Genomic DNA, 57,671 nt, shown 5'->3' with positions numbered 1-57,671 from the left:
GTGTCCAGTCCATCGTACGATAAATTGCATTAATGCTCCCCACCTTTTTATCGATCTCATCATGCAGGTGCTGATACTGAGGAACAGTATCACGCGAAGGCACAACGATCATGTAAAGGGTTATGTTATTAATATACTCTGGGTGTGTATTTAACAAAAGTTCATAGGCTTCCAATCGTTGTAAAATACCTTTACTGTAGTCTAACCTGTCAATTGATAATATCAACCGGGTATGCTTAAAGCTTTCTTTTATCTGTTTTATCTGATCGATAACCTCCTTTTGTTTTGGCAGCGTAGCATATTTATGTTCATCAATCCCCATAGGGAACGATTCAACAACTATTGACCGGTCATTAGAACTGATAATATTGGCTGATGACGTTACGGGTAACACCCTGGTAACTGCACTCAAAAAGTGCCGCACATCATCAAACGTATGAAAGCCTATCAGGTCGGCACCCAGCATTCCCTCAAGTAGCTCGGAGCGCCAGGGTATCAACCTAAACATTTCATGCGATGGAAAAGGTATATGTAGAAAAAAGCCTATAGAAACATCCGGCAGGGCATTTCTTACCAGTGCGGGCAGCAATAATAATTGATAATCATGTATCCAAATGGTATCACCCGGTTCAGCAACTTTTAAAACAGCATCTTTAAACTTCTCATTTACTAGTTTGTAATAGTCCCAGTTAGACTGGCTATAGCTTGCATAGCTTGATGCATAATAATGAAATACCGGCCACAGTACTTCGTTCGAGAAACCTTCATAATATTCACTGATCTCCTGTTGTGTTAAATACACCGGCAACAGGCTTAAGTCATTTAGTTTTTGGTTGATGGTATCCTGATCCTGCGGATCCTCAACCTCAAGCCCAGGCCAGCCAATCCAAACGTTATCTCCGTCTTTGTATATCGATCCTAAACCTGTAGCTAAACCGCCCTCACTTGGCGAAAGTTGGTACTCATTATTGTTTTTAGTAATTTTTACTGGTAATCTGTTTGATATAATTATCGTTTTAGGCATAATAAAATAGTATTACTTAATAATGCCTGGAGTTCAAATTTGTTTTAGTTAGTATATATCTGCGTTTAGTAAAATACTATAACAACAAAAAAGCCACTGCTTACGCAATGGCTTAATAAATTGTATTAGAGCAATTTGTTATTTTACTTTTTGAAAAAAGAAAACATCATTACTTTGATTTACTCTAACTAAAACTTCAGCAGCGCTGCTTTTTAAGTCAACAAAGTAAACAGTTTCAGCAAAATTTGTGTTTGCACCGTTTGTTTCCAATTTAATTACTTCATTAACATCATAACCAGCATATTGAGAAGCAATTTCTTTTTTTGCTTTCTCGTCGATAGTGCTGTAAGCAACATCCTGGGTTAAACCAAGGTACTCGCCGTTCATGTTGTAAAAAGCAGTCTTTTTAACACCATTTGATAAAAAGGTTGCTTTTTGAGTGTTTGAGGTTATTGTCCAGGTTACATCTTTTGCATCACTGAAATTTCCTTCAAAGTCATTTTGTACAGCGTAAGAAACAGTTGCAGTTTTTTCGGTTTTTTTACCACCATCAGCGGCATAAACACTCGTGCCTAAAAGGCCAATTGTTGCGATTGTTAAAAATATCTTTTTCATGTTGTTTTAAATTTTAAATCCATAACAAATGTATGGCATAATTATTAAATTACTCAATAAATTTGAATTTTTATGAATTTTTAATAATTAATAGGCTTTTAAGCAATAAAATTTAATTTTTCGCAATGAACTTAGTGTATATATTACAATATGTAGCCTTCTTAATAACTTACTTCTAACTTGCTAAATCGATACAAAACCTTAAATTAACCCTTTTTTAACAATAAATTCACCCATTATCGGCAAAGCCAGGGTATAAGGTCATTCCTCCATCAACAAAAATGGTAGTACCTGTGATATAATCAGCCTCATCCGATGCCAGCCACGCGGCCACTTTACCAATATCATCAGGCTCACCTATCCTATCATAAGGAATTAAGGTTAATAAACTCTTTAATGCTTCGGGTGTACTCCAAGCAGATTGGTTAATATGCGTTTGTATAGCACCCGGCCCTATTGATACCACCCTGATTTTGTGCGGAGCCAGTTCCTGGGCCATACTCTTCATCATCATCATTACGCCGCCTTTACTGGTAGCGTAGTTTACGTGACCACCCCAGGGGATAACTTCGTGCACACTGCTCATACAGATGATTTTTCCGGCAGCCTTGCTCCTGCCTTCAATAACGCCTCTTTTAATAAACTCCTTTGCCGCTTCGCGTGAGCATAAAAACTGCCCGGTTAAGTTTATACCGATCACTGTATTCCATTCCTCCATGGTCATATCCACAAATTTGGAGTCGCGTTGCAGGCCAGCATTGTTTACTAAGATGTCAATTGTACCGTATTGCTGGTACATTTCGGCAAACATGGCTTGTACATCGGCTTCATTGCTTACATCTGCATGTATAGCGTAAGCCTGGCCACCCGCAGCCGTAATTTCGTCGACAGTTTGTTCTGCAACCTCGTGCGCGTCAACATGGTTTATAATAACTTTTGCACCAGCCATAGCTAAAGCCACGGCTACGCCTTTACCTATCCCGCTATCAGCGCCGGTAACCAAGGCTGCCTGGCCCTGTAATGTTTGTATTTGATTCATATTGTAAGATGTAATGTTTTACCTGTTAAGATAAGGAATGAAATTGTAAGGATTTAGTTTTGGTAAAGAAAAGATATACCCAATTGTTAGCTTATGCTTCACAACAACAAGCTATCTATAAAACATCCAGATTCACTTAACCTGCAAAGTCCACTTAGGTACATAGCCGGTATTGCTATTATAACGTACTTTATAATAACGGTCACCTTTTTCAAGCACATCAACTTGTGAATAGTTAGGAATCGATGTAACAATTTCGGAACTCAGATTATCCTGCTCGCGCATATTTACAATACCGGTTACATTAGCTTTTACCATGGTAGTATATAAAAAACCATTATTTACCGCTATAATTTTAACAGGTTTGGTTTCAACACGCGCTGCTTGTAGCTGCTGAATCTTTGTAGTATCTGATTTAGCAGGTTTAGTAGGCGAAATTTGTTTTGGAATAGCATCAACAATTTGAGTATTTAAACCATGCTTTTTCTTGTGATGCTTAGTTTTAATTATTGGTTCAGGGGTAATAACTTCGGTTATTTGTTTGGCTTTTGAATGATCGGGTGCATTCATGGCCTTAATTACATAATCGCCAAAAATACAGGTGATTAAAATTAAAATAATAGTGAATATTATGTCAATAGCCATGCGGGTTCTGTTGCTGATTGAAGGAGTAGCCTTGTATTTCTCACTTGCAGATGTATGTGCGTTTTGGCCGGTTTTAAATTTGTTTAGTGCTGCATCATATTGCTTGCGTTTAAAAGGATCATTTAAAACTTCATAAGCCTCCTGGATCTCCCTAAAACGGCTTTCAAAGTATTTGTCATTCTGATTAAGATCGGGATGAAATTTTTTGGAGAGCTTACGGTAAGCCTCCTTAATTTCAATTGACGAACAATTTGTATCCGTACCAAGAATGTAATAGAAATCCTTCATGCTCAATCAAAACAAATAGTTAGCCCCTATTTGATTAATTATTAAGCATTTAGTTTAATTAAGAAGGGTAATAATTTTAAAGTTCTTTTATATACTTCAAAAACAGGTGTAGCGCCTCTCTTTTTCCTTCGGTTAAATCAAAATCCAGTTTGTGCATCAGGTAGTCTTCCAGGTTGAAATCATTGCGGACGGGCAGTTCTTTAATTACATCCGCCCGATGATCTAAACCAAACTTTAAAACCTGGTTAAACTCGTCAACAAATTCCTTAGGAATTGGTTTATTAGCGATCCAGGCCGCAAAGCAAAATGGCAACCCTGTAAATTTTCGCCATTCTTCAGCCAAATCATATACGTATTTGTATTTTTCTTTTTGGCCGAATGTACGATCACCTATCAGCACAAACGCTGTTTCCGGATCTGTTGAAGTTGTATAATCATCAGCACCTTCAATTAACTCCGGACTCACCTTCCAGTAATTTTTCAGTAATACCTTTGATAGATTGTTTGAAGATCTTGATTGCGGATCAAGCTGAAGCTTTTTCACATCCTTAATATCGATATTGCTAAAAATAAACACCGAATTAACCGCGCCAACGGCACCAATGCAATAATCTGACACAATCTCCCAGTAAGGTAAATTTAACGTGGCTGCTACTGGAATAAGGCCAATATCAACCACATCGTCAATCAGCTTCTGCGCGCAATCTGTAGGATTATCGAGGCTGAGTTCTATTTTATTAATAAAGTCGGTATGTTGTATGCCGTATATAAATGGTTTGGTGTTAGTATAGCTAACGGCCGATATTCTGAATTTCATTTTTAGTCTAGTATCAAGTAGCTTTTTTAGTATCAAGTCGCTAGTATCAAGTAGCAAGACTTTTTTGTTTTTGGGTGATGATTTATAGTATTCTGTAGTTCGTATGCAGATCAGTCTCGATACTTGATACTAACTACTTGCTACTTTCAAATGTTCTGAGTCGTTAAAATCTACGATCTCGAATTTATTGCCATCGTAGGTAACTTTATATAGCACCAGGTTTTGATGCGGAAAGGTTTCCATTTCACTCAATGGTTTACCGGTTAACAGGCAAAGCAATAAACGCATTGCGCGGCCATGCATGCATATTAAAACAGTTTTTTCCTCCGGATGGCTCATGATAATGTCCAACGCGATTTTTTGGCGGGCCTCCACTTCGTTGGGGCTTTCGCCTCCTTCAAACTTGGTGTCGAGTTTACCATCAACCCAATCACGTACCAATTTTAAAAACTGCGCAGTGGTTTCAGGTGTGCTGGGTTGGCCCTCGTGTATACCCCAGGCTAGCTCATCAAGGCCTTCCAGTTTTTCGTAAGGTATACCCAAATCAATAAATTGCTGTATGCTTTGTTGGGTACGTTTTAATTCCGATATGTATATTTTATCGAATGGTACATTCTTATAAGCATTAAAAAACAGCCTGGCCTGCTTGCGGCCTTCTTCGTTTAAATCGGTGTTCATCCCCCGCCCTTGTACAATTCCCTGTTTGTTAAGGTCTGTTTGCCCGTGGCGAACGATGTATAATGTTTTTTGTATCATTTATATTTGACCAAAACAGTCAAAACAAAACTAAGCTTGTTTTACTATTTAGTTTTAGTTAATTACAGGCAATTTATAGAATGAAGGCTTAACTTCTTCCGGGAATTGGTAATCGTTATAATCTGTAACTACATTGTATAGCGTATCACGTTCAATAGGATGCCTGCCTACGTGCTTGATTAACTCAACCAGTTGCCTGGTACTCATACCCGGATGCTGCTCCTCACTACCCGCCATTGTATAAATTTTAGTGGTATCATCAAGCGTTCCATCTATATCATCCACACCAAAATTCAATGAAAGCTGAGCGGTAGTACGACTGATCATAGCCCAATATGCTTTAATATGATCAAAATTATCAAGGTAGATACGTGATATAGCATAGTTGCGTAAATCTTCAATAACAGTTGATTCCGGCACATCCGACATCTGGTTATCCTTATTCCTGAATTTTAGTGGTATAAAGGTTTGGAACCCTCCAGTCTTATCCTGTAAGGTACGTAGCCTGTCCATGTGATCAATTCGGTGCCAATGTTTTTCGATGTGACCATAGAGCATGGTAGCATTTGAACGCATACCCAGCTTGTGCCATTCCTCATGTATCGCCAACCATTGGTCGCCGGTACATTTATCTTTGGAGATCAGATCCCTAACTTCCGGATGGAATATTTCTGCACCACCACCTGGTATCGATTCTAAACCGGCTTCCTTCATCAGACGCATGCCGGTGGCATAATCTATTTTAGCTTTTTTAAATATGTAATGATATTCAACCGGTGTAAGTGCCTTCACATGCAGATCGGGGCGATGTTTTTTGATCCTGGTAAATAGTTCCGAATAAAAAGCCACATCGTATTGAGGCAATACGCCACCAACAATATGCACTTCGGTAACAGGTTCATTATCGTATTTTTTTACGATGTCGAACATTTCATCCATGGTATACTCCCACCCTTGCGAGCGTTCTTTTATCAACCTTGAATAGGAACAAAACTTGCAATCATAAACACAAAGATTGGTAGGCTCAATATGAAAGTTACGGTTAAAATAGGTGTTGTCGCCATGGCGCTTTTCGCGTATGTAATTGGCAAGGATGCCAAGATAACCCAGTTCGCCTTTTTCAAAAAGTAAAACACCTTCATCAAAGGTAATGCGCTCGGCATTCAGCACTTTTTCTGCAATGTGTTTTAAATCAGCAGGTAAATCCGGGTTTTGTATTAATAGCTGTAAATTACGTGCTGCTTCCATTAAAAATCCTTTGTACAAAAGTAAGAAATGTAAATGTAATGCCCATGTAATATCTAATCTATCTGTTTAAACATTCTTTTTAGGGCTTTGAACAGAATGCTATAGACCTAAACTTAAGCTTACTAAAAGGTGTTTTGATAATAATAACTATAAAAATTAACCTGCCCTAAATGCACGACAAAAAACGACTATTATTTTAAATAATATTAATAATATCAAACAGTATAAATAGATTATTACTTATAAATAAGCACATTACAAAAGAAATAACGTTATGGAATGGTTTTAGATGATACTAATGAAACTAACACAACAAAACCATGACAAACCTATTGTACATCATTGCAGTCATCCTGGTAATATGCTGGGCTATCGGATTTTTCGCTTATTCAGCAGGCGGAATCATTCACGTATTATTGATAATCGCTATCATAGCATTAATCCTTGGCGTTATTCGCAGGGCATAATATCTACATTTAAACTAAAAAGCCAGGTTAGTATTACCAATCTGGCTTTTTCATTATTAAGATTTCTTTTTAGGTACTTTAGCCCCTTCTTTTCGCGCTTCAGATAATCCTATCGCGATGGCCTGTTTTCGTGAGGTCACTTTTTTATCGCTGTTGCCGCTTTTAAGCTTTCCCTCTTTCATTTCGTGCATGGTTTTTTCTACTTTTTCCCCTGCTTTTTCTGAATATTTTGCCATGTTAGTATAGTTTATGGTTAGCAATGCTATAATAACAATCGCATAAATTATAGGTTTTAATTTAAAAGAGAAAATACCTGTTATTTGAAACAGAAAAAGGCGATGATATTCATCGCCTTTTTATAATTCTCCTATTTTGGGAGATGCAGAATAGTTACTTCGCAGCAACGGCTTTTCTTACAGTAGTTTTAGCGGCCCCTGCTTTTGCAGCTATCGTTTTTTTAGCTGTTGCGGTTTCACTTTTTGCTTTATCGCTTATTGTTTTTGCTTTGGTAACTGCTTTAGCTTTTACGTTTGCCGCTTCTTTTTTGGCAGATGCAGCTTCAGTTTTTACTTTTGCGGTTATTTCTTTCGCTTTGGTATCAGCTTTGGCTTTTACATCGGCTGCAGTACTTTTAGCTTTGGTTGCAGCAACAGATGCTTTGTGATCAACGGTAGCTTTAGTGGCAGTTGCCTTTTCAGCAACAGTTTCTTTTTTATCCGCTACCGACTTTTTAATGCTGTTTAATTTATCTCCTGCTTTATCTTTTAGCTCTTCGGCATTGTCTTTTGTATCATCCCAAAGATTTTCAATTGTTTCTTTAACCTTTTCAAAAAATCCTTTTGTTTCAGGTTTAGTGCTTTTTGTGCTCATGGTTTTATGTTAGATTGTTTGGTTATAATTTTATATACAGCAAACAATGCAACTATTGTACCAATCTTATTAGCACCTTTAAAAGTTAGGTTTCAGCACATATTTATCGTAGAAACGGAAAATATGATCTGTTGCCTCCTCAGCGGTATCAACTAAACGATACAAATTCAGGTCATCTGGCGCTATGTTATGTTCATGCTCCAGCATATTCTTTTTAACCCAATCAAACAGTCCGCCCCAGTAATCTACCCCAACAAAAACAATCGGAAAACGGGCTATCTTCCCGGTTTGGATCAGGGTCATCGCCTCGAAAGCCTCATCCATGGTACCAAAACCGCCCGGTAATACGATGAAACCTTGCGAATACTTCATAAACATCACTTTACGTACAAAAAAGTAGTCAAAGTCCAGTATTTTATCCCGGTCGATGTACCTGTTGTGAAACTGCTCAAATGGCAACTCTATGTTTAAGCCTACTGATTTACCACCGGCTTCAAAAGCGCCTTTGTTAGCTGCCTCCATAATGCCCGGCCCACCACCAGAAATTACACCATAACCACGCTCAGAAAGTAAGCGGGCACAGGTCTCAGATATTTGATAATATTTATTATCATTATGCGTACGCGCCGAACCGAATATAGATACGCACGGCCCTATCTTAGCCAGTTTATCAAAGCCATCAACAAACTCAGCCATTATTTTAAATATCTGCCAGGAGTCGGTAACCTTAATTTCCTGCCAGTCTTTATTTTCAAACGCGCGCCTTATTTTATCATCATTTGTCATAGTATATAAATAGAGTAAAAAGTATTAATTGGAAACTACGGTTTTTGTTTTGGGAGATGAAGTGATCAGCAAGCCAAGCATGGTGATCAGCCCGTTAACAATGATCAGCTCGTTATCAAAAGTATAACCGAATAACTGGCTTGAGTGTGAACTTAAAAAGTAACATATTGCCGGTGAGATCAAACAAATAAACGGCACCAGTTTATCAAAAACCTGTCGCTTACTAAAAAACAACCCGAAGCAATACAAACCCAATAAAGGCCCATAAGTATACGATGCTACCGAGAAAATAGCCGTAACCACAGCTTTATTATTAATAGCGTTAAATATGATAATGGTTAACAACATTAAAAACGAAAAGCCCACATGCACAAAATGCCGGGTATTCACTTTTTTCTTACTGTTCATGGTATCACCTTTCGCGAAGCCTAAAAAATCAACACAAAAAGATGTAGTCAAAGCCGTTAATGCTGAATCTGTAGTCGCGAAAGTAGCCGCGGTTAATCCCAGCATAAATATCATAGCGGGTACTATACCCAAATATTGCAGGGCGATGGTTGGATATAGATAATCTGTTTTATCAACCTTAATACCGTAGTGAGCGGCATACATATATAGCAAAGCGCCCACACTTAAAAAGAAAATATTGATCACCACGAAAACAGCCGTAAAGCTGAACATGTTTTTTTTCGCTTCGCGGATATTTTTCAAGCTGAGGTTCTTCTGCATCAAATCCTGATCGAGGCCTACCATGGCTATGGTGATAAACATGCCCCCTAAAAATGCCTTGGCGAAAAAGAATTTACTGGTCATGAAATTATCCCAGAAGAATATTTTGGAGTAGCTGCTGTTTTTCACCGCCTCGAAGGCATCAATAGCATTTAAATTAAGGCTTCGGCAGATAAAATAGATGGATAAGAATACCGATGATACCAGGAATAAGGTTTGCAAACTATCAGTAATAATGATAGTCTTAAGTCCACCTTTAAAAGTATACAGCCAGATAAGCAACAGGCATATCATCCCGGTAACGGCGAAAGGAATATGATAACTATCAAAAATAAACTTCTGCAACACGATCACCACCAAATAAAGCCGAAACGCCGAGCCAATAATGCGACTGATTAAAAATATCCCCGCAGCGGTTTTATAGCTCCACTTTCCTAAAACGCCTTCAATATAGCTATAAATAGAGGTTAATTGTAAACGATAGTACAATGGCAGCAATACCGTAGCCACTACAATAAACCCAGCGGCGTTACCTAACACAAACTGGAAGTATTCGAATTGATCCCCAGTTGGTGCGCCAACTTTACCGGGAACGGATATAAATGTTACCCCGCTCAGTGCTGTACCGATCATCCCGAAGGCAACCAAATACCATTTTGAATTGCGGTTGGCCACAAAAAAGGTATCGTTATCGGTGGATTTGCGCGAGGTTAGGTATGATATAACCAGCAATACCAAAAAGTAACCGATGATAAAGGATAATAATACAGCTGGAGACATTTTTAAACTTTAGTGTCAGTATCAGGTAGCAAGATAGGAATAAAACGGAAAAAAGAAATTTTGATTAAGTTTAAATCATATAAATAATGATCGAAACTATGCAAATAATTTAACTTTGATTGGTTATGAAATTCACTAGTTACCTGTATAATTTAGCACATGCATGAGCATTTTTCAACTGAACAAATCGGAGTATTTATCGCATGTGATTTATATTATAAAATGCCTGTTAGGTGTTATTATCTGCTATGTTTTATATACAGCAATTCCGCAATACCCTTTTTACTGGTCGCTGGTTTCGGTAGCGTTAGCTACCTCGATTGATAGCACCAACAACCAGGCTTATGATCGTATTAAAGCGAATGCATTGGGTTGCGGTGTTGGTATCTGCCTCTACCCGCTTCAATTGCCCGAGCTAGCCATCATTTGCATAGGTATTATCATCACCATTTTTTTAGGCATCGGATTTAAAATAAGCAGCACGATCAGGAGCGCCCTTGCCGGATTGATCATTGTTACTTTACAGGTAGAGCAAACCAAACATTGGTATATCGCTTTGGAGCGGGTGGTTTGCGTAGTGGCGGGATGCGTGGTGGCTTTATTTATAACACTGGCCTTCAACTGGCTAAAGCCGGAGAAGTGGTTTGTAAAGAAAGGTAAATAAAAACCGTTTACAATAGAATTTTCCTGTTTCATTTTGAAACATATTTGCTATAAAAAAGCACACAATAAGGTGAATTTTGTGCTTTTTTTGATGAAATTTAAGGTAAAAATGAGCTAAAATCGAGGTTTTTTAGGCCAAATTTGATGTTTTTAAGGTCGATTTGAGGTGAAAAACAGGTCTAATAACCGCGTTTTTGGTACTTTAAAGGGTGTTTTTAGGGTAAAAAGTGTACCGAATGTACCAAGTGTTTCACTTGTATCAAGGTACAGTACACAAAATTGTCATTCTGAGCGTAGCGAAGAATCTGTAAAGTAGTTTACACCGTATAGATTCTTCGCTACGCTCAGAATGACAATGAGGGAATTGAATATTATTATCTTGTATAATTCGGAGCTTCCTTAGTTATCGTAATATCATGTGGATGTGATTCACGGATACCTGAAGATGTTATGCGAACAAATTTAGCGTTTTGTAATGTTGGGATGTCCTTAGCACCGCAATAGCCCATGCTGGCGCGTAAGCCACCAACGTATTGATAAACTACCTCAGCTAATGTTCCTTTGAATGGTACACGACCTACTATACCTTCAGGAACCAATTTTTTAATATCATCTTCCACATCCTGAAAATAACGGTCTTTTGAACCTGATTCCATCGCTTCGATTGAACCCATACCACGGTATGATTTAAAACGGCGGCCTTCGTAAATAATGCTTTCGCCCGGTGATTCTTCAACGCCTGCAAATAATGAACCTGCCATGATCGATCCAGCACCTGCGGCGATAGCTTTCGCAATATCGCCTGTGTGTTTTATACCACCATCAGCAATAACAGGTACACCTGTACCTTTTAAAGCCTCGGCACATTCGTATACTGCATATAATTGAGGTACACCTACACCTGCAATAATACGGGTTGTACAAATAGAACCCGGACCGATACCCACTTTTACACCATCCGCACCTGCATTGGCTAAAGCTAAGGCAGCTTCACCGGTTGCTACGTTACCTGCAATAACTTGCAAATCTGGGTATGCGGCTTTTACTTCTTTTAATTTATTGATTACACCTAATGAGTGACCGTGAGCAGTATCAATAGCAATAACGTCAACACCTGCTTTGTATAATGCTTCTACCCTCTCCATAGTATCGGCAGTAACACCAACAGCAGCACCTACACGTAAGCGGCCATGCTCGTCTTTACAGGCATTCGGGAAATTTCTGAATTTTTGAATATCCTTAAAGGTGATCAAACCTATTAAAACCCCGCTTGCATCAACAACAGGCAGTTTCTCAATTTTATGGTTTTGCAAGATCTCTTCAGCTTGTACTAAAGTTGTTCCTTTTGGCGCGGTGATCAGATCAGTTTTGGTCATGATCTCACTTACCGGTTTGGTAGCGTCTTTCTCAAAACGAAGATCGCGGTTAGTCAGGATTCCTTTCAATTTGCCATTGCCGTCAATTACCGGGATACCACCAATGCGGTATTCTTTCATTATTTTGAAAGCATCACCCAATAAAGCATTTTCATGTAGTGTAACCGGGTCCTGTATCATTCCGCTTTCAGAACGTTTTACTTTACGAACCTCATCAGCCTGGCGTTGGATGCTCATATTTTTATGAAGCATACCTAAACCACCGGCCTGCGCCATAGCAATTGCCAAAGCAGCTTCGGTAACAGTATCCATTGCCGCTGAAACCAACGGAATGTTTATTTTTATTTTTTTTGTTAAATAAGAACTGGTGTCAACCTCACGTGGTAACACTTCAGAGTAAGCGGGAAGTAGCAGGACATCATCGTAGGTTAAACCTTCGGCAACAAATTTGGAGGGGTTTGATTGCATGGCAAATATTTTATTATTTGCAGGACAAAGGTACAAAAAAAATCGGGTTTTGAATACCCGACTTTAGAATTATTGATTTGATGATTTGCGGATGATAATTCCGTTTATCAATATTTACCTACAATCACTTTATAAAATTTATTAAAATCCAGGTACTGATTAGCTAATTTAAGTAGCTCATCGGCATTAATGGTTTTAATAACTTCGGTATAACGGTCATAATATTCATAACCTAATCCAGCGAAATGCAAGGTTTTGAATTTATCAGCATGAGAAAAAACATTTTCCAGGCTGCCTAATAATGAGCCTAGCAGATAGTTTTTCACTAAGGCAAGCTCATCTTCAGGTATCAATTCTTTTTTAAGAATGTTAATCTCTTTCTCAATTTCTGTTACAGCAGCTTTGCAAACCTCGGCACCAACTTCTGTAGCGATGAATAGTGTGCCTGCATGTTTTAATGAACTCATGCCTGACCCTATCCCGTAGGTATAACCTTTATCCTCGCGGATATTGGCCATTAACCTTGAACCAAAATATCCACCCAAAACAGTATTTAAAACCTGTACCGATGGAAAATCATGATGGGTACGATTGATAAGCGGCATACCCATACGAATAGCAGATTGCAAAGCATCGGGCTTTTCAGTAAGATAAAAATGCTCGGCAGCCGGTGTAACAGGGGGCTGTGTTGTATCAATTGCTTTATCAGTATTATCCCAACCTTTATCGAAGGTGGAAATTAGTAGATCCAGGGTTTCCTTTTCTATTTTACCAGCAATGATAATGGTACAATTTGAAGGTTGATACATTTGCTGATAATGTAATAACAGGTCATCGCGCTTAAGCGTTTTATAATCATCAGCGCCAGCGGCAAAACCATAAATGGTATCGCCAAAAATAGCTTTATTAAAATTGCGACGGGCAACAACATCGTTCTTTTGTAAGCTTACTTGTAGCTTTTGTTGCTGATTGCGCACATATGTTTCCAATTCCTTTTCAGGAAAAATAGCGTTGGTGAAAATATCCTTTACAATAGGCAAAGTACTCGCCAGGTGTTTATTTAGGCTAAATAATGTTACCTCCGAATTATCGTAGCCATATTCAGCCTGTAAAAACGCGCCATAAAAATCTATGGCATCAGCAATTTGAGCGGCGTTCATGGTTTTTGTGCCATCGGTAAGCATGCTGTTTACTGCCGCGTTCAATAATGGTTTGGCGGGATCAAAACGCAGATTACCGAAGATCCATTCAATACGAACCAGTTCAGCATCACCGGAGTTAAGGCAATAAATGTTGCAACCGTTGCTCAATTTAGTATGCTCCGGTTGTAATAATTTGATATGATCTATAGCCTTAAATTCAGGCGCTTGTTTTCTTTCTAACATGTTTAGTTCTTTATTCCGGATGTGCCGAATATGGGCAAGACCGGAAATCTTATTCAAAAAAATATTTAAGCAGATATAGTTTCGGCTTCATCAACTTCCGCATTTTCTGATTCAGCCAGGTAAATAAGTGTGGATGAATTATCTCTTCTAAATAATTTGTTGGCCTGCTCTTTTATATCGGCAGCGGTAACGGCAAGATATTTTTCAGTTTCTTGATTTATCAAATCAGCATCGCCAAGTAATTCGTTCCAGGCCAGGTTCATCCCCTTTTCCAACAGCGACATTTCGGAGAATATCATGGTTGATTCCGTTTTGTTTTTTACCTTGGTTAGCTCATCAGCAGGGATTTCGCCTGATTTTAAGATCTCTAGCTGCTCCCAAATTGCTGCTTCGGCTTGTTTTATGCTGATGTTTTCTAAAGGTTTCCCCTCAAATACAAACATACCGGTATCTAAACTACCACTGATGTAAGCATGTACCTCGCTAAATATTTGGGTTTCCTTTACCAGGCTTTTATATAAACGTGACGAATGCCCGCGCGAAAGAATGTCGGACATCAATTCAGTAGCATAATATGATTGAGCTAAACGACCCTCCATCTGGAAAGCGATATAAACATCATTCAAAGGTACCTTGGCGGTAACCGTTTCGCGGCGCTCATCATGTTGTTCAGGCTCCTGCGGCAGATTACGGTGATATTTTTCTCCTGCGGGGATCGGGGCAAACCATTTTTCTGAAAGTTCTTTCACCTGAGCTAAAGTAACATCGCCGCCAACAACCATAATGGCATTTTGCGGGGTATAGTGTTTCTTGAAAAACGCTTTTACATCCTCTATTTTGGCATCCTCAATATGCTTTATCTTTTCGCCGATAGTGGCCCATCGGTAAGGATGTTTTTTATAAACGAGAGGGCGTAGCTTTAACCAAACATCACCATAAGGTTGGTTCAGGTAGCGCTGCTTAAACTCTTCAATAACTACATTACGTTGTACCTCAAGGCTTCTTTTGCTGAACGCCAGGTTAAGCATGCGGTCACTCTCCAACCAAAAAGCGGTTTCTAAATTGGCCGATGGCAGAGTAATATAATAATTGGTAATATCATTGCTGGTGAAGGCATTATTCTCGCCTCCTACCCTTTGCAGCGGTTCATCATAGCTCGGGATGTTGACTGAACCGCCAAACATCAAATGCTCAAACAAATGGGCAAAGCCGGTTTGCTCAGGGTTTTCATCGCGTGCGCCAACATCATAAAGTATGTTTAGCACAGCCATCGGTGTTGTATGATCTTCGTGAACAATTACGCGAAGGCCGTTATCAAGTATGAATCGATTAAATTTAACCATATGGTAATACCCCGTTTAAAAACGAGTGAACAAATGTATAATTTTTGGCGTAAGGTTATAAATTTTTTGATTTTAAGGTTAAAATCAACTACTTATTTTTGTATGATGATGACGCAAACAGAGTTAATTAAACACTTGACCACTACTTTTGGCAAAACTAAGGTTAATAAACTAAAGGCGATACTCATAGAGCAAGGATTGCCTTTACGTGATTTGATTGACCTTACTTTCTACCCAAATAAAACTATTGCGTTTCGAGCGGCTTGGTTGTTGGAAAATTTGATATTATCTAACCCATTAGCCTGTTTAACTGAAATTGATTACCTGCTAACTCAATTTACAAAAGTTAACTATTCAAGTTGCCAACGGCATTACGCCAAAATAATTATGCACCTTACATCACCTAAAATACATCCATTGGTAAAAGAGCAACTGCAAAATAAAAATCTTAAACCCATTATAGAGCAGTATTTTGATTGGATGATAGCCCCCAAAGTTTTAATAGCGGTAAAAGTATTTTCTGCTGAAGCACTATTCAATTTACGATACCGTTACCCATGGATTGCTCAAGAACTTACTAATCAACTGCAATTCTTAATGATTAATGGTTCCGCAGCTATACAATCGCGTGGCAAAAAAATATTGAATGCTTTAAAAGCAGGCGATTAGCTCACACCACTTTACCATTATTAATGCCACCACTTCCACCTTTATTATCAGCAGTAGGTTTATCTTTGCGGTGTAGATGCCCGCTAATTTGCTCATGGTTTAATTTTGCATGCACAGCTGATGAACTGGTGTTGGCATAGGTACCGAACGCGTTAATCAATACCCCCTTTAAGTGATATTTATCAGATGTTACCGCATAAACAATCGACATATCCGACGGATTGCTTATACCTTCAAAACGATAGAACTCATCAATAACAAAATCATCAGCCGTCATTTTAATATGATTTTCCTTATCGTCAATGGTATCATCATCTAAGCTTAAGTTAGCGGTATATCCGCGTTTCATTAAATCATTAGTGGCCTCTACAAGATTGTTATATGTTGTCATGATTATTTTAATTAGCTGTTAAAATAATAACCCGCTTACCATGCGTTTGTTTTCGATTTTAACTATTGACAATTTAAAGACGCTGCTTCTATTAAATATTTAATTAATAATTTATTGCAGGTTATTATTCAGTAAAAACAATTATTAATGTCAATAATTGGGGTATATTTAAAGTTTTATTATAAAAATTTGTTTTATACAGTTTATAACTTTCCTTTAATTTGAAAATGAAGTCTTTTAGTTTTACCGTTTTATTTCTGGCTATTACCTGTGGCGTATGCAGTGCTCAAAACCAGGTTACAGATACACACCCAACAGCCGTTATTTATGTTGTAGACCCACAAAGCGGTCAGGAAGTTTTGGCACAAGATGATGCCGCTACTTTATTTAAAGATGCTTTTATTGATCTGGTTAGCAATACCAATCGTGCCAAGGCAACTATAGCACCCGGTCATAAAAACCTGGTGATTACCCAGATGGATCCATCCGGCGGTAATGCTTATCAGCTAACGCTTGATACCAAGATTTTTGGGCAAACCGTAAATATGTATACTTTCTCCTATAATGTAGATCAGAATACATTGTATTATTATGATAAAGTTGCCCAGACCTGGGAACCTGAATTGATACAGGGCTACAATGTTACAAACCTTAACAATTGCCTTGCATTTGGTAAGTTTAATGAGCAAGCACCATCCGGTCCGCCGGTTCCGGCTGCAATGGGCCAAACGGCGAATAATGACCAACAAGCAGATGATGAATCTGATCAACCTGTTTACACGGATAACGCGCCGCCTGTTTTAAGAACTGACGAGCAGCCCGAATGCCCTGTTGATGGCTATTTATGGCAACCGGGTTACTGGGCTTATAACCCTGCAGGTGGTTATTACTGGGTAAATGGTAGTTGGGTTGCCCCACCAGAAACAGGCCTGTTATGGACTCCACCTTACTGGGGATTCGGGGGTAACCGTTATATGTTTCACGCTGGATATTGGGGAAGCGAAGTAGGTTACTATGGCGGAATATATTATGGTTATGGATATGGTGGCCGTGGTTACAACGGTGGAAATTGGTCTGGAGGCCATTTTAGATACAATACTGCTGTAGTACGTGTTAATGTAACTGTTGTACATAATACGTTTGTTGACCGTACAGTGGTTCAGACAAGCCCGCATGCACGGGTTAGTTTTAACGGCCCGGGTGGTGTTAATGTAAGGCCAACCACCACAGAACTACAGGCAGCAAACGAGAAACATATACCTGATCACTCACAAAATCCAAGAGGATTTAATAATAATAATAATAATAATAATAATACTGCAAGAACGCCGGGTAATAACAATGCCCCTGCACAACGCGGCGCTAATAATAATTTTAACAGGCCGAACAACACAGGTACAACAAACAATAATCCTACTAATACAAATGATAGCAGGCCTGCGGTTAACACTCCAAATAATAATAACACAGGTGCAAATGCTACTGTGCAGCGTGGCTCTAATAGCAATTTTGGCAAGCCAGACAATGCCGGTACAACAAATAATACCACTAATTCAAATAACAACAGGCCTGCTGTTAACACTCCAAATAATAATAACACAGGTACAAATACTATTGTACAACGTGGCCCTAACAGTAATTATACAAGGCCTAATGCAGCCCCGGGAAATAGTAATGCACCAAAGGTGCCTGCAAATAACAATACGCCAAAAGTACCTGGTGGCTTTAATGGTCAAAGGACGCAGGGTGGTAATAACTTGAATAAAACACCTGCTCAGCAAGGACGAGCTAAACCTGTTCCTGCCAGACAGGCACCTCCTCAAACTGACGATAAAAAACAATAATAATCTGCCATAAAAAAAGAGCTTCCCCAAAAGGAAGCTCTTTTTACTTATATGATGCATTTAAGTATATTAAACTTCGGCAGTTTCTGACGTGTTTAGGAAAACAAAATTGTTATCAAACACATCCAGCTTTATCTTGCTGTCGCGATCAACTTTGCCCGATAGGATTTGTTTGGATAGCTCATTCAATATCCGTTTTTGTATCACCCTCTTTAACGGCCTTGCGCCAAATTGCGGATCATAACCTAACTGTGCCAGCCAGTCGAGTGCTTCTTCAGATGCTTCAAGGGTTACGCCCATTTCGGCAAGGGTTGATTGCACTTGTTTAAATTGCAGTTTAACAATCTCGCCTATTTCGTTACGCGTTAACGGGGTAAACATGATGATCTCGTCTATCCTATTTAAAAATTCCGGGCGAATAGTTTTTCTTAACAGATCAAACAACTCGTTCTTTGTTTTCGCGATGATGCTATCGCGGTTATCGTCTTCCAAATCCTGGAAATTTTCCTGGATAATATTTGACCCGATATTAGAGGTCATGATGATGATGGTGTTTTTAAAATTCACCACCCGACCTTTGTTATCGGTCAGCCTGCCATCATCCAATACCTGTAATAAGATATTGAATACATCCGGGTGAGCTTTCTCAATTTCATCCAGCAAAATCACACTGTATGGTCTGCGACGAACGGCTTCTGTTAATTGTCCGCCTTCATCATAACCCACATAGCCCGGAGGCGCACCGATCAATCTGGATACCGCATGGCGTTCCTGGTACTCACTCATATCAATTCTCACCATGGCCTGCTCATCGTTAAATAAGTAATCGGCTAATGCTTTTGCAAGTTCCGTTTTACCCACACCAGTTGTACCCAGGAATATAAATGAACCAATTGGTTTCTTCTTATCCTGTAACCCGGCACGGCTGCGGCGAATAGCATCACTTATCGCTTCAATAGCTTCCTCCTGCCCTGCTACACGTTTGTGCAGCTCATCTTCCAGACTCAGTAATTTCTCGCGCTCGCTTTGTATCATTTTATTAACCGGAATACCTGTCCAGCGGGAAACCACGCCTGCAATATCATCGGCAGTAACTTCTTCCTTTAGCATACGGCTATCGGATTGGTTTTCTAACAATGCTGCTTTTAGCTTTTCAACTTCTGCCTGCGCTTCAATAATAGTACCGTAGCGTAATTCGGCTACTTTACCGTAATCACCAGCACGTTCGGCTTGTTCGGCTTCCAGTTTGTAGTTTTCAATCTGTTCAACTTTTAGGTTGATACCATCTACCAAATCTTTTTCACCTTGCCATTTGGCGCGTAAAGAATCACGATCGGCGGATAAGTTGGCTATTTCCTCGCTTAAAGCAGATACCTTTTGGGTATCTTTTTCACGTTTGATTGCTTCGCGCTCAATCTCCAACTGCATTATCTTACGCTCCAGTTCATCCACCGCTTCTGGTACGGAATCCATTTCCAAACGTAATTTTGATGCGGCCTCATCCATTAAATCGATAGCCTTATCCGGTAAAAACCGGTCAGCAATATAACGTTGCGACATTTCAACGGCGGCAATAATTGCTTCATCTCTTATTCGCACTTTATGATGAGCTTCGTAACGTTCTTTTAATCCACGAAGGATAGAAATCGCGTCCTGTGTATCTGGTTCATCAACCAACACCATCTGGAAACGGCGTTCCAAAGCTTTATCCTTTTCAAAATATTTTTGGTATTCGTTTAAAGTGGTTGCGCCAATGGCTCTTAATTCGCCACGGGCTAAGGCAGGTTTTAAAATGTTAGCCGCATCCATAGCGCCTTCGCCGCCACCCGCGCCTACAAGGGTGTGAATCTCGTCAATAAATAAAACGATCTCGCCGTCAGCCTGAATAACCTCTTTTATTACGGATTTCAACCGCTCCTCAAATTCACCTTTGTACTTAGCACCCGCAATAAGCGAACCCATGTCCAACGAATAAACAGTTTTTGTTTTCAGGCTTTCAGGTACATCACCCTTAATAATTCTAAAGGCAATACCCTCTGCTATGGCTGTTTTACCTACACCCGGCTCACCCACTAAAATTGGGTTGTTTTTAGTCCTGCGGGATAGAATTTGGATCACACGCCTGATCTCTTCATCACGGCCAATAACCGGGTCAAGTTTACCAGATTCGGCATATTCATTAAGGTTACGAGCATATTTATTTAAGGCATTGTAAGTAGCTTCCGCATTTTGATCCGTAACCTTATTGTCGCCACGCAAACTAAGAATGGCTTTTTTAAGGTCCTTTTCATTTACACCAAAATCCTTCAATACGCTGCTGGTTGCATCACTTGTTGCTAAAATGCCTAACAAAATATGCTCAACAGATACAAAATCATCTTTAAACTCTTTTAAATATGATTGTGCCTTTTGCAGAACCGTGTTTGATGAGGATGATAAATAAACATTGCTCCCGCTAACTTTTGGGTATGACGCGATTTGCTGATCCAATATCTCGTTTAACCGGTTAAGGTTAACGTTTAGTTTTTTTAATAAATAAGATATAACGTTTTCATCAACCAGCAATAAGCCTTTCAGCAAATGGGCAGATTCAATTGCCTGCTGCTGGTTGCCGCTGGTTATTTCAGAAGCTTTTTGTACAGCTTCCTGTGCTTTAATTGTAAAGTTGTTAAAGTTCATAGTGATTAATGCTATTCAAAAAGTCGACCATGTATTCATTTATGAAAAATTGTCATTTAAAAACAAAATTGCATGCCCTTTTGTCAAAAGAGATAATAGTGATTTGATTATAAGATAACAGGTATCACAATTGGAAAGTTTTAAATCATATTTAGCAATCATCAATAGAATTTCAATAGACCATTCTCTTTTAATTTCTTTATTTTTGCTTACACCTTATAGCTATAAAAATTGAATACCCCATTTTTAAAAAAGATACCGAATAAATATGCAATCGCATATCGTAATACTTATACGCTACAAAATCTGATAGCGGTTCGCACTTGCAGCGCTTTTTTTTTAATACTTAATTTAATCATAAGATCGCTATATCTTATCTTTCCGGAGAGTCTTACCAAAGCGCAAAATTTCCCGGAATTTGATTATACCAATTGGCTGTACATTATTGTAACGCCTCTTTTTTTTATCTGTAGTTACTTGTTGATAGCTTATTACAAAAGAAACCGTAAACCACTCGCTATTATAAGCGTTTTCTTTTTTTTGTTCTCTTTATACCTGATAGCGTGCGGTATTATATCAAGTTTTATTGCTACATCTGATCCAAGTAATTCGCTAACACTTTACATGCTACCGCTGGTAATTATTAGCGTAGTATTTGTTTTTGAACTGTACGAAACCTTACTGCTTATAATTGCTATAGCAGTAGTTTTTACCTCAATGTTAATTTATGCACAGGTTAGCCCTACTGAGATAGTGTATAATGAGCTGATTTCTATCATCTTGTTATGTGGGTTTTATTTAACCTCACGCTATTTTTACTCTTACAAAGCCAATTACTATAAACAGGTTATTGAGATACGCGAAAAGAACAACGAGATTGAAAACGCGGCCAGCTTTAAAGATCAGGTATTGGGGATGGTCGCGCATGATCTGCGTAATCCATTAGCTGCTGTAGAATCCACTGCTATGATTATGGAAATGGACGAACTTGATGATGAAACCCGCGATAACATCAATATCATCAAACAATCATGTGTAAAGGCCAGGGGAATAATTCTTGATCTGCTAGAGGCCGCCCGAAACGATGATCAAAATACAATAGAAACTACCCAGGTTGATTTAAACTTATTTATCAGGAAGGTTATTGATAGCTGGAAAATACACAACGAAACCCGTAGCACCATCACCTTTAATAGCTCTTATATTCCTCTGTATGTTGAAATTAATAAAGAGAAATTCCACCGGGTGATGGATAACCTGATTAGCAATGCGCTTAAATTCTCAAAGGAGAGTGGTAAGATAGAAATACAGCTCGATAAGGTAAATAAAATGGCAATTATTGAGGTAAAGGATCATGGATTAGGGATTCCCCAAGATATGCTACCGCACTTATTTGAACGTTTTTCGAAAGCTGGTCGTACAGGCATCCATGGCGAACAGTCAACCGGGCTAGGATTAAGCATTGTAAAGCAGATAGTTGAACGGCACAAAGGAAAAATTGAAGTTCACAGCGTTGAAAACCTAGGCTCAACTTTTACAATAAAGCTGCCTGTTTTTAATTAATTACTCCACCCCTTTCACATTCATTTTTACCGTATAAATAGCTGTTGATGCTGTGATAAATAGTACATCCTTATTTTTACCACCAAAGCACAAATTCGCTGTCCATGGTTCATTAATTGCAATATGTCCAATCTTTTTACCTAAAGGGTTATAGATAGTTACACCGTTTCCGCATAAATAGATATTACCTTCTTCATCAAGTGTGATACCGTCGGCTCCTTGTTCAATTACCAGCACTCTATTGCTTAAAGTACCATTTTTGTTGATGGTGTATTTATAAGTTTTATTATCGCCAATATCTGCAACGTACAAATATCTGCCATCAGGTGTACCTACAATACCGTTGGGTTTTTTAATAGTACTATCAACTATTATAGGTTGGTGACTGCCTTTGGGTAGATAATAAACTTTTTGCCCGTCCAATTCTGATTTAGTCCTTGTCCAGTAATTACGTTGGTAGTATGGATCGGTCATATATATACCGCCTTTGGCATCTATCCAAATATCATTAGGGCCGTTCATCAAATGGCCGTTAAAGTTGGTCAGCAACACTTTTATTTTCTTTTTGGGGCTGATGCTCCATAATTGATCATGTTCGTCGGCGCAGGTAACCAGGTTGCCATGGCGATCAAAGTACATTCCGTTTGATCTGCCCGCACTATCTAAAAACACTGATAACTTACCATTGATGTCATATTCCCATATTTTGTTATTGGGTTGATCGGTAAAGAACACATTGCCATATTTATCTGTAGATGCACCCTCGGTAAATGCAAACTGACAGGATATTAATTGTGGCTTTACGGTTGTATCATATGGGGCAACTTGAGCAAAAACAGGTAAACAACTAAATGTTAATCCCAAACAAATAATTACTTTTTTTAAATTTTGCATTTTTTAAATTTCTAACAATTTTAGCTAAAACAGGTGACTCATCAATGGTTTCCTTATTGTATAAACCGAAATCACTTAAAGCAATACGAGGGACTGAATTTATAAAGTTTAATTGAGATTTTGTTGGTGATGGGGCATAAACCGGTTGTACTATAAATAGCTAGTATAGCTATCAGTAAAAACTTTTTGATAACAGCCGTTATCATGCGAATCTATCACTTTAAATGTCAAATTTACAGCAGAAATAATATTTTATGGGTAGTTTTAGTGCGTAATATTATTTAAATGAAAATACAATTTATAGCTGCTTTACTGGGGTCTTCATTGTTATTTGTACAACCTGTAAAAGCGCAGGATAAACCGATCTATAAAGATAACTCCGAACCGTTAGACATTCGTGTAAAAGATCTGGTATCAAGATTAACCCTCAAAGAAAAAGTTGCTCTGCTGGGCTACAATAGCCAGGCAGTACCACGATTAGGAATACCGGCTTATAATTGGTGGAACGAGGCTTTACATGGTGTTGCACGTGCGGGTGAAGCCACTATATATCCGCAGGCTATTGGCATGGCTGCTACTTTTAATGATGATTTGCTTAAACAGGTTGGTACCGCGATCTCTACCGAAGCAAGGGCCAAATATAACCTGGCTATCGCGCAGGACAGGCATATACAGTATATGGGTTTAAGTTTTTGGACTCCTAATATTAATATTTTCCGCGATCCTCGTTGGGGCCGCGGACAGGAAACGTATGGCGAAGATCCTTTTTTAACAGCGCATATGGGAACTGCCTTTGTAAAAGGTTTACAGGGTGATGATCCCAAGTATTTAAAGGTATCGGCAACAGCAAAACATTTCGCGGTACACAGTGGCCCCGAGGCTGTGCGCGATTCGTTTGACGCAATTGTGGATGAAAAGGATTTGCGCGAAACTTATCTGTACGCTTTTCATGCACTGGTAACAAACGGTGTTGAATCTGTTATGGCGGCATATAACAGTATTAACGGCGTGCCCAATTCCATTAATAAAACCTTACTTACAGATATTTTAAGAAAAGAATGGGGATTTAAAGGCCATGTAGTAACTGATTGTGGGGCGCTGGATGATGTTTTCCAAACACATAAAGCATTAGTTGGCCCTGTTGAAACTGCAGCGGCCGCTATAAAGGCCGGTATAAACCTGGATTGTTCCACCATTTTACAGGATGATGTTATAAAAGCGATTGACCAGCATTTACTTACTGAAAAGGAAGTTGACCAGGCGCTCTCGGCTGTATTGCGTACTGAGTTTAAACTTGGCTTTTATGATGATCCTAATCAAATTCCTTATCATGCTTATGGCGCTGATAGCGTGCATAACGAAGCTCATATTGCTTTAGCCCGTAAAATGGCGGAACAAAGTATAGTACTGTTAAAAAACGATAATAACATACTGCCTTTAAGTAAGAGCAAGTATTCTAGTATTATGGTAGTTGGCCCTAACGCAGCTTCGTTTGACGCGATGATAGGAAATTACAGCGGAGTAAGTGACCGGGTTGTTAATTTTGTTGAAGGCATTACCGGAGTAGCCGGCCCGGGAACCCGTGTTAGTTACGATATGGGGTGCGATTATAAAGACACCAAGCATTTCGGTGGTATTTGGGCGGCAGGCAATGCTGATGTTACTATTGCGGTAATAGGTTTATCTCCTGTTTTAGAAGGTGAAGCAGGCGATGCTTTCTTGTCTAACAACGGTGGGGATAAAAAAGATTTAAGTTTACCGGCAAGCGAAATAGCCTATATGAAACAACTGCGTAAAGACGTACATAAACCCATCATACTGGTAATTACAGCAGGAAGTGATATTGATGTGGATGCTGTTGCTCCTTATGCCGATGCCATCATTTTTGCCTGGTATCCGGGAGAGCAGGGTGGCAACGCGCTTGCAGATATTGTGTTTGGTAAAATATCACCATCCGGGCATTTGCCATTAACTTTTTATAAGTCGATTGATAATGTGCCTGATTATAAAAATTATCATATGGCAGGCCATACTTATCGTTATTATAACGGCCCGGTACAATATCCGTTTGGTTTTGGGTTGAGCTATACTTCGTTTGCTTATAGTTTGCAGAATGCGCCGAAAAAAGATTATAAAACTACCGATACGATAACAACCACTATAAAAGTTAAAAACACCGGCAACATGAACGGTGATGAGGTAGTACAAGGCTACATACAATATCCATCAATTGATCGTATGCCTTATAAGGAGTTGAAATATTTTAAGCGAATTTCTATTACATCAGGTGGTGAACAAACGGTTACCGTGAAAATCCCTGTAAAAGAATTACAGAAATGGGATTTGTCAACACATAAATGGAAGATATATCCCGGTAATTATAAATTAACCTTAGGCAGCAATTCGCAGGATAGCAAGGTGGATATGAATTTTGCTGTGAGATAATATGTATTCAAAAGACGAAAGCTCAAATATTAAACAAACCTTCTGGACAACCTTTGGCCAGTATATTGCCCCGCACCTATCTGCTGATGGTTTAAGGGTGAATTGGGTAAATTATAAAACCGGGATAAAACACCTGTATTTCAAAATGGAAACGGCTAATCGCTCGGTGTCAATTGGTATCGTGATTACCCATCAGGATAAAGGTATACAGGAATTATTTTTTGAACAGTTCGCAGAATTTAAAAACTTGCTGAAAAATACACTTGACGAGGATTGGACCTGGGTTTTGCATGATACTGATGAATATGGAAAAATCGTCAGTCGTATTTATAAGCAATTGGATGGTGTGAGTGTTTACAACCGGACAGATTGGCCTCAGCTTATTTCCTTTTTTAAACCCCGTATTATTGCATTGGATGAATTTTGGAGTACCGCCCAATATAGCTTTGAAGCCTTAAAATAATTTGCTAACTTTGTTAGCATGAAGCATTCCGGAACTGCTGACTTACCTTTACATGGTGGCTATGTACCCATCTGGCTTGCCGAAAGAATGGCGAAGCTGGGTCTTGCTATTGTACAAAATATCCTGTTAGATTATGGTAAGGACGACTTGCTGCGCCGCTTGAGTGACCCGTTTTGGTTTCAAAGTATGGGCGCTGTTATGGGGATGGATTGGCATTCTTCGGGGATTACTACTTCGGTTATGGGGGCTTTGAAACGAGCAGTTAATCCGCATAGTAAGGAGCTGGGTATTTATATATGCGGAGGAAAAGGTAAATACTCCCGGCAAACACCTGATGAACTTTTAAGGATCAGCGATAAAATCGGGCTTGATGGCAATTACTTAGTCAGATGCAGTAAACTCAGCGCTAAGGTTGACAATACCGCTATACAGGATGGTTTTCAACTATACACCCATAATTTTATTTTGAGCGATACCGGCAAATGGGCTGTTATTCAGCAAGGAATGAGTGATGCGAGCAGTACTGCCCGCCGTTACCACTGGCATTCCGATTCGTTGACTTCCTTTGTGGATGATCCGCATACATCCATCTACGGTAAAAACACCGGGCTTATTTTAAATATGGCCGATAAGCAAGCCGATAGTTCCAGAAAAGGCATTATGCAAATAGCGAGTGAAAAGCCGGAGTATATGCTCAAAGAAATCAACAAACTGGTGCTTCCCTCCCATCATGATGTAAAAGCTAAGGATGTCGACCTTAAAAGATTAGGTGCTGTATTGTGGCTGGCACATGAAAAGAACCCGGCTGATTTTGAGGATTTGTTATTACTGCAAGGTTTGGGACCGCGGACTTTACAATCATTGGTTTTGGTAAGTGAGGTAATCCATGGAACACCGTCGCGTTTTAAAGATCCAGCCAGGTTTTCCTTCGCGCATGGCGGTAAAGATGGACATCCTTTCCCGGTACCAACTAAAGTTTATGATGAAACTATAGCTACACTGCAAAATGCGGTTTATAAAGCTAAACTCGGCCAATCAGAAACAACCGAGGCCATTAAACGCCTGACGAGAGTTGCCCAGGATGCTGAAAAGGGTTTTAGTCCCAATGCCAATTTTGACAAAGTTATTGAGGAGGAGCGCAAAAACTCCTATAAGTATGGCGGCAGAACCGTTACAGGATGGGTTAAGCCCCCGGTTGAAAAGCAATTGAAGCTATTCTGAAACTTAGTCATTCTGAACGCAGCGAAGAATGACAAGTAGGAAAAGGAAGAACAAAAAAGGCGATGATAATTCATCGCCTTTAATATTTTCAAGAATAAGCTTTTACTATTTCAATGAAGCATCAATATCCTTTGCCATTTCTAAGTGTTTTTCGATAGTTGGCAATGTTTGGCGGGCAAAATCCTGTATGGTTTGGTTTTTGTTGTCGCTGGCATCTTTAAACAAATCGATAGCTTCTTTATGATCATGTATCATCATGGTAACATAAGCCCTGTCAAACGCGGCTCCTGTTTTTGTTTGCAGGCTGTCTAGTATTTCTTTGTGTTCAGCGCTGATGGTATCTTTTTCAGATATTAGTTTGTCACTTTCAATCCACAATAAGGTGCTATCAGCTTTAGAGTGATCTGCGATCATCATTTGCGCTAAACTTACTACCTGTGGATTTTGGGAATTTTTCAATGCAATTTTTGATGCCGCTATTTCGGTCATCCCGCCTTCAAGCCCGTTTTTGATAAGCGATATACCGCCATCATCGGCTAAAGTTTTTTCATTCAGGTACTTAGCTTTGTAATTATCCATACATGATTGTACCGAAAACATAAGCGCTAATCCCAATACCGGGTAAATAAGTTTTTTCATTTTAATGTGTTAAGATAATTTCTAACAAATAATAAACCTTGTGGTTTCTTATTTACTGCAAAACAAATCATTTTCTGTATAATAAGCCAACATTGACTTAAAAAAATTACAATTTATGCCAGGTTTCTTCCCGCGTTAACAATTCCATACACTGTACGTATTACCAGCTTATCATAAATCTCCGTCAATGCCTCTTCGCTATTATCGTTGTTCAGGCATTGTAGCGCATAATGTTGTATAATAACCAAAGGTAATACAACTCGTTCGCGCAAGGCTATAGAACGCCTTTCAACCGGGTATTCCGGCATTAGGGTATCGCTGGCCGTCAAGTCATTCATCATGGTTTTGGTAAGGTCGTACTCATCCTTAAGCATCTGCCAAAAGGCACCGAACTTTTCATCGTCGTGTAAATATGCAGTAATCCTGAAATCAGATTTCGACATCGACATCATACAGTTATCCAACATGGTTTTGAAAAACCCTGATGTTTGATACAAAAGTTTAATTTCATCCCAGTGGCCTTCGTCTTTCATCTTTTTCAAAGCAGTACCTACCCCATAAAAACCGGGAATATTTTGTTTCAACTGGCTCCAGGAAGTTACAAAGCTAATCGCCCGCAAATCTTCCAGCTTCAACTTAGAGTTGCCGTTACGTTTGGTTGGCCTGCTGCTGATATTAATACGCGAAAGCAATTTAAGCGGACTAAATTTCTCCAGGTATTCCACAAATAGTTCATGCTGGCGCAGATCCATAAATAGTTTATAACTGGCATCCGCCATTTCAGAGATCAGTTCTTTCTTCTTTTTATCAAGCACATCGTTCTTACTTGGGTATAATTCGGAAACTATACCCGCGTTAATCAACTGCTCCATATTAAACCGAGCTGTCTCGACCGAACCGTATTGCGAACTTACCGTTTGGCCCTGTATCGTTAACTGGATATGCTCATTAGCAATCTCATCGCCCATAGAAGCATAAAAACGATGCGTTTTACCACCACCACGTGCCGGAGGGCCGCCACGGCCATCAAAAAATGCCAGATCTATTTCGTACTTACGCGCCATGGCTGTAAGCTCAACTTTAGCTTTATATATCGACCAGTTAGCCATCAAATAGCCGCCGTCTTTAGTACTATCCGAGAAACCAAGCATAATGCTTTGGCGGTTGCCTCTTTTCTTTAAGTGCTCTTTATAAAATGGATGTGTGTATAGCTTCTCCATTATCTCACCAGCCACCTGTAAATCGTTAACCGTTTCGAATAATGGCATAAAATCAACACTCAGATTATCCGCGTTCCATCCGCTCCATAAGAACAAATCAATCAGTTGCAATATATCCGATGCCTGCTGGCAATTGCTGATAATAAAACGTTGACAAGATTTTTCACCATTACTATGCTGAATTTGTTTCATCAGCCTGATGGTATTCAGCGTGTCTTTTATTTCGCTATCGGCATTATTAGGACATTTAAAATCAAAATCTTTAAAAGTGATTGCTTTTAGTTTATTGTCTTCATCTAAGCTATTGTATCCGGTAGATATATTTTCCTGTATACCAGTTTGTTCTGTAGCGTAATTAAATACTTTCCTTAAAACACGGCTATCCTGCCTGATATCAAGCGTAGCAAAATAACAGCCGAATAGTTTAACTTTTCTGATCAGGTTCTCCACTACATCAACAAACAAACTATCGTGGTCGCTGATTAATATTTGCCTTGCAGATTGTAATTTATCTAATATATCTGCCTGTAAATCTGCCTGATCATCACTTGGATTAAAGGCGTTTTCATAAAGTATGTTTTCCAGCTTGGTTAATGTATCATCAAAACCCCTGAAGGTAATGCGACGTTTCAATACCCTGAAATCACGGTAATAACAACGGAATACGATTTGCCTTAAAAACTTGGCAACCTCTTTAGTGGTTTCTGTTGTAACGTTAGGGTTTCCGTCCCTATCGCCACCCGGCCAAAAGCCCAATTCTAAAATCTGGTGCTTGGCAGCTAAGTCAATATCAAACTCCTCTTCCAGCGTTGACTGAATACCTGAGATAGCATGATAAAATATATTCTCAAGGAACCAAACCAAACTAACTGCCTCGTCTACAGGCGTTGGTGAGGTTTTATTGAAAAAAGGTGTTTTACCTAATTGCTGCAATAAGCCATCAATGCTGTTTATGTCGTTGGTTTTCAAAGCCTCGATCAGATCGGTCATAATACCTAACACACTGCCCGGATAAAACTGGGTGGGGTGCGCGGTAAGAACAAGCCTTAATGAGAAATCCTTTAACTTTTCACTAATATTTTTCCTTGCCTCATCGCTTATGGCCGCTTGTTGCAATAAGCTTTGCAATGAACCGGAATCATCGGCGCGCCCAATTTTGCTGAATGATGAATCTTCAATTGCATCAAACAAAACAACCTGCCGTTCGATATATTGAATAAACCGAAATAAACGGTTTATTTGTTCTTGATGATCAATACCGGGAACGTATTTTTCGAAAAAAGATTCAATAATTTCCTTGGGTGATTGTTGGTTTATTGTACCTTTTTCACAATGTGAACTGAAAAAAGGCAACAAAATACCTGTATCTTTTACCTGGTAAAAAGGCAGTGTTTGGAATAAACTGTTATATAACTCAAAACGGGTAACTACTTCGTGGTTGAAGGCAGTTTCTCTTTGGCTGAGTTTTAACGTAGATGACATAGTTTTTGAGCTGGATATTTGTATAAAAAACGGTGCTATTAATGAGGTCGCATTAATGCCGTGAATTTAAATATCTAAAACGTAAAAACAGCAAAAAATTGAATATTTATTAATAATAACAGGTTATTGCTGCCAATATTAATTATAAAAATAGCATCCGAATTAAATTTTTTAAATTTGCAAGGTAATCCAATTATAAACGTGACCATTAACATTCAACCAAAAGAAATAAAAAGTTTTTTTTACAGTCAGTACTTTTCTGATGGGTTACGCATTACCATCGGAGTATTACTGCCTGCCCTTGTATTAACACAATTCCACAATTTGGGCTTCGGTGTAGATATGTCTTTAGGGGCGCTGTGCGTAAGTATTGTTGATACTCCCGGCCCGGTTGCACACAAACGCAATGCTATGGCTATAAGTAGTTTGTGCATATTTTTAGTTGCAATAATTACATGTTTTGCACGGCTAAATCTCTATGCGTTAGGTGCCGAGGTTACTTTATTCTCCTTCTTTTTTTCTATGCTTACAGTATATGGCAACCGGGCTGCCTTTGTGGGGACCGGTGCTTTACTAGTGATGATATTGATGATGGATGAGCCAATCACCCCAGATCAGATTTTAACCGTAAGCCTTGTGATTTTGTTGGGTGGGATATGGTATATGATTTTTAGCCTGGTGTTTTTTGGCATCAGGCCCTATCGTGCCGCTCAGCAGGCTTTGGGCGAGAATATATTTGATATAGCGCAGTTTCTTCGCATAAAAGCGGACTTTTATGATCCCTCCACTGATATAGATGAGAATTACCGTAAACTGGTATCGCAACAAATACAGGTTAGCCAACATCAGGATCTGGTAAGGGAAATACTGTTTAAAAGTAGGCTACTAGTGCGGGAATCCACCACCGAAAGCCGCGTATTGGTGTTGACTTTTGTTGATTTGGTAGATCTGTTTGAAAACATAATGGCCACACATTATGATTATGCTTATATGCGCGAAAGCTTTAAGGGTACCGGGGTGCTTGAGAAAATTTCGCGTATTATTCATCAAATGGCGAATGAGGTGGATAATGCCGCCTTTATTGTATTATTAAATACTAAACGCAAACAACCGTTTGACTTTTTACCTGAGCTTGAGGAACTAAAAACTAAAATTGACGCATTAGACATCACTCATGAAACCAGCAACCTGGTATTGAAGAAAATACTGATAAACCTACGTGACGTTAACTCGAAGATTGCCTCTATTTATGGTTACTACAGTTCTAATTCGGCCCGGTTATTATTTGAGGATCGCCGCAAAATCGAATATTCCAAATTCGTAACCAGTCAGGACTATGCTCCGCATGTTTTTACGGATAACCTGTCATTTAATTCCGCAGCTTTTAAGCACGCGTTAAGAGTTTCGGCTATGTGTTTGTTGGGATTTATGGTTGCAAAGTTTATTTCTACCGGGCATCATAGCTATTGGATATTGCTGACCATCATCGTAATCCTTAAACCCGGCTTCAGCTTAACAAAACAACGCAATTACCAGCGACTAATAGGCACTGTAAGCGGCGGCATTATTGGTATTGGTATTTTGCTATTAGTACATAACAAAACTGCCGAGTTTGCTTTTATGGTATTTTTTATGCTGGGATGTTACAGTTTTCAACGGTTAAATTATGTGGTAAGCGTTTTATTGATGACACCTTATATATTAATATTATTTAGTTTTTTGGGGGTAAATAATATTGTTACCGAGCGTATTACTGATACTATTATAGGCTCTGTTATTGCCTTTATTGCCAGTTACTCAATATTCCCGTCGTGGGAGTTTGAGCAGGTAAACGGATATTTGAGCGATGTGATATGCGCGAATGCTAATTACTTGCAGAAAATTGCCGAAAGCCTATCAGGAAAACCGATGGATATTACCGAGTACAAACTGGCGCGTAAGGATGTATTTGTAAAATCGGGCAACTTATCGGCCGCTTTTGAACGCATGACATCAGAGCCTAAAAGCAAACAACGCAATGTTAAAGAGATGCATAAATTTGTGGTATTGAACCATATCTTATCATCTTACATAGCCACTGTAGCAGCGGAGCTAATGGACAAAAGCGTGCCTGATCCACAACCGGAAATCATCAGATCGGTTAGAAAAAGTTTGGCAACTTTGAACGATGTATCGAAAAAACTCGGCGGCGCAAAAACAGAGCTATTGAGTGAGCATGTGAACATAATAGCTGATACCAACCCCAAAACTCCCGAACCTTTCACTGATGAAACATTGTTAAAGGAACAGTTAGGCTTTATTAATAAAATGAGTACAGATATTTCGAGGGTAACGGATAATTTGGTTGCGTAATTATAATAATTCCGTAGCCAAATTAGCCAATTCGCTACGCTCGCCTTTTTGCAGGGTGATATGCGCATACAATGGATGTTCCTTTGCTTTATCAATTAAGTAGCTTAAGCCGTTGCTTTCCGCATCAAGGTAAGGGGTATCAATCTGGTAAATATCACCGGTGAATATAAACTTACTGTTCTCTCCTGCCCTGCTGATGATAGTTTTTATTTCGTGGGGAGTTAAGTTTTGCGCTTCATCTACAATGAAAAATATCTTGCTTAAGGTACGCCCACGGATGAATGCCAGTGGAGCGATGGAAATTTTATCGTTGGTTACCAGTTCATCAATTTTAGCCTGCATCTTTTCATCATCAACAAACTGATCTTTGATAAACTTAAGGTTGTCCCAAATTGGCGCCATGTAGGGGTCTACTTTTGATTTAATATCGCCTGGTAAAAAACCAATATCCTTATTGCTGAGTGGCACAATTGGCCGGGTTACATAGATCTGCCTGAAATGCTTGCGCTGCTCCAATGCACTCGCCAGCGCTAATAAGGTTTTGCCTGTACCCGCGTTACCTTGTATACTCACCAGTTTAATGTCCGGATGGAGTAATGCATGTATGGCAAACGCCTGCTCTATATTTTTAGGGAAGATATTGAATATGGGCTGCTCGGTTACCTTTTCCAACTGCCCGCTTTGCGAGTTATAAAATGCAGGTACTGAACTATTTTTGCCATTTAATATATAAAACTGATTATGCGTTGGCGTAGGTATATCAAGCGCATCATTGGGTAAACTGTCGTTCTTTTTTAATTGGATTAACAGTTTGTCGGATACTTTATTTAAAACTGTCCTGCCGGTGTACAACTCATCAACGTTTTTTATTTTACCGGTTTCATAATCCTCAGCATACAGGTTAAGCGATTTTGCTTTTAGCCGCAGGCATATATCTTTTGATACCAGCACCACTTTTTTCTCCGGATGCTCTTCCTGTAAAACCAAAGCAGCGTTTAATATACGGTGATCCGTTTTCTCGGAACCAAAAATGGCTGCGGCATCGGCGGCAATATCTTTTGTATCAATGATAACTTTAAAGCTCCCTTTACTGGCCCCGTTGAGCGGTTGCCAATCATTAATTAAATTATTACGGGATATGTCATCCATTAGCCGGATAAAGCTGCGGGCCTCGAAGTTACGGGTATCGTTACCGCTCTTCATATTATCTAACTCTTCAAGCACCTGAATGGGGATAGCCACATCGTGCTCCTGGAAGTTTTCAAAGGCGTTATGATCGTACAGGATAACAGAGGTATCTAATACAAATATTTTCTTTTTACCGTCAGCTTTACTTTTGCTTTCCTTCTGCATAAGGCTAAATTAAGGAAATTATTGGAGAGGTTGGGGTGAAACCCTGAAGGTTTATGATCTATAATTCCGCAAATCCAATTAATTCATCAAAATTCGAGTTCTGACAAAAAATCCTATAAAAACGAAAACGGAAGCCTCCTCTTTCGATTTGAACTTCCGTTTCCAAACTCTCTTCGAGCCATAGCCCTTAGAAAGCACCAAGTTTTGTGTAAGCTGACCGACCAGATCTTGTCATCGTTAATTGCTGACGCTGATTAATCTTTATTCTCGCGAATGCTGATTTATCAATTGTTTTGCTTATGCGGACTTATGTTATTACCCCTACGGATGAAACGCTGTCTTTATTCTATGTAACTTTTCAACTTTCGTTACCCTCGCGGGCACCGTGTAGTGTTTCATTGAATGCTGATTTTGTTATTACCCTGCGGATAAAACGCTGTCGTTATTCGCGCAACGCTGATGCTTCTTTATTCTTTGTGAATGCTGAATTACCATTGTCTGCTAACGCTGATTGCTTCATGGTCATTATTTCAAACTGCTATTCTTCGTAAAGTATTGCAGTATCCATAACACCTTTGAATTACTGTCCCGGTGAATCACTTTCGTCATTTTCCCGTTAAGTAATAAGACTCCTCCCTGATCTTTAGTTTCCCCGAAGGTTCCCCCGAATTTCAGTTTGTGTATCTCAAGGCTGTCAAAGTACGTCGTTCTTGATGATTTCAATATCGGGACAGGATCGCCATTTCGCAAATATATTATCAGGTTTTTATTAACAAGTTTTTAACAATAGTTAAGTCATTTTCAACCATTAATAATAATTATTTATAGCTGAATAGCCGGTTACAGGTTAAGTTTATCAACCTTTTCAACAGTCGTGTTATCCACAAATCGAGATAGAATTGAGTATTTCTATCAGTCTAGAAAAGCTTAAAATTTAAATTTTAGTGATTTTCTCTGCCAAACGCTGTCTATTTTGAATACGTAAAACGAGAATAATTATTTATTTAAAGACCAACATATCTATATCACGGTCGGTTTTCGTTACTTGCAGACCTAGGCTAAGCAAAACGTTTTCAAAATCACCTTTTTTTTCAGGCAAGTAAGTAAACGCGATATCATAGTAATGGCTATCATTTGTTTCATCAAGTATGGGGGCTCTAATTATCCCGGATTTCTCAATATAAGATGCAATGTCCTTTAATTGCACATACTGCCCGTTAAAATTTCCCGACATATAAGAAAATTTATATGCTTGCGCTGTGGATGGTTTTAGATGGCCTATTTTAGAGGCATCGGCAATAGTTAATACATAAACCTGTTTTGTTCGCTTTTCAAAATCTGCCTGCAAATCAAATTTTGCTTTTAGTTCGCGTTTAAGTGTTGGTAGCAGATCAGCAGCAGTGGGTACAATAATATCCATACAATACATGCGCCTGGCTTCGATTGAATCTGATTTAGAAGTTAAATCTAATACTCTTCTGTAAGATATATCTCCATAAGCTATCCTGTAAAGATCCATCAATGGGAAATTTATAATAGTAAGCCTTCGGCCGTAAAACGCTTTATTGTTGTTATAATTCTTTTTGCTACTGTTTAATCCTTTAATTTCAGGCTGTAGAACAAAAAGGCTTTGTGTTGTTGAATCCGCAGGAAAATAAGTCGCGTAAGGATCAGCGACCATATTATCATCTTTTAATGGTAAATTAATTTTCTTATCTACCATAACATCCGCGATAACTTGTTTAGTTATATTTTGAGGTTCGGTGATAGCTACCACTACTCCATTCTTATCAATTAATACACTTTCAGGAATTGTACGTAAAGGAAATGACTGTTGTAATAAGTTGGCACTATCTACAGCAAACCATAAATTGGATGGTTTATTTTCAATAAACTTTTTAATCCTGCTTTCTTTTTCGCTGGTAACTGTAATTATTCGGAGTTTGCCGGTGCATTCTTTTTGAAGCTCCTGCAGATGAGACATAGCAGTTATACAGGGGCCGCAATATGTCGCCCAAAATTCCAGCAATATTACTTTTCCATTGAAGTCGCTTAGTTGCGTTTGTTTAAGCGGGGCATTAAGTAAATTTTGAATGGGTATATTTGTAACCCGCTGGCCGACTTTAATTTGCGAAAACGCATTAAATGAAAGGAGTAAAAAGAGAGTGGCGGATAAGATTGTCTTCATATTTTGATTAAGGCATAGGTGCTATAAGCTACTTCTTCCCAACTACATTTAACATAACCCAGCTGGTATGCTTAATTCCCAATGTAGAACCCGGCGTTGCAGTCATGTATGCCTTTAAATAACCATCAATTATCGCTTTTATTGTTTTGATGGTAGATTCTCTGAATTCAGGCATAATATAATCTATTGACCGATAAAAGGTGATCTGCCCTTTAGCACCCACACAAACCCAAAACGAATAAGCAAAATCTTCATAAGCTTTATTTATGGTGATATTAAACTCTGGATCCATGTAATAATCTGAGGCATCATAATTATTAGAAATGTCAGGCTTAACATTTACCCTGTCGATAGTTAAAAGCGGATTCAAGCTCCTTAACGTTACCGGCTGTCGCCCAGCGAAAGCACTGTCGGGATTTTTTTTCGCAACAGCGGTTTTGTGCTCAATAAATAAGGTATCGCGTTTGTCGGGTTTACCTAAGGTTTTCGCGTCGGTATGCAGTACATTTTTCAGGTAATTATTAGCATAAAAAGTCATGTAGACTAAAGAGTGTTTCATGTGCAGCGTATCGCCCTGTACTTCAAGCACCTGTAGCACCAAGCTATCTTTACTCATGTGCTTCATTTTAAAATACGAACGCGCCACGTTGAATATCGAATCCGGCTCCAAAAACACCAGGAAGTTGATAAATGCCTTTTTATCCGGGCTCCAAACGCTGGCTGAATCGTTTTTAAGGAAAGTAATCTTATACCCTGGTTCGGCTTCAAAACCATTTTTGTCAAAGGATAATCCATTGGCCATTCTGCGGCGAACTTCGGTAAAATCAATATTAGCTATAGATTTAAAAGATAATGGTGCTGACGGCTCGGAAACGGCTGTATGTGGTATGGAACGATGGCATGCAGCCGTTAATAAGATTAATAATGCAAATACGTAAATGTTCAGCTTTCTTAAATTATAACTCATATTTATATAACAACCTTTTGCTCTTAATTAATACAACGCAATATATAGGAAATTCGTAATTTCAGCTTTTAAATTTTTTATGAAAACATTATTTATATTACCATTAGCGACAATGATGGGAATTATGGCCTCATGTAACAGTAATAACAAATCTGCAGCCAACAGTTCAGATACGTCATCAAGTAATCCATTACTTACAGCCAGCTCCCTCCCGTTCCAGGCGCCACCTTTTGATAAGATCAAAGACAGCGACTTTAAACCGGCCCTTGAACAAGGCATGAAAGACCAACTTGCCGAAATTCAAAAGATCGCGGACGACACCAGCGCACCAACTTTTGAAAATACCATATTGGCGATGGAAAAAAGCGGTGTTTTGTTACGCCGGGCGAACAATGTGTTTAACGCACTTACAGGCGCAAATACCGACAGCGTATTACAAAAAGTACAGGAAGATATAGCACCCGAAATGGCTGCTACTGATGACGCCATCCACCTAAATTCAAAATTATTTAAACGGGTTGAAGCTGTTTATAACGACAGCACAAATTCAAAATTGGATGCGGAATCAAACCGTTTGGTTAAATTTTACTACCAGCAGTTTGTTCAGGCCGGTGCAAAACTGTCTGATGCTGATAAAGAGAATTTAAAAAAACTAAATGGCCAGGAAGCATCACTTACCGCTAAATTTAATAATCAATTATTAGCTGCTGCAAAGGCCGGTGGTTTAGAAATTAATAACACTGCTGATTTAGCCGGATTGGCACAAAGCGATATTGATGCATTGGCTCAAAACGCGAAGGCTAATAAATCTAAAAGCAAATATCTTATATCGTTACAAAATACAACGCAGCAGCCTTTGCTGCAATCGTTAAGCAATCGTGATGTTCGTGCGAAGTTGTTTAATGCATCATGGATACGCGCAGAGAAAAGTGACTCTAATGATACCCGCAAAACCATTGTTAACATAGCGAAGTTAAGGGCCGAGAAAGCAAAGCTTTTAGGTTATCCTAACTATGCGGCTTGGGTTTTACAGGATCAAATGGCTAAAACACCTGAAGCGGTTGATAAATTCTTCGCGCAATTAGTGCCTGCTGCTACAGCTAAGGCAAAAAGTGAAGCTACTGATATACAAGCGGTCATCGACCAACAAAAAGGTGGCTTTAAATTACAGCCCTGGGATTGGGATTTTTATGCAGAACAAGTGCGCAAGCAGAAATATGATTTGAATGAAAGCGATGTAAAACCATACTTTGAGTTGAATAAGGTTTTGCAGAATGGGGTATTTTATACAGCTAACCAGCTTTATGGCCTAACATTTAAAGAACGCCACGACATACCTGTTTACCAAAAAGACGTAAGGGTATTTGAAGTGATAGATAAAGATGGCAAAACTATTGGCTTGTTCTACTGCGATTATTTTAAGCGTGATAACAAAAATGGCGGTGCCTGGATGAGTAATATGGTTGATCAATCGAAATTATTGGGCACTCAGCCTGTTATTTATAATGTGTGTAACTTTACCAAGCCAGCACCGGGTCAACCTGCTTTAATCAGCTTTGACGATGTAACTACCATGTTTCATGAATTTGGACATGCCTTACATGGTTTCTTTGCCGACCAACAATATGTAAGTATTTCAGGAACCAGTGTAGCGCGTGATTTTGTGGAATTTCCATCACAGTTTAATGAACACTGGGCTTTGTATCCGCAGGTATTTAAGAACTACGCTGTGCATTATAAAACTGGTCAGCCAATGCCGCAGGCTTTGGTTGATAAGATCAAAAAGGCATCTAAATTTAACCAGGGATATGCTTTAACAGAAATATTAGCAGCCGCATCATTAGATATGAAATGGCATGAGCTTAGCGCAGCAGCGCCTTTACAGGATGCTGATAAATTTGAGGCTATGGCCCTGCAAGAAACCGGGTTGAACTTATCGCAAGTTCCACCGCGTTACCGTTCAAGTTACTTTTTACACATCTGGAGCAACGGTTACGCTGCCGGTTATTATGCTTATTTATGGACCGAGATGCTGGACGATGATGCATTCTCGTGGTTTACAGAAAACGGTGGTTTGACAAGGGCTAATGGTCAGCGTTTCCGCGATATGATCCTTTCACGTGGTAATACCATTGAGTATGGCAAAATGTTCCGTGATTTCAGGGGACATAACCCGGACATTAAACCAATGGAAAAAAACCGTGGTTTAATTCCTGAATAAGGCAACCTATAGGTTTAATATGCGTTATGATATTATAGTTAACGGATAAATACGATGGATGTAAAAGAAGTTGAAAGGCTAATTAAAATAAGTAAAGAGCATCCATTAATGCCGGAAACGTATATCCCATGGCAATTAGAACCTGAAGCTGATGATATTTTCCTCCCTGAAGTGCTTGCCTCACTTCAGGGATTGGAGTTTTACAATACCCTTACCCCCACCCAAAAACTGGAACTTGGCAGGCACGAATTGGTGCAGGTGATTTCTTCCTATGCCTGGGGCGAATGTATGTTTTGCCTGTTCATGACCAGGCATATCCTGACAATACCACAACACGATGCTGAACATCGTTTTTTATTAAGAGAACTGATAGAAGAATTTCGTCACCAGGAAATGTTTGGGCAGGCTATTCAAAAATTGGGTGGCAAACCTATAGCGCAAAGCAGGTTGCATAAATTCTTCGGTGAGTTTAGTAATAAATACCTTCCAGCTGATTATTTATTTATGGGCAGTGTGTCAGTTGAACTGGTTACCGATGTTTATGGTAATTATGCACGTCGTGCACCTAATATTTATCCTGTTTTGAAAAAGATGTTTGACCTGCATAATATTGAGGAAGGCAGGCATATCCTATTCACCAAAAGTTTATTGAAAACATACTCCGCTAAAGCCGGATATATTAAACGGACGCTTTATAGTTACGTTATTCTGTTCAATATTCTTTTTGTTAGAACGATGTACGTTAAGCGGGAGATTTACGAGCGTATCGGCATGGAAAATCCGGATTTAGCTTATAAGCTGGCGCAAAAAAACTTCAAGCAAAAATTTGCGGATAAATGCCTTAAGGATATTATTGAGTTTGTTGATGGTTGGAAAGGATTTAACAACCTGACTCGCTGGGCATGGAGGTGGTTGTTGGATGCCAAGGTGTAGTTATTTTTTATTTTTTATACTATCTAATTGAGACACATCGTGCCAATCTTTTTCACGATGTGCCAAAATCTTCATACTTCTTAAATAATCGTAATCTACTACGTTTAAAATTAAACCATAACCCGCATCGTGCCTTATCATCACCTTTTCGGCATCGTCGAAGCTGAGATTTGGATGAACTATGGTAAGGCAGTCAATCGTATTTGGCATTTCGCCTATTTCGCATTTAAAGAAGGTTGTAAAGTCTTCATCTTTGTAGTCAGATATCTCTTCTTCAGTATATCCAACATCGATTAATACTTTATAAAACAGATTTCTATTTTCATTTGTCGGTGCAAGCCATATATCCATATCCAAGGTGTTACGGATATATCCATGAAAGTTAACTGCGATACCACCAATTAACATGTATCTCACCTGCCTATTTTGCATAGCGGTGAGGAATGCGACAAAAGACTCATCTGCAATATCAAACTGCATTGTGCGAATAATATATTTTAAACACCCTTCCCTTTACTAAATCCTTATTATGAAAGTTAGTCATATCACGTAGTTTAAAGTAATACCTTAAACGTTCGCTGTAGGAAAGATTTGAATAAAACTGATTTCGCTGTTCTTCATCCTCCTCAAACGTGGTATTTACTTTAATTCGTTTCATTCTATCCAATTACCTCATTAATACTCATTTCTTTTATTTCCTTGCTTTCGTTAGGGCGGCCGTTTTTAAATGCTTTGCGTGGGCTTAAGCCTAGCAATTCAAACATAGCCATGTCGGTATCAAAAGAAGGATTTGGTGTGGTTAATAATTTTTCACCGGCAAATATTGAGTTGGCACCGGCCATAAAGCAAAGCGCTTGCTCAACCACACTCATTTCAGTTCTCCCTGCTGATAAACGAACTACAGTTTTAGGCATAATGATACGGGTAGTAGCAATCATCCTTACCATATCCCAAACAGATACACGTGGCTGATCAGCCAGAGGCGTTCCTTTAACTGGTACCAAAGCGTTAATTGGCACTGATTCGGGGTGTTTTGGTAGGTTTGATAATGTTTTAAGCATTGATATTCTGTCTTCAACAGTTTCGCCAAGGCCAATTATACCGCCGCTGCAAACGGTTATTTTAGCTTTACGCACGTGTTCTAAAGTTTGTAAACGATCATCATAAGTACGGGTGGTTATGATACGTTTGTAATCATCCTCTGAGGTATCCAGATTGTGGTTATAGGCGTATAATCCTGCATCGGCAAGGCGTTGTGCCTGGCTTTCGGTAAGCATGCCTAAAGTACAGCAAACTTCCATATCCATAGCGTTTACGGCTTTCACCATATCAATTACCTTATCAAAATCTTTGTTATCACGTACTTCGCGCCATGCAGCACCCATGCATAACCTTGATGCGCCACCATCTTTAGCTTTTTGCGCTACCGCGACAACTTCTTCTTTAGGCATAATGGCATGAACATCAACACCTGTATTGTAACGTGCTGCTTGTGGGCAATAAGCACAATCCTCAGGACAACCGCCTGTTTTAATTGATATTAATGAACTGATTTGTACTTCTGAATAATCTTTATTCTCGCGGTGAACAGTAGCTGCCTGATAGATCAGGTCTAATAGTGGAGTATGATATATTTCAGCGATTTGCTCTTTAGTCCAGTTGTATCTTACTTCTGTCATGTGTATTCCGTTTTAAGGTATGATCAAATTTTAAATAAAAAACTATTTTACGTGTGTATGCAACAGCAAATGCGTCGCGAACCATAGCGGCAGTAAAAAACCTGCACAATCGGTAAATGTTGTTATGATAATGGATGATGCCACGGCAGGGTCTATCCCTATCCTTTTTAATACCAATGGGATGGATGAACCTGTTAAACCGGCAACGATGAGGTTACCTGTCATCGCCAAAAATAATACCAGCCCAAGCATTGGGTTGCCGTCATAAAACAGGGCTATAAAAAACACTACGATACCATTAGCAGCACCATTTAATAATCCTACTAAAAATTCTTTTAAAACTGCGTTGTATGCTTGGCTATCGGTAAGGTCGGTTAAAGAGATACGCCTTACAGTTACCGCTAACGCCTGGGTGGCTGCGTTGCCGCCCATCCCAGCAATAATGGTCATATAAGCAGCAAGTATCGGCAACTGTGCAACCGTAGAATCAAAATGGCGAATTATAGAGGCCGCCAGATATGCTGTGCCTAAGTTAATAATTAACCAGGGCAGGCGGCTTTTAACAGCTTCTTTCCAGTTACCACTTAGTTCTTCATCTTCGGATACACCGGATATTTTCAACATATCCTCGGTACTTTCCTGCTCCATTACGTCAATGATATCATCAACTGTAATTCGGCCAAGCAGTTTCATGTTATCATCAACAACAGGAATGGTTGTGAGGTTATATTGTGAAAAAAGCTTTGCAACTTCTTCCTGATCTAGCTCGGCTTTTACATAAACGAAATCGTTATTAACTAGTTCGTTTATTTTGGCATTTATACGGGCCTTTATTACATCCTTAAGAGATAAAATCCCTTTTAGAATGTGTGCATCATCAATAACATAAACGGTGTAGAACTCCTCCATCTCCTCAGACTGGCGGATGATCTCATCCAATGCCTGTTTTTTGTCCATCCCCATTTTTACGCAAATCACCTGAGGGTTCATTAAACCACCCGCAGTATCCTCGTCGTAATTCATCAAGGCACGAATACTGTCGGCATCTTCCTGGTCGAGGTCTTCTAATATTTCCTTCTGCTCATGTTCGTCTAACTGCGAGATAATGTCAGTAGCATCATCATAATCGAGTTCTTCAACAATTTCAGAGCGCTTATCAGGATGCAGGTTGATTAGTAGTTCACCGGGGCGGTGTTCTTCATCCATTTCTGAAATAACCTCGGAGGCAATGTCAGTCGGCAGGATATTGATGATCTTTTCTTTCGCTTCCTGCGGAAGTTTTTCAAACAACATTGCAATCTCCGAAGGATGGTACTCCTTCAGAACCTTCTGTAATTCAGCATCATCGCCTTCGAGCGCGGTTTTGATGCGCAGTAGGTCGGTTTTATCTATTTCAAAAGATTGCATGTTGCTACGAAAGTAATGATTTAAAGCCTAAAAACAGACATCAAAAAGAATCTTGAATGTTAAAAAAATATTAAATATGGTATTTATATGGCTAACTTAATTATAGCGCCTTCTACCTTCTCTAACTTATTAATACTTCTGTTTACCTGCATTTTTCGGATGGTTATTTTTACCATGCAGTTGTTATCGAATTGCTGCTCCAGAATGGTCAAATTATCTTCTTTGACGATCTCCATTATATCATTCATCTGTTGATAATCAAAACTGATAGTATAAGTGTCATCCAATGTTTTTTCAATGATAACAACGGTATTCAAAGCCTCTTCGGTAGCAGTTTTATAGGCGTTTATTAGTCCGGGGACACCTAATAATGTGCCTCCGAAGTAACGAACAACCACAACTAATATGTTGGTGATATTGCGAGAAAGTAATGTGTTTAATATTGGCCGACCGGCAGTTCCTGATGGTTCTCCGTCATCATTAACGCGGAATACAGAGCGGTCGATTCCCAGGCGCATGGCCCAGCAATGATGGTTTGCTTTTGGATGTTCTGTTTTTAAAACAGTAAGAATAGTTTTAATATCAGCCTCAGAATTTATAGGGTAAGCAAAACCTAGAAACTTGCTGCCGCGATCACGGAATATGGCTTCGGATGGCTTTTCTATGGTGAGATAAGTATCGTCGAATAGCATTAAAATATATTAGCGTAAGAAATTACAACAATAGCGATAATAGCCAGCCCTATACCCAGCTTGTTTACTATGCTCAATTTCTCTTTAAACACAACCAAGCCTACAACAGCACCTAAGGCAATAACGCCGATATTCATGGCAGAAAAAACTGTAGACGGACTTTTGGCTAAAGATTGATGTGCCTTTAGATAGAACAAGATGTTACCAAAATTAGCTATGCCTAATATCCAGCCAAATACAATATGCGGCCACGAAAATTTTGATTTTTTAGCGCCGAAGCGATAGGCTAACAATACTAACGATAATACAAAAGCGATAACATACACCATAAAAAGCGAAGATGTAAATGACATTCCCTTAAACTGGCTTACTTTTTTAAGCAGTACATCAATTATCCCCATACCTATAAAAACAACAAATAAATATAACCAGGCATTGGTGGCTGTTTTTTTATTTGGAGATTGCTTTATTTTCCAGGGAATTGAACACAATATAGCTGCAATCCCAATACTTATACCAATGATTTTTATTGTGCTTAACTGTTCACCGAACAATAAAAAGGCTGCTACAATTGGAATGAATAATGAAAGGCGCTCGGCTACATCCGTACGTACAATTCCATTGTATTTAATAGATAAAGCCAGGATTACAAAAAGTAATGGTAATAATATCCCTAATGCAGTATAGGTATAAATTGGCGATGCGTGTAAATTATGCAATTGCGGTTTCAGGAATATCCAGGTAAGCACAATGGCTATGGAATAGTTCCAGGTTATGGCTTGAAAAATATCTATCTGGTATCGTTTAGCAAGCTTTAGTAAGATTGAAACGATTACGCTGCAGCAAATACTTAAAAAAACGTAGAGCATTGTTTGGTTGATTGTGTTGATAAATTAGATTATGTTGAGTGTTTTTTAAACTTATTCAACTTAATAACCGAATCAACTATTCATTAATATTGTTAAACGGTCGGTTCCTGATAGAACTTCTTCTTCAATTATACCATTAATTCGCGGTGCTTTTATGCCTTCATTCAAATTAGCAGGGCCGGTAAATATGCGGGCTTCGTCCCATAGCCCAGCTTCAATAAATGTATTTAGGGTGTGGGCGCCTCCTTCAATAATTACTGATTGTATATCCTGCATATACAATTGATATAGAATGTATTGGGGCACATATCGCCCAAAATCTTCTAAAGCAATGTATTTGTTTTTACCGTAGATCTTAGTTTCAACTTCGTTAAATATCAATGTATCAACTGATTGATCAAATATATTTAAGCTTTTATTTAACTTTAATTTTCGGTCGATAACAACACGTTTTGGCGATTTACCTTCACCATATCTAACGTTTAGTTGGGGGTTATCGGCAACAACCGTTTTAGTCCCTACTAAAATAGCATCCTCTTCGCTACGCCATTGGTGTACCAGTTTGCGGGATTCCATCCCCGTTATCCAAAACTGACTACCATCCGCCGGAGCAAAAAAGCCATCGGCTGTTTGCGCCCATTTGAGGATGATATAAGGGCGATGCTTTTGAATACGTGTAAAAAAACGACGGTTTAGCCATTTGCATTCTTCTTCTAAAACACCTAAAACTACTTCCGCTCCTGCCGCTTGTAGTTTTTCTATTCCTTTACCATTTACTTGATCAAAAGGGTCGCGACAGCCCACTACCACCTTTGGTATCTGATGTTTGATGATCAGATCGGCACAAGGTGGGGTTTTGCCATAATGCGCGCAGGGTTCAAGCGAAACGTATATAGTTGCTTGCTTCAGTAATTCGGCATAGTTATCGAACTTGTTGATCACCTGGTTAACCGCGTTAACTTCGGCATGTGACTCACCATATTTTTGGTGATAGCCCTCGCCTATTACTTTGTCATTTAACACGATAACCGCGCCAACCATTGGGTTCGGACTAACATTGCCAATGCCTAGTTCGGCAAGCTCCAGGCAGCGGCGCATATATATATCATGTTCGGGCATGCTACAAATATGATCAGAATTTACAAAATTTAAGAATTGACAGGATCATGCGGGTTTTATAACGTTAATTTGCAGCTTAATAAAATTCTCGAAGCTCTATATTTTAATCCTGCATGAAAACTATTAAGGATGTATTTACTGTTTTTAAACGAAGGCTTGGTGATGTTTATGATGCTAATGAAACAGAAGCACTTACACTTCTAGTTGTTAATGAAATAAGTGATTTATCAAAGGCACAAATCAAAGCTTTTCCGGAGAAAGAAATTACAGTTGGACAAGCTGAAAGCCTAAATAGGATAGTAATACGCTTGCAAACCGGCGAACCTGTCCAATACATTTTAGGCCATACTGAGTTTTATGGTTTGCCATTTAAAGTGAATCCATCGGTTTTAATACCACGGCCTGAAACTGAGGAATTGGTGGAATGGGTACTCACTTCTGTTGACAGTTCATCACTAACAGATTACAACATTTTAGACATTGGTACCGGCAGCGGTTGTATCGCGATCAGCCTAAAAAAGAATCTACCAAATGCTTCAGTTTCCGCTATTGATATTTCTATCGGCGCTTTAGAAACTGCCAAACAAAATGCTGATTTGAATAAAGTTAAAGTTGACTTTATTCAGGATGATATATTGAATTCAAAATTCAAAATTCAAAATTCAAAAATATCAGGTGAAAACAATCAAAGGTTTGAGGTAATCATCAGCAATCCTCCTTATGTTACCCTGTATGATAAAACACAAATGCATAATAATGTAACCGATTTTGAGCCTCATTCTGCATTATTTGTACCTGAAGATGATCCCTTGATTTTTTATAAAGCAATAGCTGATTTTGCTTTAACTCACCTTACCGCAAGTGGATTATTGTTTTTAGAGATTAATGAAAGTTTGGGTAATGAAACTGTGGAATTATTACAAGCAAAGGGATTTAATAGTATTGAGTTGAGGAAAGATATGAGCGGTAGGGATAGGATGATAAGAGGAATACGATTTTAATTCGCCGCGTCATTGCGAGGAACGAAGCAATCTCTACATAGCCAACTTGCAAGACCGACTGCCTATGTAGAGATTGCTTCGTTCCTCGCAATGACGAGCGGGGCCAACGGTCAATTCCTTGGATGAAACTGAATAATCGTTCCCTTTAAAAACTCCCTGTCTAAATGTGTATAGATCTCGGTAGTGGTGATACTTTCATGGCCAAGCATTTCCTGTACGGCACGCAAATCGGCACCTCCTTCTACCAAATGCGTTGCAAATGAATGCCGGAATGTGTGTGGACTGATTGATTTTTTCAATCCAATCATCTCCGCAAGTTGTTTTGTTAGCGTAAAAATATAAATACGGCTCAACCTGCTGCCTCGCTGGTTTAAAAAGACCATGTCCTCCTCTCCTTTTTTTATTGGTGTGTGTATACGAACTTGTTCTATCCAAATTTTTAAAGCTTTTATAGCTTCGCCGCCAATAGGTACCAGGCGTTCTTTGCTTCCTTTGCCGGTTACTTTTATAAATTCTATATCGAGGTATAGGTTTGATAGTTTAAGCTCGGTTAATTCAGATACCCGTAAGCCACAGCCATAAAGTACTTCCAAAATGGCTTTATTACGTGCGCCATCCGGTCGCGACAAATCAATAGCAGCTATCAATTTATTGATGTCTTCATAACTCAATGTATCTGGCAGTTTGCGCTGTATTTTGGGAGATTCTAATAATTCTGATGGATCATCATTTATAATATCCTCCATCAGCATGTATTTATAGAATGCTTTTATACCGGATAAGATACGGGCTTGTGATGATGGGATCATGCCTAATTCATTTACCCAATTAATAAATAAACGAAGATCACCCAGGGTAATGTTTTCGGGTTTGAGTTTAACCACTTGAGCCTCGCTGAATTGATATAACTTGTCAATATCGCGACTGTAGGCCTCAATTGAATTTGGAGAAAGCGATTTTTCCAGTTTTAGGTAGGCCTGGAAACCTTTTATTGCCGAACGCCAATCCAATTAATTTTAGTTTTAATGATTTTATGTAAGTTTGAACTAATGAAGATACAAATTATTAACGGCCCTAATTTAAACTTGTTGGGCGTTCGCGAGAAATCAATTTACGGTAATACAGGTTTTGAGTCTTATTTAGAAGACTTACGCAAGCAATATCCTGACATACAGCTTGATTATTATCAAAGTAATGTTGAAGGCGAATTAATTAACAAATTACACGAAATTGGTTTTAGTTATGATGGCGTGGTTTTAAATGCAGGTGCCTATACCCATACTTCGGTTGCTATTGCTGATGCCATTGCCGCTATAACCGCGCCGGTTATTGAGGTACATATATCTAATGTATATAAACGCGAGGAATTCAGGCACCATTCAATGCTGGCTGCCAGCTGCAAAGGCGTTATTGCAGGCTTCGGATTAGAATCTTACCGTTTAGGTATAGAAAGCTTTATAATTTAGTTAGTATTATTTATTATTAATATTTGAACAATAAGACTGTATTTACGTTAAAGATCAATGCTTAAAAAGAATAAATATCAGCTATTAATAATATTTTTATTTGCGTTGGTAGTTGCGCCAGCTGCGTTTGCGCAACAAAAATCGCTCACTGCAAGGTTTTTAAGGGAACGACAAAGGCGGGCCATGCATTCGCGCGATTCGTTGTTGCGCTTAATCAACAAATCTGACACCTCGGTAAACAGCTTACTGCAAAGGGTTGAACAATATACTACTGCCTATAACCAGATAGGCAATAACTTAGCTGAGGGACTGGATACAGCCGATATAGGCCAGCAATTACCTCCAATAATTAAAAGACTTGGCAAAATTGATACACTTATCAATACCCATAAAGCGAGCACTTTACGTTATTTATTTGTTTTAAGAGATATTTTAGATCGTAGTCAGACGCAACTGGAAGACTGGCAATCTGACTTGCAAGATATTAGTACCTCGTTAATACAGAATCAAAATGACCTTATAAAATTCACGAAGGATTCATTAATAAAAACCAACCCCAAAGACAGTTTATTAAAAAGCGCCTTTTTTACCCAGAGAAAAGCGGTTTGGCTTTTATGGCGAAATACTGATACAAAGAATAGAAGTGATCTGTCCCAAATTAATTTACTGCAAGATAAAGTATCTATAGCTTATACAGAGGTTCTTGATGCATCTGATCATATCGATTCTAAAATAAAAAAATTTGCTGATAAGGCCGTTGAGGGCGAATTTGGTTATATATGGGAACCTGCCCCGGAATATGCTGGTTTTAAATCCCCGTTTAATAGCACTATAAAGGTTAATAAGTTATTGTTTAGCTATTTTATTATGAACGAGACATTAACCCATTTAGTGGGCTTTTTGTTCCTTGCGGCAATACTTAGCTGGATACTATTTAACCGTATAAAAGTTAAGCGAAATACAGAGCTTGCCCAATCACTATCTGAAAAGATCAATTACATTTATAAACAGCCTATAATTTCGGCGCTATTGGTTGCTACTGCAATTGTGCCTTATTTCTATAATCATCCACCTGTGGTGTTTACTGAGATCTTGTTTTTATTCCCGATGATATTTGTGCTGGTATTTGTAAGAAAAGAGTTTCCCCCAACCAAACTACATTTCTTACGTGCTCTTTTTGGGATAACCATAGTGTATGGAGTAAGCAACTTATTTATTGAAATATCAAACATCGACAGGTTTGTTATACTTGCTCTAAGCATCATCTCTATCGCGGCGGGATTACTTTTCTACAAAAAAATCAAGGAAACACCAGAGGTGTACCTTCCCTATTCAGGTTTAATTATAAAGATTTTTATCGGCCTGCAATCTTTGTCGCTATTATTAAACCTAACCGGCAGATTTAGTTTAGCCAAGATAATTGGTGTAACCGCCGCTTTTAATTTATGGTTGCTGGTTATACTTTATTTTGTTGTTCAAATTATTATCCAGGCTTTGTTTTTACAATTTCAAAACAAAAAACCTGGCAGCATACTTGATTGGGTTGATTATGCAATTGTAGAACAGAAATTCAGGAAACTGCTTGTTATATTGGCGAGTCTGGTATGGCTGTTCTTCCTTTTCCAGAATTTAAATATTGATGATGCGGTACGTGATTACGTTAGCGATTTCCTGGCCCAATCGCATACTGTAGGCGGTTCATCATTTACCATTGAAGGTTTTGTGATTTTTATCGCGGTGATATGGTTGTCATCCATCGTATCGAGGATCATTAGTTATTTTTATGACGTTTCATCGCTGCGTGTAAAGGATGATCTGTCGGTACAAAAAAAGAAAAACCGAACATCAACACTTTTAATCAGGTTAGGTGTATTTTCAGTAGGATTTTTATTGGCGGTGGCCGCTTCGGGTTTTCCTTTGGATAAGATCACCATAATCATAAGTGCCTTTGGTATTGGTATAGGTTTTGGTTTGCAAAATATTGTAAATAACCTGGTATCCGGATTGATACTGGCGTTTGAGAAGCCGGTACAGATTGGCGATGTGATTGAAATAGATAGCCGTTCGGGTACTATCAGAGAAATTGGAGTACGCTCCAGCAGGTTGACGACCAGCGATGGCGCTGAGGTAATTATTCCTAATGGGGATATGATATCCCACCACGTGATCAACTGGACACTGAGTAATAATAACCGCCGTATAGAGCTGATTGTTGGTGTGGCTTATGGATCTGACATTGCCAAGGTTAAACAGATGTTGAAAGACATGTTGGCTGACAGAGACGATATTATGAGCACTCCGGCGCCATCTGTATTTCTGCATAATTTAAATGATAGCTCGGTTGATTTCAGGATGTTCTTTTGGGCGGCGGATATTGCTACCTGGCTGGAATTGAAGAGCAGGGTTTTGACCGATATTTATGTAAAATTTGCTGAGGAAGGTATAGAAATTCCATTCCCAACCAGAGATATTAATTTCCACTTAAAAGATGAGCATATCTCTATCAATAAATTTGAAAAGGAAGATGCTGAAGAAAAGGGGAAAATTATTCCGGTTAAAGGTGAAAACGATAAAGCCGAAGATATAGCACCCGATGATGCTAGTAAAAGTTCTTCTGATCCAGAGAAGTAAAGGAGCGTTTCTTTTTGATAAAGAATTCGGCTATTATACTGCCTTTGTACATACCTTTTAAACGGGATTTATCTTTATGGATAATCGTTTTTTCGGAGTGGAAAAGATGCCTTATAAAGTTTCTGTGCGCTTTGCTAACGGCTGCCGCGTCTTTACGTTTGCCTTCGTTTATGAATCTTAGCAGGGCCATAAAATCCATAAAATATCGGGTGGTTATTACGTAAACTGATCGACCGAAAGGCAAATTCTTTTTAAGCAATAAGAGGTTATTTCTGAAGTTGAGGTAAGTTTTAAAAGGGTTCTCTGTGTTTAATGTACCACCACCAAGGTGAAATACTTCGGATTGTGCGCAGTACATGATCTTGTAACCCATGTTCTTTAATCGCCAGCAAAGGTCAATCTCTTCCATGTGGGCAAAAAAGCGGTCGTCGAAACCATCGGCTTCGTCCCAGCATTTCTTTTTGATGAATAGCGCTGCTCCCGATGCCCAAAATATTTCGCCTGATTGATCGTACTGGCCCTTATCCTGTTCTATCTCATAAAATACACGTCCGCGGCAAAAAGGATAGCCGTAGCTATCAATAAAACCACCTGCCGCGCCTGCATGCTCAAAGCTATCTTTTTGTAAATAAGCTTTTATCTTGGGGGCTGCCGCTGCTATCAGCGGGTCGCTTTCCATTAACTCAATAACAGGAGCTATCCAGCCAGGATGAACTTCTACATCAGAATTTAGCAGGATATAATAATCTGCTTCAACTTGTTTTAAAACCCTATTATATCCTCCGGTGAAACCATAGTTTGCACCGGTTTCAATTATTCTTATTGAAGGGTACATCCCTTTAACAAAAGCAACCGATCCATCGGTTGAGCCGTTATCACCAACAACAATATCCAGATTAGGCCAAACAGAACTTAGTACAGAAGGGAGAAATGTGCGCAAATGTTCAACGCCATTCCAATTCAATATAACTATGGCAACTTTAGGTGTATAATTCATTTCTATATAATATCCTCCGGCTTAAACTTCCATCTTCTGTGCGACCATAGCCAGTATTGCGGCTCGCGTTTAATCATGCTTTCCAAATACTTTACATGCGCTTCAGTTATAGCATGCGGAGCGCTTTCTTTGGCATTCTCTTCCAGGGGCACAAAGGTATAAGTATAATAACCTCTTTTTATACGTTTTACATCACAAAATATAACCACCGAATTGGTGAGCTTTGCCAGTTTTTCCACGCCTAAAAATACAGCGGTTGGTTGGTTCAAAAATTCGGTAAAGTAATGCGCTTCATGTTTAACGGGGGTTTGATCGGCCACTAAAACACTAAAACTTAGTTCATTTTTATATTTGACCATGGCACGTGCGGTATCTTTCATGGCTACCAAGGTAGCTCCAAAGCGCGAACGCATTTTAATGAAAAACTGATCAAAATAATCATTAGTCAAGGGCTTGTATACAATTATACGCCTGTTCTCGGTAAAAAAGCCAAATCTTAACCCAGCTAATTCCCAGTTACAATAATGCCCTACGGCACCTATTATACTTTTACCCTGAGCGAAATAATTATCGATTACTTCAGGATTAGTTGGCCATACATGCTTTATGATCGTCTTTTTTGAGGCGCTGATCATTTTTATGCTTTCCATTATCAGGTCGGCAAGGTATCTGAAATAATCTTTTTCGATCTTATGGCGTTCTGCTTCTGTTTTCTCGGGGAAAGCATTACGCAGGTTTTCCTGCACCACTTTGCGGCGATAACCTACTACGTAGTAAATAATTACGAATAAAAAATCAGCAATGATGTACAAAAACCAAAAGGGTAATAATGATACCAGGTACAAAAAGAATGCACCTAATCTTGAAAGCCCTTTATTTATCATTATTTTCGCCGTGTTTTATCTGCAAACATAAAAAATATTATGATTGAAAGCGGTGCTGTTTTACCGATGTGCTATCTTCCGCCGGTTGAGCTTTTTGTTGAGCTTAATAAATACAAACCTAATATACTAATTGAGCGTGAGGAGCATTTCCCAAAGCAAACCTATCGTAACCGGGCTAGTATTTATTCGCCTGATGGTGTGTTAACACTTACTGTGCCCGTTGCTAAAGGATCAAAAAATCATACCGTGATTAAAGATGTTAAAATAAGTTATGATTTTAAGTGGCAGCGCGCGCATTGGATGGGTTTGCAAACATGCTATCGCAGTTCAGCTTATTTTGAATATTATGAAGATGATTTCGCCCCGTTTTATGAGAAAAACTTTGAATATTTGTTTGACTATAATCAACAGTTAATGGAACTTTTGGTTAGACTCACGAAAGTAAAGGCATCATTAGCTTATACTGAAACTTACGAGGACGAATACCCTAATCTTACCGATCTTAGAAATACCATCAGCCCTAAAATACAAAACGAATCTTTTCAGCAGAAGACATATTTCCAGGTTTTTGAGGATAGGCATGGTTTTATTAAAAACCTGAGTATTGTTGATTTGCTATTTAACCAGGGGCCGCAGGCTTTAAGTTATTTGTAGTCTACCCTATCCTCCTCCTTTCCCTGATTCCAGGGAAAGGTATCGCACGAGGCCTGCCCTTTTTTTAATTTTTTGTTATTTACCTTTAACACTTATCCATTCACCGGTAGTAAAATCATATTGTTTGATGATTTTGGCTGGATTGCCCGCTACTACTGAGTAAGGCGGCACATCTTTAGTAACCACAGCACCACCTGCAACTACGCTGTGCTTACCAATAGTAACGCCTGATGTAATGACTGAGTTGGCAGCTATCCAGCAATCATCTTCAACAATAATGGGTGAAACCACTATTTTTTGTTTGGATATGGGGAAGGTTACATCCCTGTATTCGTGGTTTAAGCCACTTGCTACGATGTTTTGAGCGAAGATTACATTGTTACCGATGGTTACCGGGCCAATGATCACATTACTCATTCCAATTAGTGTATCATCACCTATAATCACATCGCCAACACCGTTGTTTATCGTGCTGAAATCTTCAATTACGGCATTTCGGCCCATGGTGAATTGGTTAAAAGGCAACACATCAATACGTGTGCGCCATTTTATGCTCGCGCCCCTGCCCTTTTTGTGTACAATAGGGTTTACAAACCATTTAACCCATAGGCGTGGCCGGGCTCCGCCGATTGGTATCAGCAACCAGTGAACAAACTTTTTTAACCCGGGATTACTTTTGATCTTATCTTTTAATGACATGTTATTGCTCCCTTTTTGCTTTTTCCCAAATAGCGCTTTGCTTGCCCGAGAAGTATCGCCCTATACCCATAACTACGGCATAATTCATCATGCAAAAATAGTATGGGATAAAAAATATTTTGATCTTAATGTGTCGCTCTTCCATTATCCAGCCGGATATCGCTAGTAAATAAAAACCAATCTGGGCAAGTAGCAACAGTTGATAGGTTAATTCAATACTTCCTGTAAAAACAATATATAAATTAATAAGCAGCGCTAATATCATCAGGAATGGTACGATAGTCCACCGTAATACCCGGTGACTTACATATTGAAAGGTTAAAACCGGATATGGGATAGGATTAAGCAGCGCTTTTAACCTGATGATGGATTGAATACCTCCGGCGGCTATCCTGATCTTCCGTTTTAATTCTTCAGTAACATTTTGTGATGCGGTTTCGGTAGCAAAGGCAGCAGGTTCGTAAATAACCCGGTAACCTTTTTGCGCCACGATGAGCGAGATCATGAAATCATCCAAAATGGTATCTGGTGCAACAGGTTGATATAGGCCGGTACGAATACTGAACAGTTCGCCTGCTGCGCCAACTACTGAGTATAACTCTGAGTCCCATGCTTTTAACTTGGATTCGTATTTCCAGTAGAAACCCTCACCTGCTGTGGCATTAGCGCCTGCGGAATATACCCGTTTCTCTCCTGCTACCGCGCCAACTTTTGCATCGCTATAATGACGACAAATATTTATAAGTGCATCGGCATTTAAAAAAGTATTGGCATCTGTGAAAACAACAACTTCGGTATTTACAGTTTCCATAGCACGGTGAACGGCTGCAATTTTACCTTTACGCTCATCACTGTGCATTGCCCGTATCTGCGGGTAAGTTTTAACTATAACTGCTGAACCATCGCTGGAACCATCGGTAATAAAAACAAATTCTAATTTATCGGCAGGGTAAACAAGTGACAATGTGTTTTTGATCTTGTCATCCATTACCCCCTCCTCATTGTAAGCGGCTACAACTATGGTACAGGTTGGCAGGGTATCGAAATTAACTTCTGGAACTACTACATCGCCTTTAATTACCCGTTTTATTTTAACGATAATAAACAGCAGTATACCATAACCGAAGAATGCATAAAAGGCGGTAAACAGGCTTAACCAAAGGAGTATTGTCATGCTTTTTAATTAATTGGATAACCCAGTTTTTTACTATTAGTTGGTTGGGTAATATTCCACCAAATTGCTTTAAGTAACAAAACGGAAAACCCTTTATATCCTTTTGTTATATACGATAGCATATTGCGTGGTGTTACCATACATACAAAGTAAACATAAAAAAACAATCGAGCCTGTACAGGTGCGTTTCTGCGGATAAACAATATCCGGTTACGATTCATGAAATATTCCTTTAAACTGCTTGCTTTGCCTACTGATATGGATTCTTTATGATATATCATCGCCTGAGTATCAACCCAAACTTCATAACCTGCTTTTTTTATACGGTCGCACCAATCGAACTCCTCGTAGTATAAAAAAAAGTTTTCGGCCATTAAGCCTGCTTTTTCAATAGCTTCACGCCTAACCACCATGGCGGCGCCATGTATGTAACCTGTTGGCGCAGCTATATTATCATACTGCCCATTATCTGTTTCAAACTGGCCGATGCAATGGTTTCGACAGGTGTAATAGTTCATGGGGGTATAACCAGCGTATTGGATCATATTGGGTTTGTCGAAGTACATGATCTTTGGAGAAACCATTCCGATTTGAGGAAAATAATCCAATGTATTAGCAAGCGTAGCTATCAATCCGGGCGTGAACTCGGTATCGTTATTAACAAAAAATAGATATTCTCCGGTAGCTTGTTGGATACCTAAGTTGTTACCGCCTGCAAAGCCAAGGTTTATTTCAGACCGGATAAATTTGATGCCGGGGTATTTAATTTGCCATTCTGGTACATCATTTGTTTTACTTCCGTTATCAACCACAATAATTTCTATATTCGGGTAGGTATTGGTGGTGTGGATGGATGACAATAGTTCTTGGGTAACGAAACTTTGATTGAAGTTTACCGTAATGATGGAAACACTGTTCATCTAAAAAGGAAATTTGAATTTGGCAGTTTATTTATTGAAAAGTAAAGATTAGAATCCATTATCAAAAATAATATTACAAAAGAGCATACGGCGTTTCCTTATATGGCTGAGAACAAAGTAGAAATTGATGAAAAAATGAATGAACTGATAGCCTTACTGGCTAAAAGTGATCTCAGCAGCGAAACAGCTAAAGCTATACGCGACCGGTTTAACGCAGCTATAAAAAGCTCGGGCCCCAAGCTTGAGCAAATAGAGGCTTTTCATAAATTGGATACTGATAATACCCCACGAGAGGCTTTGCTGGATGAGTTCAGCATATTATTGTCAAATAACCAATTCGATAGTAAAATATCAAAGAAACACCTGCGTGGCGAACGCTTATCAAAAATAGTTTTAGTGGTAATAGGCGTTGTGATGATAACGCTTGGTTTCGCGATGATCATTATGCCCGCTCCGCCATTTTTTGAGATGTACACCATATTTTACTTCACCCGGGATGATGGGATTACTTTAATGGATTTGATATCCCTACTGATAGTTTTGGCTGGAGTATATTTTTTAATCAAGGGCATTTACCGTAATTCGGCACGTAAATAGCAATGGCAACAGGTACACAGGTAAAAACTATTTTATTGGTTGATGATAACCAATTGTTT

Annotated in this window: 52 protein-coding genes (2 of these 52 only partly in view); 17 read left to right on the top strand and 35 right to left on the bottom strand. The window is 38.9% G+C overall.

What is annotated here, in order from left to right:
• From GSQ74_RS21545 to mqnE, 7 genes are all read right to left on the bottom strand, one after another.
• On the bottom strand, positions 1-1,024 hold the start of the coding sequence (locus GSQ74_RS21545; protein ID WP_158996262.1) for a bifunctional alpha,alpha-trehalose-phosphate synthase (UDP-forming)/trehalose-phosphatase. 1,181 nt of this gene lie to the left of the window's left edge; only the first 1,024 of its 2,205 coding nucleotides appear in the window; it begins with the start codon at positions 1,022-1,024; its stop codon lies beyond the left edge, outside the window.
• Between the two features lie 138 nt (positions 1,025-1,162).
• Positions 1,163-1,639, bottom strand: coding sequence for a hypothetical protein (locus GSQ74_RS21540; RefSeq protein ID WP_158996261.1), 477 nt, complete (start codon positions 1,637-1,639; stop codon positions 1,163-1,165).
• Positions 1,640-1,868: 229 nt separating this feature from the next.
• A complete protein-coding gene (locus GSQ74_RS21535; RefSeq protein WP_158996260.1) occupies positions 1,869-2,678 on the bottom strand; it encodes an SDR family oxidoreductase in 810 nt (269 codons plus the stop codon).
• A 132-nt stretch (positions 2,679-2,810) separates the two neighbouring features.
• Positions 2,811-3,611: an SH3 domain-containing protein gene (locus tag GSQ74_RS21530; RefSeq protein ID WP_158996259.1), complete on the bottom strand. Its 801-nt coding sequence runs from the start codon at positions 3,609-3,611 to the stop codon at positions 2,811-2,813.
• A 76-nt stretch (positions 3,612-3,687) separates the two neighbouring features.
• Positions 3,688-4,428 carry a menaquinone biosynthetic enzyme MqnA/MqnD family protein gene (locus tag GSQ74_RS21525; RefSeq protein ID WP_158996258.1) on the bottom strand — a complete coding sequence of 247 codons (741 nt, stop codon included), beginning with the start codon at positions 4,426-4,428 and terminating at the stop codon, positions 3,688-3,690.
• 129 nt (positions 4,429-4,557) lie between these two features.
• Positions 4,558-5,184 (bottom strand): histidine phosphatase family protein, encoded by a 627-nt coding sequence (locus GSQ74_RS21520; protein ID WP_174236945.1) that lies wholly within the window; start codon positions 5,182-5,184, stop codon positions 4,558-4,560.
• 54 nt (positions 5,185-5,238) lie between these two features.
• On the bottom strand, positions 5,239-6,432 hold the full coding sequence (gene mqnE / locus GSQ74_RS21515; protein WP_158996257.1) for an aminofutalosine synthase MqnE: 1,194 nt from the start codon (positions 6,430-6,432) through the stop codon (positions 5,239-5,241).
• Between the two features lie 320 nt (positions 6,433-6,752).
• Between mqnE and GSQ74_RS21510 the strand changes: the two genes are divergently transcribed.
• The gene (locus GSQ74_RS21510) at positions 6,753-6,899 is read left to right on the top strand and encodes a lmo0937 family membrane protein (protein WP_158996256.1); all 147 of its coding nucleotides are present in this window, start codon (positions 6,753-6,755) and stop codon (positions 6,897-6,899) included.
• Between the two features lie 56 nt (positions 6,900-6,955).
• Here GSQ74_RS21510 and GSQ74_RS21505 read toward each other — a convergent pair whose 3' ends face one another.
• From GSQ74_RS21505 to GSQ74_RS21490, 4 genes are all read right to left on the bottom strand, one after another.
• Positions 6,956-7,135 carry a DUF6496 domain-containing protein gene (locus tag GSQ74_RS21505; RefSeq protein ID WP_158996255.1) on the bottom strand — a complete coding sequence of 60 codons (180 nt, stop codon included), beginning with the start codon at positions 7,133-7,135 and terminating at the stop codon, positions 6,956-6,958.
• Between the two features lie 154 nt (positions 7,136-7,289).
• Positions 7,290-7,769 carry a hypothetical protein gene (locus GSQ74_RS21500; protein WP_158996254.1) on the bottom strand — a complete coding sequence of 160 codons (480 nt, stop codon included), beginning with the start codon at positions 7,767-7,769 and terminating at the stop codon, positions 7,290-7,292.
• Positions 7,770-7,847: 78 nt separating this feature from the next.
• Positions 7,848-8,555, bottom strand: a complete 708-nt coding sequence (locus GSQ74_RS21495) for a TIGR00730 family Rossman fold protein (protein WP_158996253.1) — start codon at positions 8,553-8,555, stop codon at positions 7,848-7,850.
• A gap of 24 nt (positions 8,556-8,579) precedes the next feature.
• Positions 8,580-10,064: a sodium:solute symporter gene (locus tag GSQ74_RS21490; protein WP_158996252.1), complete on the bottom strand. Its 1,485-nt coding sequence runs from the start codon at positions 10,062-10,064 to the stop codon at positions 8,580-8,582.
• A 163-nt stretch (positions 10,065-10,227) separates the two neighbouring features.
• On the opposite strand from GSQ74_RS21490, the gene GSQ74_RS21485 reads away from it, so the two are divergent.
• On the top strand, positions 10,228-10,728 hold the full coding sequence (locus tag GSQ74_RS21485) for an FUSC family protein (RefSeq protein ID WP_158996251.1): 501 nt from the start codon (positions 10,228-10,230) through the stop codon (positions 10,726-10,728).
• 373 nt (positions 10,729-11,101) lie between these two features.
• Here GSQ74_RS21485 and guaB read toward each other — a convergent pair whose 3' ends face one another.
• The 3 genes from guaB to GSQ74_RS21470 all read right to left on the bottom strand — a co-directional run bounded on the left by guaB (position 11,102) and on the right by GSQ74_RS21470 (position 15,299).
• On the bottom strand, positions 11,102-12,571 hold the full coding sequence (guaB, locus tag GSQ74_RS21480) for an IMP dehydrogenase (RefSeq protein WP_158996250.1): 1,470 nt from the start codon (positions 12,569-12,571) through the stop codon (positions 11,102-11,104).
• 107 nt (positions 12,572-12,678) lie between these two features.
• Positions 12,679-13,956, bottom strand: coding sequence for a pitrilysin family protein (locus tag GSQ74_RS21475; RefSeq protein ID WP_158996249.1), 1,278 nt, complete (start codon positions 13,954-13,956; stop codon positions 12,679-12,681).
• Positions 13,957-14,021: 65 nt separating this feature from the next.
• Positions 14,022-15,299: a pitrilysin family protein gene (locus GSQ74_RS21470; RefSeq protein ID WP_158996248.1), complete on the bottom strand. Its 1,278-nt coding sequence runs from the start codon at positions 15,297-15,299 to the stop codon at positions 14,022-14,024.
• A gap of 102 nt (positions 15,300-15,401) precedes the next feature.
• On the opposite strand from GSQ74_RS21470, the gene GSQ74_RS21465 reads away from it, so the two are divergent.
• Complete coding sequence (locus GSQ74_RS21465) at positions 15,402-15,968, top strand: hypothetical protein (RefSeq protein ID WP_158996247.1); 567 nt, start codon at positions 15,402-15,404, stop codon at positions 15,966-15,968.
• A 1-nt stretch (position 15,969) separates the two neighbouring features.
• Here GSQ74_RS21465 and GSQ74_RS21460 read toward each other — a convergent pair whose 3' ends face one another.
• The gene (locus GSQ74_RS21460; protein ID WP_216846793.1) at positions 15,970-16,359 is read right to left on the bottom strand and encodes a phosphoribosylpyrophosphate synthetase; all 390 of its coding nucleotides are present in this window, start codon (positions 16,357-16,359) and stop codon (positions 15,970-15,972) included.
• A gap of 227 nt (positions 16,360-16,586) precedes the next feature.
• On the opposite strand from GSQ74_RS21460, the gene GSQ74_RS21455 reads away from it, so the two are divergent.
• Positions 16,587-18,203, top strand: coding sequence for a YXWGXW repeat-containing protein (locus GSQ74_RS21455; RefSeq protein WP_216846792.1), 1,617 nt, complete (start codon positions 16,587-16,589; stop codon positions 18,201-18,203).
• Positions 18,204-18,272: 69 nt separating this feature from the next.
• On the opposite strand, the gene clpB is transcribed toward GSQ74_RS21455, so the two are convergent.
• A complete protein-coding gene (gene clpB, locus GSQ74_RS21450) occupies positions 18,273-20,882 on the bottom strand; it encodes an ATP-dependent chaperone ClpB (protein WP_158996246.1) in 2,610 nt (869 codons plus the stop codon).
• A gap of 624 nt (positions 20,883-21,506) precedes the next feature.
• Here clpB and GSQ74_RS21445 point away from each other — a divergent pair.
• Positions 21,507-22,445 carry a sensor histidine kinase KdpD gene (locus GSQ74_RS21445; RefSeq protein WP_158996245.1) on the top strand — a complete coding sequence of 313 codons (939 nt, stop codon included), beginning with the start codon at positions 21,507-21,509 and terminating at the stop codon, positions 22,443-22,445.
• Here GSQ74_RS21445 and GSQ74_RS21440 read toward each other — a convergent pair whose 3' ends face one another.
• A complete protein-coding gene (locus GSQ74_RS21440; RefSeq protein WP_158996244.1) occupies positions 22,446-23,339 on the bottom strand; it encodes an SMP-30/gluconolactonase/LRE family protein in 894 nt (297 codons plus the stop codon). It abuts the gene before it with no gap.
• Positions 23,340-23,624: 285 nt separating this feature from the next.
• Between GSQ74_RS21440 and GSQ74_RS21435 the strand changes: the two genes are divergently transcribed.
• The 3 genes from GSQ74_RS21435 to GSQ74_RS21425 are packed head-to-tail and all read left to right on the top strand — an operon-like array spanning position 23,625 to position 27,468.
• Positions 23,625-25,784 carry a glycoside hydrolase family 3 N-terminal domain-containing protein gene (locus GSQ74_RS21435; RefSeq protein ID WP_158996243.1) on the top strand — a complete coding sequence of 720 codons (2,160 nt, stop codon included), beginning with the start codon at positions 23,625-23,627 and terminating at the stop codon, positions 25,782-25,784.
• A 1-nt stretch (position 25,785) separates the two neighbouring features.
• Positions 25,786-26,247, top strand: coding sequence for a DUF4268 domain-containing protein (locus tag GSQ74_RS21430; RefSeq protein WP_158996242.1), 462 nt, complete (start codon positions 25,786-25,788; stop codon positions 26,245-26,247).
• Between the two features lie 18 nt (positions 26,248-26,265).
• Positions 26,266-27,468, top strand: coding sequence for a DUF763 domain-containing protein (locus GSQ74_RS21425; RefSeq protein WP_158996241.1), 1,203 nt, complete (start codon positions 26,266-26,268; stop codon positions 27,466-27,468).
• Between the two features lie 105 nt (positions 27,469-27,573).
• Here GSQ74_RS21425 and GSQ74_RS21420 read toward each other — a convergent pair whose 3' ends face one another.
• Together GSQ74_RS21420 and GSQ74_RS21415 are read right to left on the bottom strand one after the other, a co-directional pair.
• Entirely contained in the window at positions 27,574-28,107 is a 534-nt protein-coding gene (locus GSQ74_RS21420; protein ID WP_158996240.1) for a DUF4142 domain-containing protein, read from the bottom strand.
• 113 nt (positions 28,108-28,220) lie between these two features.
• A complete protein-coding gene (locus tag GSQ74_RS21415; RefSeq protein WP_158996239.1) occupies positions 28,221-30,809 on the bottom strand; it encodes a phosphoenolpyruvate carboxylase in 2,589 nt (862 codons plus the stop codon).
• Between the two features lie 201 nt (positions 30,810-31,010).
• Here GSQ74_RS21415 and GSQ74_RS21410 point away from each other — a divergent pair, with 201 nt between their 5' ends.
• Complete coding sequence (locus GSQ74_RS21410; RefSeq protein WP_254060943.1) at positions 31,011-33,161, top strand: FUSC family membrane protein; 2,151 nt, start codon at positions 31,011-31,013, stop codon at positions 33,159-33,161.
• Here the strand turns inward: GSQ74_RS21410 and GSQ74_RS21405 are convergent, their stop codons facing one another.
• From GSQ74_RS21405 to GSQ74_RS21395, 3 genes are all read right to left on the bottom strand, one after another.
• Positions 33,162-34,514: a PhoH family protein gene (locus tag GSQ74_RS21405; RefSeq protein WP_158996238.1), complete on the bottom strand. Its 1,353-nt coding sequence runs from the start codon at positions 34,512-34,514 to the stop codon at positions 33,162-33,164.
• Between the two features lie 1,000 nt (positions 34,515-35,514).
• A complete protein-coding gene (locus tag GSQ74_RS21400; RefSeq protein ID WP_158996237.1) occupies positions 35,515-36,702 on the bottom strand; it encodes a redoxin family protein in 1,188 nt (395 codons plus the stop codon).
• A gap of 28 nt (positions 36,703-36,730) precedes the next feature.
• On the bottom strand, positions 36,731-37,669 hold the full coding sequence (locus tag GSQ74_RS21395; protein WP_158996236.1) for a hypothetical protein: 939 nt from the start codon (positions 37,667-37,669) through the stop codon (positions 36,731-36,733).
• A 79-nt stretch (positions 37,670-37,748) separates the two neighbouring features.
• On the opposite strand from GSQ74_RS21395, the gene dcp reads away from it, so the two are divergent.
• Positions 37,749-39,890 carry a peptidyl-dipeptidase Dcp gene (gene dcp / locus GSQ74_RS21390; protein ID WP_158996235.1) on the top strand — a complete coding sequence of 714 codons (2,142 nt, stop codon included), beginning with the start codon at positions 37,749-37,751 and terminating at the stop codon, positions 39,888-39,890.
• 54 nt (positions 39,891-39,944) lie between these two features.
• Positions 39,945-40,823: a diiron oxygenase gene (locus GSQ74_RS21385; RefSeq protein ID WP_158996234.1), complete on the top strand. Its 879-nt coding sequence runs from the start codon at positions 39,945-39,947 to the stop codon at positions 40,821-40,823.
• On the opposite strand, the gene GSQ74_RS21380 is transcribed toward GSQ74_RS21385, so the two are convergent.
• From GSQ74_RS21380 to ribD, 7 genes are all read right to left on the bottom strand, one after another.
• On the bottom strand, positions 40,824-41,303 hold the full coding sequence (locus tag GSQ74_RS21380) for a hypothetical protein (protein ID WP_158996233.1): 480 nt from the start codon (positions 41,301-41,303) through the stop codon (positions 40,824-40,826).
• On the bottom strand, positions 41,293-41,481 hold the full coding sequence (locus tag GSQ74_RS21375; protein ID WP_158996232.1) for a hypothetical protein: 189 nt from the start codon (positions 41,479-41,481) through the stop codon (positions 41,293-41,295). Before GSQ74_RS21375 ends, GSQ74_RS21380 begins: the two co-directional genes overlap by 11 nt.
• Position 41,482: 1 nt before the next feature.
• Positions 41,483-42,502 carry a biotin synthase BioB gene (gene bioB, locus GSQ74_RS21370; protein ID WP_158996231.1) on the bottom strand — a complete coding sequence of 340 codons (1,020 nt, stop codon included), beginning with the start codon at positions 42,500-42,502 and terminating at the stop codon, positions 41,483-41,485.
• Between the two features lie 42 nt (positions 42,503-42,544).
• A complete protein-coding gene (mgtE, locus tag GSQ74_RS21365) occupies positions 42,545-43,909 on the bottom strand; it encodes a magnesium transporter (RefSeq protein WP_158996230.1) in 1,365 nt (454 codons plus the stop codon).
• Between the two features lie 83 nt (positions 43,910-43,992).
• A complete protein-coding gene (locus GSQ74_RS21360; RefSeq protein ID WP_158996229.1) occupies positions 43,993-44,601 on the bottom strand; it encodes a YigZ family protein in 609 nt (202 codons plus the stop codon).
• Positions 44,601-45,470: an EamA family transporter gene (locus GSQ74_RS21355; protein WP_158996228.1), complete on the bottom strand. Its 870-nt coding sequence runs from the start codon at positions 45,468-45,470 to the stop codon at positions 44,601-44,603. Before GSQ74_RS21355 ends, GSQ74_RS21360 begins: the two co-directional genes overlap by 1 nt.
• A gap of 72 nt (positions 45,471-45,542) precedes the next feature.
• A complete protein-coding gene (gene ribD / locus GSQ74_RS21350) occupies positions 45,543-46,589 on the bottom strand; it encodes a bifunctional diaminohydroxyphosphoribosylaminopyrimidine deaminase/5-amino-6-(5-phosphoribosylamino)uracil reductase RibD (RefSeq protein WP_158996227.1) in 1,047 nt (348 codons plus the stop codon).
• A 113-nt stretch (positions 46,590-46,702) separates the two neighbouring features.
• On the opposite strand from ribD, the gene prmC reads away from it, so the two are divergent.
• Positions 46,703-47,590 carry a peptide chain release factor N(5)-glutamine methyltransferase gene (prmC, locus tag GSQ74_RS21345; RefSeq protein WP_158996226.1) on the top strand — a complete coding sequence of 296 codons (888 nt, stop codon included), beginning with the start codon at positions 46,703-46,705 and terminating at the stop codon, positions 47,588-47,590.
• A 110-nt stretch (positions 47,591-47,700) separates the two neighbouring features.
• Here the strand turns inward: prmC and xerD are convergent, their stop codons facing one another.
• Positions 47,701-48,600: a site-specific tyrosine recombinase XerD gene (gene xerD / locus GSQ74_RS21340; RefSeq protein WP_158996225.1), complete on the bottom strand. Its 900-nt coding sequence runs from the start codon at positions 48,598-48,600 to the stop codon at positions 47,701-47,703.
• A 39-nt stretch (positions 48,601-48,639) separates the two neighbouring features.
• Here xerD and aroQ point away from each other — a divergent pair, with 39 nt between their 5' ends.
• Entirely contained in the window at positions 48,640-49,056 is a 417-nt protein-coding gene (aroQ, locus tag GSQ74_RS21335) for a type II 3-dehydroquinate dehydratase (protein WP_158996224.1), read from the top strand.
• 57 nt (positions 49,057-49,113) lie between these two features.
• Positions 49,114-51,687 (top strand): mechanosensitive ion channel family protein, encoded by a 2,574-nt coding sequence (locus GSQ74_RS21330; RefSeq protein WP_158996223.1) that lies wholly within the window; start codon positions 49,114-49,116, stop codon positions 51,685-51,687.
• On the opposite strand, the gene GSQ74_RS21325 is transcribed toward GSQ74_RS21330, so the two are convergent.
• Together GSQ74_RS21325 and GSQ74_RS21320 are read right to left on the bottom strand one after the other, a co-directional pair.
• Positions 51,656-52,684 (bottom strand): glycosyltransferase family 2 protein, encoded by a 1,029-nt coding sequence (locus GSQ74_RS21325; RefSeq protein WP_158996222.1) that lies wholly within the window; start codon positions 52,682-52,684, stop codon positions 51,656-51,658. The genes GSQ74_RS21330 and GSQ74_RS21325 overlap by 32 nt on opposite strands.
• 2 nt (positions 52,685-52,686) lie before the next feature.
• Positions 52,687-53,568 (bottom strand): lysophospholipid acyltransferase family protein, encoded by an 882-nt coding sequence (locus GSQ74_RS21320; protein ID WP_158996221.1) that lies wholly within the window; start codon positions 53,566-53,568, stop codon positions 52,687-52,689.
• 39 nt (positions 53,569-53,607) lie between these two features.
• On the opposite strand from GSQ74_RS21320, the gene GSQ74_RS21315 reads away from it, so the two are divergent.
• Positions 53,608-54,222: a WbqC family protein gene (locus GSQ74_RS21315; protein WP_158996220.1), complete on the top strand. Its 615-nt coding sequence runs from the start codon at positions 53,608-53,610 to the stop codon at positions 54,220-54,222.
• Positions 54,223-54,297: 75 nt separating this feature from the next.
• Here the strand turns inward: GSQ74_RS21315 and GSQ74_RS21310 are convergent, their stop codons facing one another.
• The 3 genes from GSQ74_RS21310 to GSQ74_RS21300 are packed head-to-tail and all read right to left on the bottom strand — an operon-like array spanning position 54,298 to position 57,015.
• Complete coding sequence (locus tag GSQ74_RS21310; protein ID WP_158996219.1) at positions 54,298-54,921, bottom strand: DapH/DapD/GlmU-related protein; 624 nt, start codon at positions 54,919-54,921, stop codon at positions 54,298-54,300.
• A 1-nt stretch (position 54,922) separates the two neighbouring features.
• The gene (locus tag GSQ74_RS21305; protein WP_158996218.1) at positions 54,923-56,095 is read right to left on the bottom strand and encodes a glycosyltransferase family 2 protein; all 1,173 of its coding nucleotides are present in this window, start codon (positions 56,093-56,095) and stop codon (positions 54,923-54,925) included.
• A gap of 5 nt (positions 56,096-56,100) precedes the next feature.
• Entirely contained in the window at positions 56,101-57,015 is a 915-nt protein-coding gene (locus GSQ74_RS21300; RefSeq protein ID WP_158996217.1) for a glycosyltransferase family 2 protein, read from the bottom strand.
• A 102-nt stretch (positions 57,016-57,117) separates the two neighbouring features.
• Here GSQ74_RS21300 and GSQ74_RS21295 point away from each other — a divergent pair, with 102 nt between their 5' ends.
• Entirely contained in the window at positions 57,118-57,612 is a 495-nt protein-coding gene (locus GSQ74_RS21295) for a hypothetical protein (protein ID WP_158996216.1), read from the top strand.
• 2 nt (positions 57,613-57,614) lie between these two features.
• Positions 57,615-57,671, top strand: the beginning of a protein-coding gene (locus GSQ74_RS21290) for a response regulator (protein ID WP_158996215.1). Its footprint extends 1,089 nt past the window's final position; 57 of the gene's 1,146 nt are visible here — the first part of the coding sequence; its start codon is at positions 57,615-57,617; the stop codon falls past the right edge of the window.

This window comes from Mucilaginibacter sp. L196 (assembly GCF_009765905.1).
Lineage (GTDB): Bacteria > Bacteroidota > Bacteroidia > Sphingobacteriales > Sphingobacteriaceae > Mucilaginibacter.
This window is presented reverse-complemented; position numbering and strand designations above follow the sequence as displayed.

Coding starts and splice junctions, on each gene's coding strand:
- GSQ74_RS21325 (WP_158996222.1), bottom strand. CDS start 52,684: ATGAATTATACACCTAAAGTTGCCATAGTTATATTGAATTGGAATGGC.
- prmC (WP_158996226.1), top strand. CDS start 46,703: ATGAAAACTATTAAGGATGTATTTACTGTTTTTAAACGAAGGCTTGGT.
- GSQ74_RS21445 (WP_158996245.1), top strand. CDS start 21,507: ATGCTACCGCTGGTAATTATTAGCGTAGTATTTGTTTTTGAACTGTAC.
- GSQ74_RS21485 (WP_158996251.1), top strand. CDS start 10,228: ATGAGCATTTTTCAACTGAACAAATCGGAGTATTTATCGCATGTGATT.
- mqnE (WP_158996257.1), bottom strand. CDS start 6,432: ATGGAAGCAGCACGTAATTTACAGCTATTAATACAAAACCCGGATTTA.
- GSQ74_RS21330 (WP_158996223.1), top strand. CDS start 49,114: ATGCTTAAAAAGAATAAATATCAGCTATTAATAATATTTTTATTTGCG.
- GSQ74_RS21540 (WP_158996261.1), bottom strand. CDS start 1,639: ATGAAAAAGATATTTTTAACAATCGCAACAATTGGCCTTTTAGGCACG.
- GSQ74_RS21295 (WP_158996216.1), top strand. CDS start 57,118: ATGGCTGAGAACAAAGTAGAAATTGATGAAAAAATGAATGAACTGATA.
- mgtE (WP_158996230.1), bottom strand. CDS start 43,909: ATGCAATCTTTTGAAATAGATAAAACCGACCTACTGCGCATCAAAACC.
- GSQ74_RS21315 (WP_158996220.1), top strand. CDS start 53,608: ATGATTGAAAGCGGTGCTGTTTTACCGATGTGCTATCTTCCGCCGGTT.
- GSQ74_RS21310 (WP_158996219.1), bottom strand. CDS start 54,921: ATGTCATTAAAAGATAAGATCAAAAGTAATCCCGGGTTAAAAAAGTTT.
- ribD (WP_158996227.1), bottom strand. CDS start 46,589: ATGCCCGAACATGATATATATATGCGCCGCTGCCTGGAGCTTGCCGAA.
- clpB (WP_158996246.1), bottom strand. CDS start 20,882: ATGAACTTTAACAACTTTACAATTAAAGCACAGGAAGCTGTACAAAAA.
- GSQ74_RS21320 (WP_158996221.1), bottom strand. CDS start 53,568: ATGATAAATAAAGGGCTTTCAAGATTAGGTGCATTCTTTTTGTACCTG.
- guaB (WP_158996250.1), bottom strand. CDS start 12,571: ATGCAATCAAACCCCTCCAAATTTGTTGCCGAAGGTTTAACCTACGAT.
- GSQ74_RS21435 (WP_158996243.1), top strand. CDS start 23,625: ATGAAAATACAATTTATAGCTGCTTTACTGGGGTCTTCATTGTTATTT.
- GSQ74_RS21360 (WP_158996229.1), bottom strand. CDS start 44,601: ATGCTATTCGACGATACTTATCTCACCATAGAAAAGCCATCCGAAGCC.
- GSQ74_RS21525 (WP_158996258.1), bottom strand. CDS start 4,428: ATGAAATTCAGAATATCGGCCGTTAGCTATACTAACACCAAACCATTT.
- GSQ74_RS21530 (WP_158996259.1), bottom strand. CDS start 3,611: ATGAAGGATTTCTATTACATTCTTGGTACGGATACAAATTGTTCGTCA.
- GSQ74_RS21415 (WP_158996239.1), bottom strand. CDS start 30,809: ATGTCATCTACGTTAAAACTCAGCCAAAGAGAAACTGCCTTCAACCAC.
- GSQ74_RS21520 (WP_174236945.1), bottom strand. CDS start 5,184: ATGATACAAAAAACATTATACATCGTTCGCCACGGGCAAACAGACCTT.
- dcp (WP_158996235.1), top strand. CDS start 37,749: ATGAAAACATTATTTATATTACCATTAGCGACAATGATGGGAATTATG.
- GSQ74_RS21495 (WP_158996253.1), bottom strand. CDS start 8,555: ATGACAAATGATGATAAAATAAGGCGCGCGTTTGAAAATAAAGACTGG.
- GSQ74_RS21380 (WP_158996233.1), bottom strand. CDS start 41,303: ATGCAGTTTGATATTGCAGATGAGTCTTTTGTCGCATTCCTCACCGCT.
- GSQ74_RS21460 (WP_216846793.1), bottom strand. CDS start 16,359: ATGACAACATATAACAATCTTGTAGAGGCCACTAATGATTTAATGAAA.
- GSQ74_RS21400 (WP_158996237.1), bottom strand. CDS start 36,702: ATGAAGACAATCTTATCCGCCACTCTCTTTTTACTCCTTTCATTTAAT.
- GSQ74_RS21420 (WP_158996240.1), bottom strand. CDS start 28,107: ATGAAAAAACTTATTTACCCGGTATTGGGATTAGCGCTTATGTTTTCG.
- GSQ74_RS21300 (WP_158996217.1), bottom strand. CDS start 57,015: ATGAACAGTGTTTCCATCATTACGGTAAACTTCAATCAAAGTTTCGTT.
- GSQ74_RS21305 (WP_158996218.1), bottom strand. CDS start 56,095: ATGACAATACTCCTTTGGTTAAGCCTGTTTACCGCCTTTTATGCATTC.
- GSQ74_RS21385 (WP_158996234.1), top strand. CDS start 39,945: ATGGATGTAAAAGAAGTTGAAAGGCTAATTAAAATAAGTAAAGAGCAT.
- aroQ (WP_158996224.1), top strand. CDS start 48,640: ATGAAGATACAAATTATTAACGGCCCTAATTTAAACTTGTTGGGCGTT.
- bioB (WP_158996231.1), bottom strand. CDS start 42,502: ATGACAGAAGTAAGATACAACTGGACTAAAGAGCAAATCGCTGAAATA.
- GSQ74_RS21375 (WP_158996232.1), bottom strand. CDS start 41,481: ATGAAACGAATTAAAGTAAATACCACGTTTGAGGAGGATGAAGAACAG.
- GSQ74_RS21470 (WP_158996248.1), bottom strand. CDS start 15,299: ATGGTTAAATTTAATCGATTCATACTTGATAACGGCCTTCGCGTAATT.
- GSQ74_RS21395 (WP_158996236.1), bottom strand. CDS start 37,669: ATGAGTTATAATTTAAGAAAGCTGAACATTTACGTATTTGCATTATTA.
- GSQ74_RS21500 (WP_158996254.1), bottom strand. CDS start 7,769: ATGAGCACAAAAAGCACTAAACCTGAAACAAAAGGATTTTTTGAAAAG.
- GSQ74_RS21475 (WP_158996249.1), bottom strand. CDS start 13,956: ATGTTAGAAAGAAAACAAGCGCCTGAATTTAAGGCTATAGATCATATC.
- GSQ74_RS21455 (WP_216846792.1), top strand. CDS start 16,587: ATGAAGTCTTTTAGTTTTACCGTTTTATTTCTGGCTATTACCTGTGGC.
- GSQ74_RS21510 (WP_158996256.1), top strand. CDS start 6,753: ATGACAAACCTATTGTACATCATTGCAGTCATCCTGGTAATATGCTGG.
- GSQ74_RS21430 (WP_158996242.1), top strand. CDS start 25,786: ATGTATTCAAAAGACGAAAGCTCAAATATTAAACAAACCTTCTGGACA.
- GSQ74_RS21505 (WP_158996255.1), bottom strand. CDS start 7,135: ATGGCAAAATATTCAGAAAAAGCAGGGGAAAAAGTAGAAAAAACCATG.
- GSQ74_RS21355 (WP_158996228.1), bottom strand. CDS start 45,470: ATGCTCTACGTTTTTTTAAGTATTTGCTGCAGCGTAATCGTTTCAATC.
- GSQ74_RS21465 (WP_158996247.1), top strand. CDS start 15,402: ATGATGATGACGCAAACAGAGTTAATTAAACACTTGACCACTACTTTT.
- GSQ74_RS21425 (WP_158996241.1), top strand. CDS start 26,266: ATGAAGCATTCCGGAACTGCTGACTTACCTTTACATGGTGGCTATGTA.
- GSQ74_RS21535 (WP_158996260.1), bottom strand. CDS start 2,678: ATGAATCAAATACAAACATTACAGGGCCAGGCAGCCTTGGTTACCGGC.
- GSQ74_RS21490 (WP_158996252.1), bottom strand. CDS start 10,064: ATGTCTCCAGCTGTATTATTATCCTTTATCATCGGTTACTTTTTGGTA.
- GSQ74_RS21440 (WP_158996244.1), bottom strand. CDS start 23,339: ATGCAAAATTTAAAAAAAGTAATTATTTGTTTGGGATTAACATTTAGT.
- GSQ74_RS21405 (WP_158996238.1), bottom strand. CDS start 34,514: ATGCAGAAGGAAAGCAAAAGTAAAGCTGACGGTAAAAAGAAAATATTT.